The following is a 57,671-nucleotide window of genomic DNA, read 5'->3' on the forward strand; positions in this document are numbered from 1 at the left end:
CATTTTGACGAAAGATGAAGGAGGTCGTCATACGCCCTTTTTCACGAATTATCGTCCTCAGTTTTACTTCCGTACGACGGATGTTACAGGTATTGTTACGCTTCCAGAAGGAACAGAGATGGTTATGCCAGGCGATAATGTTGCGATGGATGTGTCTCTGATTGTGCCAATAGCGATGGAAGAGAAGCTTCGTTTTGCTATTCGTGAAGGTGGTCGTACTGTTGGTGCCGGTATCGTCTCTAAGATCATTGAATAAATAATGCTTGTTAAGCGCCTTTAATTATTGAAGGCGCTTTATATGACAGGGAAATAAAGAGCATGAACAGTCAAAATATTCGCATTCGCTTAAAAGCGTTTGATCATAGAATTCTTGATACGTCGACGCGTGAGATTGTATCGACTGCTAAACGGACCGGTGCAAATGTCCGTGGTCCCATTCCGCTTCCGACGCGGATTGAGAAATTTACGGTCAATCGTGGACCGCATATCGATAAGAAGAGCCGTGAGCAGTTTGAAATGCGTACGCATAAACGTCTTCTTGATATTGTTGATCCAACGCCTCAAACAGTGGACGCGCTTATGAAGCTCGATCTTTCTGCTGGTGTGGATGTGGAAATTAAGCTCTGAGGTTTGAGGACAGAAGGAACAGACCCGATGCGTTCAGGTGTAATAGCACAGAAGCTGGGCATGACCCGTATTTATAATGATGCTGGAGAGCATGTGCCGGTGACAGTACTTCGTTTGGAGAATTGTCAAGTCGTTGCTCAGCGTACAGTTGAAAAGAATGGTTATACTGCTGTTCAATTAGGTGTAGGCTTTGCTAAGGTTAAGAATACTTCACAAGCTCTTCGTGGGCACTTTGCTAAGGCTTCTGTTGAGCCTAAAGCTAAGATAGCAGAGTTTCGTGTGAGCCCCGATAATCTCCTTGATATCGGTACTGAGATTACAGTGGAACATTTTGTTCCAGGACAGCGCGTTGATGTGACTGGTACCAGTATTGGTAAGGGATTTGCCGGTGTTATGAAACGGCATAACTTTGGTGGGCACCGCGCTTCTCATGGTAATTCGATCACACATCGTGCTCATGGTTCTACGGGGCAGTGCCAAGATCCTGGTAAAGTTTTTAAAGGGAAAAAAATGGCTGGCCATATGGGGCAGGTGCGTGTAACAACACAAAATATTGAAGTTGTTTCCACTGATATTGAGCGTGGTTTGATTTTAGTGCGTGGTGCTGTTTCTGGCTCTAAGGGGTCTTGGATTTTGGTGAGAGATGCCGTGAAGAAACCTCTTCCTGATAATGCTCCAAAGCCTGCTGGCATTCGCCGTCTTGTGAAGGAGAAAACGGAAATGGTTACTCCGGTGACGGAAACCTCTGAAGTTGAGGGAGCCTAATAATGGATCTTGTAATTAAAACTCTTGATGGTAATGAAGCCGGTAAATTAAAGGTTTCTGAATCTATCTTTGATCTTGTTCCGCGTGAGGATATTTTACAGCGCGTTGTTCGTTGGCAGCTTGCACGTCGTCAACAGGGGACCCATCAATCACAAGGGCGTTCTGATGTGTCACGAACGGGGGCAAAGATGTTTAAGCAAAAGGGAACTGGGCGTGCTCGCCATTCATCTGCACGTGCACCACAGTTTCGAGGTGGAGGTAAAGCACATGGGCCGGTGTTTCGTAGCCATGCGCATGATCTTCCTAAAAAGATTCGTGCCCTTGGATTGCGTCTTGCTTTATCTGCAAAATTAAAAGCAAAAGATTTAATTGTTGTGGATGAGTTGACTGTTAAGGATGCTAAAACGAAAAATCTTGTTTCTCATTTTTCTAAGCTTGGGTTTAATAATGCTCTCTTGATTGGTGGTAAGGAGATTGATATTAACTTTTTTCGTGCAGCATCGAATATTCCTAATATTGATGTTTTGCCCATTCAGGGAATTAATGTTTATGATATTTTGCGTCGCAGCAAACTTGTTTTATCAAAGGCAGCTGTTGAGGCTCTTGAGGAGCGTTTTAAATGACAGATCTTCGCCATTATGATGTAATTATTAGTCCAGTTATTACTGAAAAGTCGACTATGATTTCTGAATATAATCAAGTTGCTTTTAATGTCGCGCCGAAAGCGACGAAACCTGAAATTAAGGCTGCTGTTGAGGCGCTTTTTAGCGTAAAAGTTAAAGCAGTTAACACGATGGTCCGTAAGGGCAAAGTGAAACGTTTCAAGGGTATTGTTGGTCGGCAGAGTGATGTCAAAAAAGCGATCGTAACTCTGGCCAGTGGTCAGACTATCGACGTTTCGACAGGTCTTTAAAGAGGCTCGGAGATAGGAATAATGGCACTTAAGCAATTTAATCCAACAACACCTGGGCAGCGTCAGCTTGTCATTGTGGAACGTTCTTGTCTTTATAAGGGAAAACCTGTAAAGATGTTGACTGAAGGTCTGTCTTCAAAGGGTGGACGGAATAATCGAGGTCGTGTTACTGCTCGTTTTCAGGGTGGTGGTCATAAACGAAGCTATCGGTTTGTCGACTTTAAGCGTCTTAAGCGTGATGTTTCAGCGAAAGTTGAGCGTTTAGAGTATGATCCTAATCGTACTGCTTTTATTGCTTTAATTCGCTATGAAGATGGGCAATTAAGTTATATTCTCGCACCACAGCGTCTTGCTGTGGGTGATTCTATTATTGCTGGTTCAAATGTTGATGTTAAACCAGGAAATGCCATGCCTCTTGGCAATATGCCTGTCGGTACGATTATTCATAATGTTGAAATGAAGCCGGGAAAAGGGGGGCAGATTGCACGTTCAGCCGGTGCTTATGCGCAGTTGGTTGGACGAGATCATGGTATGGCTATTCTTCGTTTAAATTCTGGTGAGCAGCGTTTGGTTTCTAGCAGCTGTTTTGCAACTGTTGGTGCTGTTTCAAATCCTGATCATGGGAATATTAATGATGGTAAGGCCGGTCGGTCACGATGGCGTGGTAAGCGTCCACATGTTCGTGGTGTTGCTATGAATCCTGTTGATCATCCGCACGGTGGTGGTGAAGGTCGTACATCAGGGGGGCGGCATCCAGTGTCTCCTTGGGGTAAGCCTACGAAAGGTAAGCGTACGCGCTCTAATAAAGCCACTGATAAGTTTATTATGCGTACGCGTCATCAGCGCAAAAAGTAAGAAAGGTAGTCTGAAGTGGTTCGTTCAGTTTGGAAAGGTCCGTTTGTTGACGGCTATCTTCTTGGTAAAGCAGAGAAGGTACGTGCAAGTGGGCGCAATGAAGTTATAAAAATATGGAGTCGTCGCTCTACTATTTTGCCGCAATTTGTTGGTTTAACTTTTGGTGTTTACAACGGCAATAAGCATATTCCTGTTTCTGTTTCTGAAGAGATGGTTGGGCATAAGTTTGGTGAGTTCGCTCCTACCCGGACTTATTATGGTCATGGTGCCGATAAAAAAGCGAAGAGGAAGTAGGAATGGGAAAAGCTAAGGTTCCGCGCCAGCTTAAAGACAATGAAGCAAAAGCTGTCACACGAACAATTCGTGTTAGTCCGCAGAAGCTTAATTTAGTTGCTGCAATGATTCGCGGTAAAAGAGTTAATGTGGCGCTTGCTGATTTGACGTTTTCGCGCAAACGTATTGCTGCGACTGTGAAAAAAACGCTTGAATCAGCGATTGCAAATGCAGAGAATAACCACGATCTTGATATTGATTCGCTTATTGTGGCAGAGGCTTATGTTGGTAAGTCGATCGTGATGAAACGTTTTCATGTTCGTGGTCGCGGGCGTGCTAGTCGAATTGAGCGTCCATTTTCACATCTTACTGTTATTGTTCGTGAACTTAGCGAAAAAGTGGAGGCCGCGTAATGGGTCAGAAGATCAATCCAATAGGACTTCGTCTTGGTGTTAATCGGACTTGGGATTCTCGTTGGTATGCTGATAGTGGTGAATATGGACGTCTTCTTCATGAAGATTTGAAAATTCGTTCATATGTTCTTGAAGAGCTTAAGCAGGCGGCTATTTCTAAGGTTGTTATTGAACGTCCTCATAAAAAATGTCGTGTTACAATTCATTCTGCACGTCCTGGTTTGATTATCGGTAAAAAAGGTGCTGATATTGAGAAGCTTCGTCGTAAGCTTTCAGAAATGACCAATGCTGAAACTTCATTGAATATTGTGGAGATTCGTAAGCCAGAGATTGATGCTACGATTATTGCGCAATCGATTGCTCAACAGTTGGAGCGTCGTGTTGCTTTCCGTCGTGCAATGAAGCGTGCTGTTCAGTCTGCTATGCGTCTTGGTGCGGAAGGTATTCGTATCAATTGCTCTGGTCGTCTTGGCGGTGCTGAAATTGCTCGTATGGAATGGTATCGTGAAGGTCGTGTTCCACTTCATACCTTGCGTTCTGATGTCGATTACGGTACAGCAGAAGCGAAGACCGCTTACGGTATTTGTGGTATTAAAGTTTGGGTCTTTAAGGGTGAGATTCTTGAACATGATCCGATGGCTTCAGAACGTCGTGCTACGGAAGCTGATCAATCTGGTTCTTCATCGAATCGTCGCCGCGAAAATGCTTAGTTTTTGAGATTAAACTAAAATTTGGAGTAGAGAACAATGTTGCAGCCAAAGCGCACAAAGTTCCGTAAGCAGTTCAAGGGCCGTATTCACGGTGTTGCGAAGGGTGGTACGGATTTGAATTTCGGTGCCTACGGTTTGAAGGCTGTTGAGCCGGAGCGGGTTACTGCTCGTCAAATTGAAGCGGCGCGTCGTGCAATTACACGTTATATGAAACGTTCTGGTCGTGTATGGATTCGTATTTTTCCAGATCTTCCGGTTACATCTAAACCGACTGAAGTTCGTATGGGTAAAGGTAAGGGAAGTGTTGATTATTGGGCAGCACGTGTTGCTCCTGGGCGCGTCATGTTTGAGCTTGATGGGGTTCCTGAAGATGTTGCACGTGAAGCACTAAGGTTGGGCGCTGCAAAGCTGCCTATAAAAACGCGTTTCATTCAGCGTATTGCGGAATAAAGAGGTTAAGCGATGAGAGCCAGAGAATTACGGGCGCAAACGCTCGACCAAATGAAAGATGAATTGGCTAAATTAAAGAAAGAGCAATTTAATTTGCGCTTTCAAAAAGCAACAGGTCAATTAGAAAAGACTGCACGTGTTAGACAAGTTCGTCGTGATATTGCGCGTATTAAGACTTTTCTTCGTCAAAAATTAAGTGAAAGTAAGGTTTAAGGAAATAAGAGATGCCTAAACGCGTTTTGCAGGGTGTTGTTATTAGCGACAAAAGCGATAAGACTGTCGTTGTCAAAGTTGAGCGTCGTTATTCTCATCCGCTTCTTAAGAAGACTGTTCGGCAGTCTAAAAATTATAAAGCGCATGATGAAAACAACCAATTCAAGATTGGGGATCAAGTTTCTATTCAAGAATCGAGACCAATTTCGAAAGATAAATGTTGGATTGTTGTAAAAGACAATGTAGCGTAATGAGTTAAGTTTATTGTTTTAGAATTTAACAGTGGTTTTTCTTTGGTAAATTTGAAACAATGACTTTATCGTTATTTGGCAGGCAAATCCGAATGTATAAAAGATACAAGCGGATATATATGTTAAGAAAAGGTGGCCAGTCATGATTCAGATGCAAACAAACCTCGACGTTGCTGATAATTCTGGTGCTCGTCGTGTCATGTGCATCAAGGTGTTAGGTGGTTCAAAGCGTAAATATGCTTCGGTCGGTGACATTATTGTTGTTTCGGTTAAGGATGCTATTCCTCGTGGCCGTGTTAAAAAGGGTGATGTTATGAAAGCTGTTGTGGTTCGTACTGCTAAGGATATTCGTCGCGCAGATGGTAGTGTCATTCGTTTTGATAGTAATGCTGCGGTTTTAGTGGATAACAAAAAAGAGCCGATTGGTACGCGTATCTTTGGACCTGTTCCCCGTGAATTGCGTGGGAGGAATCATATGAAGATCATCTCGCTCGCTCCTGAAGTGCTGTAAGGAGTTAATATTATGCAGAAGATTCGAAAAGGTGATAAGGTTGTTGTTTTATCCGGTAAGGATAAAGGGTGTAGTGGTGAAGTAATTAAGGTTAGTCCGAAAGAGAATAAGGCTTTTGTTCGTGGAATTAATATGATTAAACGTCATCAACGTCAAACGCAGAAGCAAGAAGCTGGGATTATTTCTAAAGAAGCTCCGATTCATCTGTCTAATTTGGCGATTGCTGATCCTAAAGATGGTAAGCCTACACGCGTAGGCTTTCGTATGAATGCAGATGGTAATAAGGTACGTTATGCCAAGCGTTCGGGAGAGTTGATTAATGGCTGAGGAAAGACAAATACCGCGTATGAAAGCGCATTATTTTGAAGTGATTCGTAAAGCGCTTCAAGAGAAGTTTAATTACAAAAATGCGATGCAAATTCCGCGGATTGATAAAATTGTAATTAATATGGGGATAGGTGAGGCAACTGCTGATTCAAAGAAACCTTCCCTTGCTGCTGAGGATTTAGGACTCATAACGGGTCAGAAGGCAGTTGTTACCCGTGCGCGTAATTCTATAGCAACCTTTAAAGTTCGTGAAGGAATGCCTCTTGGGGCTAAAGTGACATTGCGTAAAGACCGGATGTTTGAGTTTTTAGATCGTCTTGTTACGATTGCTCTTCCGCGGGTTCGTGACTTTCGCGGTTTAAATCCAAAAAGTTTTGATGGTCGTGGCAATTTTGCTATGGGTATTAAAGAACACATTGTGTTTCCAGAAATTAACTATGATAAAGTTGATCAAATCTGGGGCATGGATATTATCGTTTGTACGACAGCAAAAACGGATAATGAAGCGCGTGAATTATTACGTGCTTTTAATTTTCCTTTTCGCTCGTAACGGCAAATGTAGCGAGGTGAAATTATGGCCAAAGTAAGTGCCGTTGAAAAAAATAAGCGTCGTGAGGTGATGGTGAAGCGTTATGCTGCACGTCGTGCGCGTTTGAAAGCAATCGTTATGGATCAGAAGGTTTCTCTTGAAGAACGTTTTAAAGCTTCTGTTCAATTGGCAGAATTACCACGTAATTCTTCGAAAGTTCGTATTCGTAATCGCTGTGAGGTTTCAGGTCGTCCGAGGGCTTATTATCGTAAGTTAAAAATGTCACGGATCGCATTGCGTGAACTTGGTTCTATTGGCCATATTCCTGGCATCGTAAAGTCTAGTTGGTAAGAGGAGATTATTTAATGTCTATGTCAGATCCTCTTGGTGATATGTTAACACGTATCCGTAATGCTCTTGGTCGCAAAAAAGACAAGGTAGTTACTCCAGCTTCAAAGCTTCGTGCGCATGTTCTTGATGTTCTTCAGTCGGAAGGTTATATTCGCGGCTATAATCAAGTTGATTTAGGTGATGGGAAAGCTGAACTTGAAATTGAATTGAAGTATTTTGAAGGAATGGCTGCTATTCGTGAGATTTCACGTGTGTCCAAACCTGGTCGTCGTGTGTATGTTTCTGCTAAGTCACTTCCACAGGTGGCAAATGGTTTAGGGATTTCGGTTTTGTCGACTCCTAAAGGCGTTATGGCTGATCATGAAGCGCGTGAACAAAATGTTGGTGGAGAACTCCTTTGTCGTGTTTTCTAAAGTATGTCAAGAAAACGGAAGAAAAAGTAGGTTAGAACAATGTCTCGTATTGGAAAAAAACCCATTTCAATTCCTTCTGGGGTTACTGCTACTGTTGAAGGTCAGCTGGTTAAGGCAAAAGGTCCAAAAGGTGAGCTAAGTTATGTCGTTAATGATGAAGTTTTAGTTAAATTCGAGGAAAATGTCATATCAGTTATGCCGCGGGATCAATCAAAAGATGCACGCTCTAAATGGGGTATGTCGCGCTCAATGATTGAGAATATTTTTTGTGGTGTAAAAGATGGTTTTGAAAAAAGATTAGAGATCAATGGGGTTGGTTATCGTGCTGCTTTACAGGGTAAGGATATTCAGCTATCTCTAGGTTTTTCGCATGATGTGGTTTATAAAGTTCCATCGGGTGTTACTGTAACTGTTCCTAAGCCTACAGAGATTGTTATTTCTGGAATTGATAAACAGCAAGTTGGACAAGTTGCAGCGGAGATTCGCGAGTATCGTAGGCCTGAGCCTTATAAAGGTAAAGGTGTTAAGCATGCAGATGAACGTATCTTCCGTAAAGAAGGTAAAAAGAAATAAGGATTTTGTATTATGGTTTCATCTAAGGACATTATCCAGCGTCGTGCAAGACGTGTTCGTCGTAGAATCAAGATAGTTTCTCATGATCGTCCGCGGCTTAGCGTTTATCGTTCAAATCAGAACATCTATGCGCAGGTTATTGATGATTTACGGGGATGTACACTTGTTTCAGCTTCTACTCTTGAAAATGACTTGAAAAAATCATTAAAAAGTGGTGCTGATAAAGAAGCCGCTTTTGCTGTTGGTAAGTTAATTGCTGAGCGTGCAAAGCAAGCTGGTGTTCATGAAGTGGTTTTTGATCGTGGAGCTTATGTATACCATGGTCGTGTCAAAGCTTTGGCTGAAGCTGCTCGTGAAGGTGGCTTGAAATTTTAAAGTTTCTTAACTTATGGATGAGTAAGAATACTTTAGAGTATTTCGTTTAAGTTCTTCTGGTTTAATGAGGAGCTTTGTTATCGTGCTTCCGGAAAAGAAAAAGGAATGAGGAATGGCACAAAAAGAACGTGGTGAGAGAGAAGAACGCGATAATGAGTTTGTTGATCGGCTCGTTCATATTAATCGTGTTGCTAAAGTTGTAAAGGGTGGTCGGCGTTTTGGTTTTGCTGCTCTTGTTGTGGTTGGAGATCAAAAGGGGCGTGTAGGTTTTGGACATGGTAAAGCCCGTGAAGTTCCGGAAGCTGTTCGTAAAGCAACAGAATCTGCAAAGCGTGGGATGATTTATGTTCCACTTCGGTCTGGACGTACATTGCATCATGATCTTGAAGGTCGTCACGGAGCTGGGCGTGTATTGCTCCGTTCTGCATCTGCTGGTACTGGTATTATTGCTGGGGGACCGATGCGTGCTATTTTTGAAGCTCTTGGTATGCAGGATGTTGTTGCAAAATCGCTAGGATCATCAAATCCTTATAACATGGTTCGTGCAACATTTGATGCATTGAAACATCAAATGCATCCGAGAGATATTGCTGCTCAGCGTGGTATAAAATATTCGACTTTGCAGGCACGTCGTCGCCATTTAGTCGATGTAGAAGGGTAGTTTCTGAGATTGTCAGAAAAGGAATTAGGAAATGGTTCAGAAAAAATCTCAGAGTGGTAAGACTGTGACGGTGGAGCAAATTGGAAGCCCTATTCGGAACTCACAGATTCAACGTGCAACTTTGAAGGGGCTTGGACTCAATAAAATGCGTCGTCGGCGTGTTTTAGAAGATACACTTTGTGTACGGGGTATGATTGCTCAGGTTCGGCATCTTGTTCGTATTATAGATGAAGATTAAGGGTTGCAGGAGTATTAGATATGAAACTCAATGAACTACGTGATTGTGAAGGTGCAACAAAAAATCGTAAGCGTGTTGGACGTGGTATTGGTTCGGGTACTGGCAAGACTGGTGGTCGCGGTGTAAAAGGGCAAAAATCTCGTTCTGGTGTTTCCCTTAATGGTTTTGAAGGTGGGCAAATGCCTATCTATCGTCGTTTACCAAAACGCGGATTTAAAAATTTCTTTTCTAAAACCTACAATGAAGTTTCACTGGGACGTATTCAGTTGGCCGTTGATGCTGGTAAATTGAATATTGAAAAGCCTGTTGATATGATTGCTTTGAAAGAGGCTGGTATTATTCGTCGCGAGAAAGATGGGGTTCGTCTTCTTTCTGATGGTGATTTGAAAGCTAAGATGACTTTTCATGTTTCTGGTGCTTCACAAGCAGCTCGTGTTAAGATTGAAAAATTGGGTGGTCAGGTTGTTTTTCCTGAAGTTGTTGGATAATTTTTTGTTATCTGTTATGATTTAGGGAAGATGAACATCTATTCTTTTGAATATTTTGTGGAGAATTGTTTAAGTTCTGCAATTATTTGTGTATAAAGAGATAAATTTTAGGATACTTCTGTGATTTAAAGAACTGGAGTGTGAAGTGGAGACGTTTTATGGCATCAGCAGCAGAGCAATTTGCTTCCAATATAAACTTCGGTACCTTTTCGCGGGCAACTGAATTAAAGAAACGCATTTGGTTTACTTTAGCGGCGCTTCTTGTCTACCGTTTCGGCACTTATATTTCTCTTCCAGGTATTAATATTGATGCTTTACGGCAAACTTTTGAACATCATGCATCAGGTGTCTTAGGACTCTTTAATATGTTTGCTGGAGGCGCCGTTGGGCGTATGGCAATTTTTGCCTTGGGTATTATGCCTTATATATCTGCATCTATTATTGTACAATTGTTAACATCTATTATTCCTTCTTTGGAGACTCTTAAAAAAGAGGGGGAGGTAGGTCGTAAGGTTATTAATCAATATACGCGTTATGTAACAGTCGTATTGGCAATTCTCCAAGCCTTTGGTATTGCCGTTGCGCTTGAAAGTGGTATAGGGACAGGCCTTCAAATTGTTGTAGAACCAGGTCTCATGTTCCGTATCTCCTCTGTTATTACACTTGTTGGTGGGACAATGTTTCTCATGTGGCTTGGTGAGCAAATTACATCACGCGGTGTTGGTAATGGAGTTTCTCTTATCATTTTTACAGGGATCGTAGCCAACTTACCTTCTACTTTTGCTCAGCTTTTGACTGCGCATAGTCAAGCTGATTTATCAACTTTCCTTTTAATAGTCATTGTCCTTATTGCTGTTTTGGTTATCGGGCTTATTGTTTTTATAGAACGCGCACAGCGGAGAATTCTTATTCAGTACCCAAAACGTCAGGTTGGTAATCAAATGTTTCAAGGTGATATGTCACATCTTCCTTTAAAGTTGAATACTGCTGGTGTCATTCCGCCTATTTTTGCTTCATCTTTATTGTTATTACCCGCCACTATTAATAATTTTTCTGATAAAATGCCGCAATGGGTTCAGGCTATTTCTTATTCTCTTGGTCATGGACAGCCACTTTATATGGTTATCTACGCATTTTTAATGGCGTTTTTTTGCTTTTTTTATACGGCTATTGTGTTTAATCCAACGGATACTGCAGATCAGTTGAAAAAACATTCTGGTTTTATTCCAGGAATTCGTCCAGGTGAGCGTACAGCGGAATATATTGATTATGTTTTGACGCGTATTACTGTTGTGGGCGCTCTTTATATTATCTTAGTTTGTTTATTGCCTGAATTTATGATATCTGCATTCAAAGTTCCTTTTTATCTTGGGGGGACGTCTTTGTTGATTGTTGTGACTGTTACTCTTGATACGGTTGCTCAAATCCAAGGACATCTTGTTGCACACCAATATGAAGGGTTGATAAAAAAATCAAAACTTCGTGGAGGTCGAAGAAATCGATGAGGGTGGTTCTTTTAGGTCCTCCTGGAGCAGGGAAAGGGACGCAAGCTAAAATGTTAACTGAGGAATATAATATTCCTCATTTATCAACAGGGGATATGTTGCGTGAAGTTATCGCCAAAGAAACGGAAGTTGGTAAAAAAGCTAAATCTATTATAAGTTCTGGTGCTTTGGTTCCTGATGATATTGTCAATCAGATCGTTTCAGATCGAATTGATGAAACTGATTGTATAAACGGTTTTATTTTGGATGGATATCCAAGGACTGTAGGACAGGCAGAAGCATTAGAACAAATACTTGAGTCAAAAAATATGCACCTTGATGCTGTTATTGAGTTGTGTGTTGATGAAGACGCATTGATTGAACGTATGAAAAAACGTGTTCAGGAGACAGTGGCGGCTGGGGGAGAGATTCGTTTAGATGATAACCCTGTTGCTTTTACAAAAAGATTAATAGAATATCGTGAAAAAACATTCCCCTTATCAAAATTTTATTCAGAGAGGGGAATGTTAAAGGTCATTGATGGAATGATTGGTGTTGCTGAAGTGGCACGTATGATTAAGGGGCTTCTTTCATAAGATTTTTTTGAGAAGGAAATGAAAAGAGTTGACTTTTGAGATAAAATCTATCACAAACAACTTTAATTTATTTCAGTTAAATGGGTGGATTCGGAAGGTTTTTGTTCTGAGTCTGTTTTTTTCTGTAAGGTACATCAGGTATTTTATAACAATTTGTCAACATAACTAAGGAGAGTAGGCGTGGCTCGTATTGCTGGCGTCAATATCCCGACAAATAAGCGTGTAATTATTGCGCTTCAGTATATCCACGGGATTGGACCAAAATTTGCTCAAGAAATTATTGAAAAGGTTGGCATTCCCATGGGGCGTCGTGTGCATGAGCTTTCAGATGCCGAAGTGCTGCAGATTCGTGAGGCGATAGATCAGGGATATCAAGTTGAAGGTGATCTTCGTCGTGAAGTTGCTATGAATGTTAAGCGTTTGATGGACCTTGGTTGTTATCGTGGATTGCGTCATCGTCGGTCTTTACCTGTCCGAGGACAGCGTACACATACGAATGCTCGTACGCGTAAAGGACCTGCTAAGGCAATCGCTGGTAAGAAGAAATAAGAATCTTTGTGAGAGGTTTTTTATATATTTTGTTTCTTTTTGAGGTCAGTTTGACAAGGAAAAGAAGGTGGAGCTGCTGATATTACGGCAGTGATGAGATCATTGGAAGGAAAATTATGGCCAAGGAAGCCACACGTGTTCGTCGTCGCGAACGTAAGAATATTTCATCGGGTGTTGTGCATATCAACTCGACATTTAACAATACAATGATTACGATTACTGATGCTCAGGGGAATGCGATAGCGTGGTCATCTGCTGGTGCTCAGGGATTTAAAGGGGCGCGTAAATCGACACCTTTTGCTGCTCAAGTTGCTGCGGAAGATTGTGCGAGAAAAGCACAAGAACATGGTATGCGTTCTTTGGAAGTTGAAGTTTGTGGTCCTGGGGCAGGGCGTGAATCTGCTCTACGTGCGTTGCAATCTGTTGGTTTTGTCATTACTTCTATTCGTGATGTAACACCGATCCCTCATAATGGATGTCGTCCTCGGAAAAGGCGGCGTGTTTAATTGGGTGTTATTTTTTTGTTATCGGAGATTTCTCTGATGTTCACATTGGTCGTTACGATTGAATGGTAACGGAACTAAAGAACGGGAATAAAAATATGATCCAGAAAAACTGGCAGGAACTTATTAAACCCAATAAGGTTGAATCATGTGCGCATGATAATCCAAATGTTATAAGTGTCATTGCTGAGCCTCTTGAGCGGGGATTTGGCTTGACATTAGGGAATGCCCTTCGTCGTGTGTTATTATCTTCGCTTCGCGGTGCTGCTATTACTGCCGTACAGATTGATGGTGTCTTGCATGAATTTTCATCGATTCCAGGTGTTCGTGAAGATGTTACAGATATTATTCTGAATATAAAAGAAATTGCACTTCGTATGGAAGAAGAAGGACCTAAACGTCTCGTCGTTTATAAAGAGGGGCCTGGTGTTGTGAGAGCGGGGGATATCAATACCGTGGGGGATATGGAAATTCTCAACCCAGATCATGTTATCTGTACCCTTGATGAAGATGCTGAAATTCGTATGGAATTTATTGTCAACACAGGAAAAGGATATGTTCCATCTGATCGTAATTGTGTTGATGATGGTCGTATAGGACTTATTCCGATTGATAGTCTTTATTCACCAATTCGTAAAGTGTCTTATAAAGTGGAAAATACACGTGAAGGTCAAGTTCTTGATTATGATAAATTGACGTTAACGATTGAAACGAATGGTGCTGTTAATGGAGAAGATGCTGTTGCTTTTGCCGCACGTATTCTTCAGGATCAATTATCGTTATTTATTAACTTTGAAGAGCCACAGAAGGAGCCTGTTGAGGAGGCGGATTCTGAGCTTTCCTTTAATCCTGCACTTCTCAAAAAAGTGGATGAATTAGAGCTTTCTGTTCGTTCGGCAAATTGTCTTAAGAATGATAATATTGTTTATATTGGTGATCTTATTCAAAAAACAGAATCTGAAATGCTTCGGACACCAAATTTTGGTCGTAAGTCATTGAATGAGATTAAAGAAGTTTTGGCGTGTATGGGGTTGCATCTTGGAATGGAAATTCCTGCATGGCCGCCTGAAAACATTGATGATCTTGCTAAACGCTATGAAGATCAATATTGAAATTAGAATTTAAGGAGAGGGCTTATGCGCCATAGTAAGTCAGGCCGCAAGTTGAATCGGACTGCCAGTCACCGTAAAGCGATGTTTGCAAATATGGCAACTTCGTTGATCGAGCATGAGCAGATTGTGACAACACTTCCAAAGGCTAAAGAAATTCGTCCTATTGTTGAAAAACTTGTTACTCTTGGTAAACGTGGTGGTTTGCATGCGCGTCGACAAGCAATTGCAGCACTTCGTGATACAGGGAAAGTTGCGAAGTTGTTTGATACACTTGCACCGCGTTATGCATCGCGCAACGGTGGGTATTTGCGTATTATGAAAGCAGGGTTTCGTACCGGTGATAATGCGCCCATGGCTGTTATAGAATTTGTTGATCGTGATGTTGAGGCGAAGGGAGCTGGGGATCGTGCCCGTATCGAATCTTCAGAAAATGAAAAGGGAACATCCTTATAAGTTTTTTATTTTACTGGATTTTTAAAGGCCGCCTTGTCTTAGGCGGTTTTTTTTATGCGTATTTTTAAGTTTGTTTTACTGGAGAAATAGATGGTGAGAGAAAATTATAGGATATTGAATTATTTGATTTTTATAATATTTATTGTTTAAATGGGTTGTTTTTATTCTCTATTATGAAATATTAATGGAGATCCTTCATTTGCGGGGATGCTTTTTTAAAATTCTATGAATCTTCAACAGAATGGGCTTGTTTTATAAGGAGTGGATTATGAGGTATTCTTTTTGGGTGCAGCTTTTTTTTGCGATTATGATGCTGATATCGTTTGATCATATCTATGCTCATGTCCCTCAAACACAAAAAGAGATCACTCTTTCATTTGCTCCTTTAGTTAAAAAGACAGTTCCATCTGTTGTAAATATTTATGCTGCTCGACAAATTAGAGCGCGATCACCTTTTGAGGGGGATCCATTTTTTGAGCAATTTTTTGGTCGTTTGCAAAATAATTTTCCTGTCCGTAAGCAATCATCATTAGGATCAGGAGTGATTGTTGATGCACGTGGTTTGATTGTTACAAATTATCACGTCATTAAAGATGCAAGCGAAATTAAAGTGGCTTTTTCTGATGGGCGCGAGTTTGAGAGTAAGGTCGTGCTCAAAGATGAAGCGACGGACATTGCCATTCTTGAAGTTGATGCGAAAGATACTCAGTTTTCTGTTCTTTCTTTAGGAGATTCTGATACTGTTGAAGTTGGTGATCTTGTTTTGGCTATTGGTAATCCTTTTGGTGTTGGTCAAACAGTTACAAGTGGTATTGTTTCAGCGCAAGCGCGTACACGTGTTGGGATTTCCGATTTTGACTTTTTTATTCAAACAGATGCTGCCATTAATCCAGGAAATTCTGGTGGAGCTTTAATTGATATGAAAGGTCAATTAATTGGAATTAATACGGCTATTTATTCGCGTTCCGGTGGTTCTGTAGGGATTGGGTTTGCTATTCCAGTTAACCTTGTAAAAGTGATGCTTGCTACTGTTAAACGCGGTGGAAAATATTTTGTACCACCTTATATTGGGGCATCCTTTCAAAATGTTACACCCGATATTGCTGGTGGTTTAGGTTTAGAACATCCCTATGGTGCTCTTATTGTTGAAGTTATTAAAGACAGTCCTGCTGAAAAAGCCGGCTTGAAAGTAGGTGATGTTATTTTGAGTATACAGGGGGTGCGCGTTGATAGTCCAGATAGCCTTGGGTATCGTTTGATGACGGCTGATGTTGGTCATAGTCTTGCTTTAGAATATTTACGAAATGGCAAAACTTTAAAAACACAAATAACGGTTGCATCAATATCGGAAACTGCACTTTTAAAATCTGAAAAAATTACGGGTGACAATCCTCTTGCTGGTGCCGAAGTGTTAGATTTAACACCGCAGAATAGTCAACGTTTTCATCTTCCTATATCGGCAAAAGGTGTTGTAATTACTCATCTTGATGAAATGAGCAATGCTTCTGGAATTTTTCGGCCTGGAGATATCTTACGTGTTGTAAATGGCTATAAGATTCAAACAGTTCATCAGTTGAAAAAGGTTCTTATGCAAACGCGTTCGCGTACTTGGCAATTGGAATATGAACGTGATGGTATGTATATTCGCCAATTTATTCGCTGAGGTTTTTTTTGAAGAAAGATTTTTTTACTTCGTCATTTGATCCTAAAGTTAATAAAAATCAGCCGCTTGCAGAAAGAATGCGTCCTTGTTCTCTTAATGAAGTTGTAGGACAAAAGCATTTAATTGGAGAAGATGGTTTGCTTTCACGGATGGTGGCGGCTGGCTCAATTGGATCGATGATTTTTTGGGGACCTCCAGGGACGGGAAAAACAACCGTTGCACGTTTGTTAGCACGTGAAACAAATTTCGCGTTTGAACAAGTTTCTGCTATTTTTACAGGTGTTTCTGAACTTAAAAAAATTTTTGAACTTGCACAGAGGCGTTTTATGGCGGGGGATAAAACGCTTCTTTTTGTTGATGAAATTCATCGGTTTAATCGTGCACAACAGGATAGTTTTCTTCCTGTGATGGAAGATGGTATGGTGGTACTTATCGGGGCAACAACTGAAAACCCTTCTTTTGAACTTAATGCTGCTCTTCTTTCGCGTGCACGGGTTTTAACATTTTTTTCTCATGATTATGAAAGTTTAGGCATGCTTTTGAAGCGTGCTGAAGAGGTGGAAGGAAAGTGTCTTCCCTTGGATGATGGTGCCAGAGACGTTTTGATAGGAATGTCTGATGGTGATGCACGGGTCGCATTAACATTAGCAGAGGAAATTTGGTCTGTTGTGCGCTCGGGAGAAATTCTTGATGCTGCTGCTTTGCAAAAAGTTATTCAGCGTCGTGCACCCATTTATGATAAAGGACGAGATGGACATTATAATCTCATTTCAGCGTTGCATAAATCTGTTCGTGGCTCTGATCCTGATGCAGCGCTTTATTATTTAGCACGTATGTTGGATGCTGGTGAAGATCCTCTCTATATTGGGCGAAGATTGGTTCGTATGGCTGTTGAAGATGTTGGTTTGGCGGATCCTCAAGCTCTTGTCATTTGTAATGCGGCAAAAGATGCTTATGATTATTTAGGGTCACCAGAAGGAGAATTGGCTTTGGCACAGGCGTGTCTTTATGTTGCAACTGCACCAAAGTCAAATGCGACATATCTCGCGTATAAAGCAGCACTGCGGTGTGCACGCGAAAATGGTTCTTTACCGCCTCCTAAACATATACTTAATGCACCGACGAAATTGATGAAGGAAGAAGGGTATGGAGATGGTTATTGTTATGATCATGATGAACCAGATGCTTTTTCAGGACAAGAATATTTTCCCGAAAAACTTGGGCGACAGAGTTATTATAAACCTGTTGAGCGTGGATTTGAGCGTGAAATTGTGAAACGTCTTGAATGGTGGAGACAATTGCGTCAAAAGCGTAAAAACAGCAATAAAATTTGAGGTAAAACACGCTTTATTGATCTTGGATTTATTTTTTACCTCTCATATCATGGTATGAACAATTTAGTTTATATTTTAAATATTTATTGCATTGCTCGTTAGAGCAATTTTTTTGATATGTTCAAAACGCATATCTTTTTATGGATTCAAATTTAAAAAAATCTGTCATTCAAGTCTTAAAGTTGTTTTATTATTTGATTAAAATATCAATTTATAGTGTTTGTCACTGTTTTTTATGTTGAATAAGATCTCCAATACCGTATTTATCTCATTCCAATCTAATCAATCAAAACTATTCCTTGTATGTTGCAAGGGTGATTAACCTGTAATAAAAACTGTCCAAGAAAAAACTAAAAATGACTCTTAATGAATCGTTTTAAGTGTCGAAAATTGTGGCACTATTGGGGGATGAAAAAGTGGGTAATGCTGTAAAGATGTTGATGCTGGGCTGTTCTAAGCGTAAAGATGTTCGTGCTCAATGAATTTTACAGTATACCATTTACGGGCGTTATCGCGATATGGGGGGATGAGGGTTGAAAGATAGCCGTTTCAAACAGGTGCGTGAATATACAAATACAAAGGTATTCTGTTCTTTGATGTAATAGGGGATGGTTTTGATTGATGATGTGTTGTGGGTGATTTAAGGGAAGAGTTTTTTCTTAGGGAGCTTACCAAAGAGGGAAAGAAAAAGGTTAAACATTGTGTTGAAATTTAAATTGTTGCTTTTCTCGAGAGAGATAAATGTGTTAACTTGCTTTCCTATAGAAGTATTATTTTGTTTGAAGTCTATGTATGCGTCATAAGATAAGGAGTGCTAATTCTTTATTTTGATAGTCATGATATATTATAGACATAACGTAAGGATAGAGATGAAAATAGCCTTTGAAAATCTAAACTCAAGGCTTTAGTTCAATTAAAAGTACAGTATAAACTTTAAGTGTTAGATTATTATGAATCGGTCAAGGATGTAATCGTGGATAAAACAAAAGCTCTCGATGCTGCTCTCTCACAAATTGAACGTTCTTTTGGTAAAGGCTCGATTATGCGTCTTGGGCAAAAAGAGCAAGTTGTTGAAATTGAAACAGTTCCAACAGGGTCATTATCCTTGGATATTGCTTTAGGGATTGGTGGATTACCAAAGGGGCGTATTGTTGAGATTTATGGGCCAGAAAGTTCTGGAAAAACAACATTAGCTCTCCATGCCATTGCTGAGGCACAAAAAAGCGGTGGGATTTGTGCTTTTATTGATGCAGAGCATGCGCTTGATCCTATTTATGCGCGTAAGCTTGGTGTTGATTTAGAGAACTTGTTCATTTCTCAGCCAGATACTGGTGAACAGGCATTGGAAATTACGGAGACGTTGGTTCGTTCTGGTGCTGTTGATGTGCTTGTTGTGGATTCTGTCGCCGCTTTAACACCGCGAGCAGAAATTGATGGTGAAATGGGGGATGCTTTACCAGGATTACAAGCACGATTGATGAGTAAAGCTTTGAGAAAACTCACGGCTTCTATTTTTCGCTCTAACTGTATGGTGATCTTTATTAATCAAATTCGCATGAAAATTGGTGTGATGTTTGGTTCGCCTGAAACAACAACTGGGGGAAATGCTTTAAAGTTTTACGCTTCTGTTCGTTTGGATATTCGTCGTATCGGGTCTATTAAAGATCGGGATATGATTGTTGGCAATCAAACGCGTGTTAAAGTGGTCAAGAATAAGTTGGCTCCTCCCTTCAAACAAGTTGAGTTTGATATTATTTATGGAGAAGGTATTTCCAAGCTAGGCGAGTTGATCGATTTGGGAGTCAAGGTTGGTATTGTGGAAAAATCTGGCTCGTGGTTTTCTTATAATTCTCAACGTTTAGGACAGGGACGCGAAAATGCAAAGCAGTTTTTACGCGAACATGCAGAGATAGCTGCAGAAATTGAAACAGCTTTGCGTCAAAATGCTGGTTTGATTGCGATTGAATTGTTAGAAAATGCAGGATCAGAAAATATAGAAAGCGATGAAGCTATCTGATGAAGCGTTTTTTCAGCTATAATTTTTTTATTTAATATTTTTTCTGTTTTTATTTTTAATATACGGCCATTTTTTCTCAATTTTTTTGAACAAATATTCCATTCTTTGATTAAATTGACGCCATGCGTGGCAAAGAGAATATTTAATGAAAGGGGGCTTTTATGATTTTATGCGGTATTCTGCAGGTGTATATATGAATAGTGTTAATAATATCCGATCAACATTTTTGGATTATTTTGATCGTAATGGGCATAAAGTTCTTTCTTCTAGTCCACTTGTTCCACGTAATGATCCTACACTTATGTTTACAAATGCAGGGATGGTGCAGTTTAAAAATGTTTTTACTGGACTTGAACAGCCTCCTTATAAAAAGGCTACAACGGCACAAAAATGTGTTCGGGCGGGTGGAAAACATAATGATCTTGATAATGTTGGTTACACGGCGCGCCATCATACATTTTTTGAAATGCTGGGTAATTTTTCTTTCGGTGATTATTTCAAAGAAGAGGCTATTTTTTTATCATGGGATCTTTTAACAAAAGAATTTTCCCTACCAAAAGATAAATTGTTGGTAACTGTTTATCAAAGTGATGATGTTGCTGCTGAATTATGGCGTAAAATTTCAGGTCTTCCAGATAAAAAAATCGTTCGTATCGCGACAGCTGATAATTTTTGGGCGATGGGCGATACAGGGCCTTGTGGTCCCTGTTCGGAGATTTTTTATGATCATGGTGATAAAATTTGGGGTGGTCCTCCTGGAAGTATAGAAGAAGATGGTGATCGCTTTATTGAGATTTGGAATCTTGTTTTTATGCAGTATGAGCAGCTTTCTAAGGAAGAGCGTGTTGATTTACCTCACCCTTCTATCGATACCGGTATGGGGTTAGAGCGTATTGCTGCGGTTTTACAGGGTGTTCATGATAATTATGACATTGATCTTTTTCGTGCATTAATTAGAGCGTCAGAAGAAATTACAGGAATTAAGGCAAAGGGTGATTTTATTGCAAGCCATCGTGTTATTGCTGATCATCTTCGCTCATCTGCATTTTTGATTGCGGATGGTGTTCTTCCTTCCAATGAAGGAAGAGGATATGTTTTACGTCGCATTATGCGTCGTGCTATGCGTCATGCACATCTTCTTGGTGCTAAAGAGCCTTTAATGTGGCAGCTTTTGCCTGCTCTCATCCGCGAAATGGGACAAGCTTATCCCGAATTGGTAAGGGCTGAATCTTTGATTTCAGAAATTTTGAAATTAGAAGAAATGCGGTTTCGTAAAACGCTTGAGCGAGGACTGGGGTTGTTAAATGAAGAAAGTGCTCAGCTTAAGGAAGGAGATCATTTAAATGGTGAAGTTGCTTTCAAGCTTTATGATACCTATGGTTTTCCACTTGATTTGACGCAAGATGTGCTTCGGCGTCGTGGAATATCCGTTGATGTTGATACTTTTGATAAAGCGATGGAACGCCAGAAAGAGGAAGCGCGTGCTCATTGGTCTGGTTCAGGTGAAGCAGTGACGGAGACGATTTGGTTTTCTGTTCGTGATCAGGTAGGCGCTACAGAATTTTTAGGTTATGAGACAGAACAAGCTGAAGGTATCCTCACGGCGCTTGTGTGTGATGGTAAAATTGTTGATGAGGTTTCTGCAGGGCAGAAAGCTATTCTTGTGCTCAATCAGACTCCTTTTTATTGTGAATCTGGTGGGCAAATTGGTGATAACGGTATCATTTCTGGTGAAAATTTTATTTTTGAAGTGCATGATACTCAGAAAAAGGCTGATGGGGTTTTTATTCATCTTGGAAAAGTTAAATCTGGTTATGCCAAGACATCTGATTGTGTGCAATTAACCGTTGATGTTGTTCGTCGTAAAAAAATTCGTGCAAACCATTCAGCTACTCATTTGTTACATGAGGCTTTACGTCAAGTATTGGGATCTCATGTGACTCAAAAGGGCTCTCTTGTGTCGCCGGAACGGCTGCGTTTTGATTTTTCTCATCCAAAATCTGTTTCTTTGGAAGAATTGAAAAAAATCGAAGATTTAGCCAATGAGATTGTTTTGCGAAATAGTAAAGTGATAACACGTCTCATGGCTATCGATGACGCAATTTCTGAGGGGGCAATGGCACTCTTTGGGGAAAAATATGGTGATGAAGTTCGTGTTGTTTCTATGGGGATGCCACTTGAGCAGGAAGAATTAAAAAAGTATTGGTCCATTGAGCTTTGTGGAGGGACACATGTGGAAAGAACAGGTGATATTGGTTTAATTTATATTGTTTCTGAAAGTTCAGTTTCAGCTGGAGTCCGTCGGATTGAAGCTTTAACAGGTGCAGCAGCGCGTCTTTATCTGTGTCGCCAAGATGAGCGTATTCATGAAATCGCTGATCTTTTAAAAACGTCTTCTTCTGATTTAGAAGAACGGGTGAGAGTTTTGCTTGATGATCGTCGTAAACTTGAAAAAGAGTTGAATGATGTACGCAAAAAAATGGTGTTGAGTGGGGGAATAACAGAAAGTGGTCAAGGTGATATTATTATTATCAATGGACTTTCTTTTATGGGACGCATTGTTAAAAATATTTTACCAAGGGATCTTAAAGCACTTGTTGATTCTGGAAAAAAACAGATTGGGTCTGGGGTCGTTGCTTTTATTACCGTTTCAGAAGATGGCAAGGGGAGTGCCGTTGTTGGTGTTACGGATGATTTAACGGATAAATTAAATGCTGTTGATCTCGTTCGTATTCTTTCAAGTATGCTTGGTGGTCAAGGTGGAGGTGGCCGTCCTGATATGGCGCAGGCTGGTGGTCCTGATGGGAACAAAGCTGATGAGGCCTTTGCAGCACTAAAAGATTTTCTTGAAAAAACTTAAAAAATAAAATCTTTTCTCATAAGTGTTTTTTACGTTTTTATGTTAGATGAGCGTTTAAGAATTACGAATATCTGTTTGGTGGTGTCTTGGCTGAAATGCAAATACAGTCTCATTGAGAGAGATAAAATCGTAAAGATAAAGAAATAGTGTTCGTTAGCGAGATGATTGTGCGGTGCTTCGTTGCTTTTGTTTATGAGCTAGATCGATCATATCTTTCATGAAGAATAGTATCTACTCTATTGATTTTAAAAGAAACATCTCTAGCCTATTTCACAATAGGAATTGCGAAGGGGATAACGCAAGATTTATTGCATAACAGTCTCTTAAGTTCACGAAATTATAAGCTAATTGTTTTTTCGTTTTCAAATTGCTTAGATTATTGCTCACTCTTCATATGAGGTTCGTTTTTTAGAGTCATTTTATTGGTTTCTTTTGCAGATTATCTGTAAGAGAATAGGTTTTTATTATAGATTTAAAAAACGTATATTAGTGATATAAATCAAATAAATAATGAATAAAATTAAATATTTATATGAGTTCAAGTTCTTCTATGTGCACTTGGCGCATTAAAAATAGATTATGGCATTCTTAGAGTTTTTTTCATTTGTACGAAAGCATTTTTGCAATGTTTTGTATTGAGATATTTTTTTGCGTGAGATTTGTGAAGACTATCATTTTTATGATGCTATGGCTTCATGTAAGGAGATGACGTTTTCATTTTCTCCTTCTCTTTCTGGTGGCGTAATTGTTAAACCACTTGCTTTTAAAAATTTAGAAAAACGGCCTGCTTTATCGATCAATTCTTGAAAGTTTCCTTTTTCAATTAAATAACCATGTTCCAGAAAGAGTACCACATCAGCATTACGGACTGTTGAGAGGCGATGTGCTATAATGAAAGTGGTGCGGTTATGGCTTATGCAATCAAGAGCATCTTTGACACGTGCTTCTGTTTCAACATCAAGAGCACTTGTTGCTTCATCTAGAATGAGAATGGGAGCATTTTTTAAAACTGCGCGTGCAATTGCTAAGCGTTGTTTTTCCCCACCTGATAATTGAGATCCCCGTTCGCCCACCATTGTGTTATAATCATCAGCTTTTTTTAGAATAAAATCGTGAGCTTCTGCTATTTTTGCTGCTTCATAAAGTTCTTCGTTTGTTGCATTTTCTTTTCCTATTGAAATATTGTCATGAATAGTTCGGTTAAAAAGACCTGCATCTTGAAATACTGTTGCTAGAGATTGGCGTAAAGATTCTCGATTGATTGAGCTTATATTGATTCCATCAATGGAAATATGCCCAAAGGTAGGGTCGTATACGCGTTGCAACAGATTGATTAATGTTGTCTTTCCAGCCCCTGTTGGTCCTACAATTGCAACAGTTTGTCCTACTTTCACTTCAAAGGAAATGTCAAAAACACCTTGAGAAGAATTTGGAAATTTATAGGTAACGTGATGAAATTGTATGGCTCCCTTAACATTTTGGAGGGAAGGGAGATTTTGTGGTTCGTTGAAATGAAAGGTTGAATCTTCCATTTCAAAAAATTCTTGCAGTTTTGCTTGTGAGGATATTGCACAATGAATAAAATTGCTCATTTGGTCTAGGCGGCTAATCATGAGTTGTGCAAACCCAACAAAAGCAACGACTTCGCCTACCCGTAATTGATCTTTTGCAACAAAAAAAGCCCCAAGGAGTAAAACACAAACGATTGAAACTGTTGAAGCCATTCGGTTTAATCCACTGGCGAGCGCCCACCAATTGAGAACAGGATTTTGTACTTTAAGCAGAGCATTTGTATGTTGATGCAATATGAAAGTTTCTTCTTTTATTCGACTATAACTTTGTACAATAGAAACATTAGAGATTGAATCACTGACATGGTTAAAAAGATTGTGATGATAGCATTCTACAGCAGCTTGTCCGTCTTTTGTTTTTCGCATCACTAAACGTGCAATTAAGACATAAATAATGGCAAGTACAACCAAAACTATTGAAAGGCGCCAATTCATATTAAAGGCTATAGGGATAAGAACCAATAAGGCGACAAGTGTTGAGAGATGTTGGCGCATAAAATCAAGCCATATGGTTGACATGGAGTCTATCGCGCGCAAAAGTGTATGGAGTGCGTTGGACGTTCCGCGTTGTTGATGCCAAATTAAAGGCATGGCAATGATACGTTCAAAAGATTCTGTTAAAACTGTTAAACGGCGTCTATGGGTTAAGCGGTCTGCACCACGAGCAACAAGGACATAAGCGATAATATGGGAAAGACCAAAACAAACCCAAATGGCAAGAGTAGAGATGATCCCTGATTTTTCTGCAATGGAGTCAATAACGTGTCCAAATAAAATAGGTTCTGCAATGGCAATAATAGCCAACATAATATTAGCGATACAGATTAAAAGAGATACATTTTTTTCTCTGTTTAGGTAAGTAAGAACACGTGCATAGGTTTTGAATAAGGACACTGTCAATTATCTCCATTCGCTGTTAGGCATAAAGGTTTTTGATTTTTATAACGCTGAATTGTTAGCTAATAAAATTTGAACGTTAAGAAAAGGAAATTTTGGATACTCATTGTAATATGGTGTGATAAAGCTAACGAGAATATGAATTTTTGTGTTTATAAAGACGCAAAAATAGATCAATAAAATTATCAGGAAAAAATATTGAGTGGGGAAAATTATCAGGTAAGGGAACTTTCATGGCAGGCGTGGAAATAAAAAAGGTTGAAACAGACGAAAATGGAATGCGTTTAGACCGTTGGTTTAAAGTGCATTATCCAGAACTTGGATTTGGAGCTTTGCAAAAATTGTTGCGTTCTGGTCAGATACGGGTTGATGGTGGACGTGTTAAAGCCGATACGCGTCTTTGTATAGGGCAGTCTGTTCGTATTCCACCTCTCCCTTTTGATTATACGACAAGTCTTCCAATAACGGATAAAACACTTCGTGGGCAGGGTGATGAAACTGTTTTGAAAAAAATGCTGCTTTATGAAGATCCAAAAGTCTTTGTTTTTAACAAACCAGCAGGTCTCGCTGTACAAGGTGGTTCTGGTTTAACACGTCATATGGATAGTATGCTTGAGGTGTGGCGCAATAAAAAAGGTGAAAAGCCGCGTTTGGTTCATCGTCTTGATCGTGAGACGTCGGGTGTGCTTGTTGTTGCGCGATCAAGAGGTGCGGCTCAAGCCTTAACAGCTGCTTTTAGAGCGCGGGAAACAAAAAAGATTTATTGGGCGTTGGTTCGGGGGGTTCCTAAAAAAAAGCAGGACAAAATTTCAACGTGGATGGTTAAGGAAATAACTGCACAAGGTGACAAAATGCGTGTTTGTGAACATGGGGTGCCAGATTCACATCATGCGGTTTCCTACTATCGCATTTTAGATACGCGAGGGCGAGCTCTTTCGTGGCTTGAAATGGAACCTTATACGGGGAGAACACATCAGCTCCGTGTGCACGCCGCCTATATGGATCATCCTATCATTGGCGATACAAAGTATTTTTTTTCTGATAGCAATTGGACATTACCAGGAGGAATGCAAAACCGTCTTCATCTTCATGCACGTCGTATTCGTATTCCTCACCCTTCAGGAGGAATATTGGATATTGTTGCACCTTTACCACCTCATATGGTTCAAAGTTTTAATCTTTTATCTTTTAATGAGAGTGATGCTGACACAGAGTAAAAAAAACTTTATTTATTTTTTTATTGGTGCAAATTTTGTCTATAAATTTGATAAGATGGATAGAGATCCTTTAAAGAGAGTTTTTTGATCGTTAATCGTTATGAGAGGTTTGTGTTTTTGAGTGATGAATTTTCACATATCATAAGTTTTCTTATCTACAGTTTTTATTCATGTTGATTGCATTGTTATTTTTGGACATGGTGCATTTTTAATACTCTAAGCTTATGAAGATATTCCTTTGAATTATACGTAGGATTCCATGTTGGGGAGGTTGTCTGTTGAGGAAGATAAATGAGATGAGTTTTGAAAAGCATTTACTGAAAATGTAAATACAAATTTTAATTTTTCATGGAAGATTAGGTGAGGTATTTTATAGGAACTTTCTGGGAGCGTGGTTTCTCAACAAATTCTTGTCAATTCAACGGTACATTCTCTGTGTCTACTCCCTCACTTGAAGAGATGCTTCGTGTTAAATTTAAAGAATTTACTTAATTATTGCTTTGGCATGTTTTTCTATGCAAGGAATGGATTACTCGCTGTTCTAAGTGATAGAGCCATGTTCTTTACGGATGTAGTCATTGGGACACTTTCGCCATTTATTATTCAACTTCTTTAGATCAATATTGGTTTGAATTTAGATGACAGCTTGATGACAAAAGCCAATGATGAAATGGCATACAATTTAGTATTATTCATAATACGAGCCAGATGTGTTCTTTTTCGATTATATTGCTAGAAAATTACTAAATACGGGTCATTTTTACCTGTGTGAAGTGTATTTATAGGTAAAATAGTGCATATTTTGTTGGTCAATTGAAATATTATGATGTAGGTGAATGATTTCTTTAAATAATAAGCCAATTAACTCAATAAAGCTTCTAAGTCACCCGATAGAGAGCTAAGAGTTGTACTAAACACTATGATAGCAATCATAAAGACAACAATTATATAGAGATTTTTCACACATTGAACAGGTTAATGTGATTAATAATTTATTGAGAAATAAAAGGATTTACCAAGTCAAGTCACCGTAAAATGATATAAATAATCTCAATAACCTCATAAATATATTTGTTTTTGTGTGTGTAAATCAAGAGAAGTTTTTTAATTTTTCTTATGCATAACTCATTTTATTTTATGATTTTGTTTAAAATAAAGATAAATTGATATACTATATTAACAGTATTATAAAATCATTACATTTAATCATTATCGTGATTATTTCCATATATTCAATGAGCTTATCTTATGATATCTAAGATTACAGTAAAGAAAAATCTAATAAAAAGCTATTATCATTCTTAAAGTTATATTTTAACTAATACTTATAATTTTATAATATATACTTAGTAAAATATTATAAAAATGTTATTTATCTATTTATTTAATTATTTTTCTGTAGAGATATATTATTGATAAAATTGTATTTTTAAATTTGGCTAAAAAATAAAGAGAAAAATAAATCTGGGTAGCCTCTTTTTCAACAAATAAAAATAATGCGTTCATTTGATATCGTAAAATAAAATGATAACGATCATATGTTTTTGATTATCAATGATGAAAATAATTGTGAGTTTATTGAGATTCATTAGATACCTATGAATTTTGCGTATCCACTCAAAAATATAGAATAATATAATTTTACGATTATTGTGGAGTTCAGTTTGATAAATTGAAAAACATAATGCTGAACATGACAAATATTTGCAAAAAATGCTTTTATTAGGCGTTATTTCGTTTCTTTGTGGTTTACATTTTTTATCTTGGTTGAAGAGAGAAGGTATATTCATTTTTATTTTATCTTAAAATCCTAAAACACTATTAATATCAAAAAGTCATGATCGTAGAAGATAATGAGCTTAAACCCAAGTTATTCTAGGATTCTTCAGAAATAAATTGCTGTAAAATCATTGAAATGTTTAATGGCTTTATGGATTAAAGTTGGCATTTTCATCAATATTATTTCTTATCTTACCTCCTTTAGCTTTTCTAATCAAAGAGCTAAACTTGTGTTTACGCTAATTTTTACTTGGTTAGCGAATTATTCTCAACATATGATAAGGAAAAAATTAGCTTACTATACGCTACCAATACAAAAAAATCCATTATGTATAATAAAAAGGATAATTTAGCAATATTTTTTATGTTGTGATTTTAAAATATTGTGATTAAGAGAATTGTTTCTCTCGAAGAAAAAAATATAATTTAAACAATATAATAATCATATTATCGTAATAAAATTTTATCATTTAAAAAAATATAAATAGAGTAATTGACAAAACAAATTAAATATGGAATGAGTAAAATATAATACAAAATGATAATTATTTTTTTGTATTATATTATTACTCTCTTCACAATAGAAAAATATACATCATTGATAGATGTATGCAGTGTTTGCTGTTTAGGGAGTAAGTGTTTGTTAAATATCATAATAGGTTGTTATAATGAAAATATTTAAACATTGTATATCATGCGTTGTTGCGGTAGCTATCTTCTTTTCTCAGATTTTAGGAGCCAATGCCGATTCTTTAAATGGTAGATTTCAAAACGATGATTTCATTTCTGTAATGAAAGAAGAAAATGGAGTTATTAAAACTGTTAAGGCAATTATTAGTCAAATTTCAGGACAAAGCGGAGAAAGAGATGTCCAAAAGGTGGCAGGTTTGATAGGGATGGAGGCAGCGATTTTTGGCTTGATTGCATATCTTGCATATTTCTTTTCTAGAAAGCCTCCGACTCATCACCAAAAGCCAGGTGAAAGAGCATTCACTGCTTTTGCTCGAAGTGCATGGGCTCTTAATTAAAAAGTGTTGATTTGATAAACTTTAAATTATTCTGTTTTTGAATTTTTCATATTAATAAACCGTGATTTGAAATCACGGTTTAGCTGTTTTTATATTTATTGATATGTCCATTAAGCCTTAATTCTGTGGTTTCTACTCTTTTTAATTATTATTAAAGAAATACTTTATTGGGAATAATATAGTCTTTTTGAGGTTTGAAATTTTTTATTATTTATATTGGATAAAGAGAATGTGTATTCATTTTTATTTCTTTATTTTATCTTAAAAACGTAGAATTATATTAATATTAAAAAGTCATCTTTGTGGAAGATAACGGACTTAAACTTAAGTTATTCCCTGATTTTTAGAAGCGAATGGCTGTAAGAAACATTGAAATGTGTAATGGCTTTATGGCGTTAGATTGGCGCATGATATTTCCAAAAGGGAAGAAAAGCTTATTCATCAATGTTATTTTTATAATTATCTTCGTTTAGCTTTTTCAATTAAAGAGTTAAGCTTTTGCTTATGCTAATGCTTTACTCGGTTAACTACTTATTCAAAACTATAATAAAGAAAAAATATTTTGTTAGAACATTTTAATAATGTAGTTTTTTCTATAAAGTTAAAAAACATTTATTTTACTATATAATACAAAAAATAAAAAACATTATATGTGACCAAAAAACAACATAATGATATTTTTTATATTATGATTTTTAAGAATATTTTTTATTTTAATTATAAAAATACAATAAAAACAATAAGATAATTATAATTTTAATATATTTTACAACTAAATTATATAAATATAAAAATACAAATCAAATAATTGACAATATTAAATAAATATGTAACAGATTTATTAAAGTTATAATATAATATAAAATGATAATTAAAATTTGTATTATATTTTTATTTTCAAAATATAAATATACATTATTGATAAATGATATGATGTGTTTTGTTTAGAGAATAAAGTAACGAAAGTTTATTTTTTTAATTATTGTAATAGGTTGTTATGATGAAAATATGTAAGCATTGTATAGTATATTTGGTTGCAGTGGCTATTTTCTTTTCACAGGTTTTAGGAGCCAATGCCGATTCTTTAAATGGTAAATTGCAAAATGATGATTTTAATCCTGTAGCAACACAAGAAAATGGAGTTACTAAAGCTGTTAATATGATTATTAACCAATTTGAAGGACAAAGTGCCGAGAAAAATGTCCAAAAGGTTGCGGCTTTAATGGGGATGGAGGCAGCGATTTTTGGTTTAATCGCATATCTTGTATATTTCTTTTCTAGAAAGCCGCCAAGTCCTTCCAGAGGGATGAGTGGAAAAATATTCGATGCTATTAATTATAGTGCATGGGCTTGGTAATTAAGGATATTTCCTTGATGAATTTTAAATTATTCTGTTATTGAATGTTTTATATTAAATAAACCGTGATGTTTAGTCACGGTTTATTTATTTTTAATGATATTGATAAGCTTTTATATCATTAAGATATTGTTGGGGGGATGGTAGTATAAGGCGCGTTAAATTTAAATAATCAGCTGCTTTTTAAAGTTAATTAAATTTTTTCTCTTCACAACACGCATTTGAGATAAGTTTTCAGTTGATATTTTTTTATGATGAAAATGCATATGCTTTAATTGAGATATCCATAAACGGTGTGTATCCACTTAAAAAATATAGGGTAATACAATCTTATGGTTATTGGGGATTTTATTCTGATGAACCGAAAAAACATAGTGATGTATCTTACAAATATTTACAAAAAATGCTTTTACTGAAAACTTTTAGTCTCTTTGTGGTTTACAATTTTTTTTATCATTTTATCTTAAGAAAACAGAATATGGATTCATTTCTATTTCTCTATTTTATCTGAGAAGGGCGGAGTTATACGAATGTCAAAAAAAGTCATGATCGTAGAAGATAACGAGCTTAATATGAAGTTATTCCGTGATCTTGTAGAAGCGAGTGGCTATGAAACCGTTGAAACACGTAATGGTCTTATGGCATTAGATTTGGCGCATTCATCGATGCCATCTCTCATTCTTGTGGATATTCAATTGCCAGAGGTCTCTGGAATAGATGTTATTAAACAATTAAAAGCAGATAAAGAGCTTCAATCAATTCCTGTTGTTGCTGTAACAGCTTTTGCTATGAAGGGGGATGAAGAACGAATTCGTGCCAGTGGATGCGAAGAATATATGTCAAAGCCTATTTCCGTCCCTCATTTTATCACAATGGTAAAACATTTTGTGGACTGAAACCTTGTTAAGTGATGATAGAATAAAGACACTGAAAAGTTTATAAGATTGCTAAAGTTATTGCGCAAATATTTTTGTGCTTTAGCGCGTGGATATATTCAAGTTAGTAAAACAGATTTTAAAAATTAAAACTGAAGTTTTGAATTTTTTGGTCTATTTTTTTACTTTTTGTCTTAAGAGAAGCGGTTGTTTTGCATTCTTGTTTTTTTCTAATCGGTATAGATTTTCTCCTAAATTCATCTAAAAGTCTGTTTTAGTAGGATGAAAAAAAGCCCCGATGAAAACAGGGCTCTATATATTGCACAAGAATTGAAATTAACGTTTTGAAAATTGGAAAGAGCGACGCGCTTTCGCTTTACCGTATTTTTTACGTTCAACAACACGGCTATCGCGGGTAAGAAATCCCCCTTTTTTCAAAATTGGACGAAGTTCGGGTTCATAATAGGTTAAGGCTTTAGAAATACCATGGCGTACTGCACCAGCTTGCCCAGAAAGACCACCACCTGCAACGGTTGCAATAATATCAAATTGGGTATCTCTGTTTGTTGCAACAATTGGTTGACGAAGAATCATTCTTAGAACAGGACGTGCAAAATATTTGTCAAATTCCTTGTTGTTAATGATAATTTTCCCAGAGCCCGGTTTAATCCACACGCGAGCAACAGCATCTTTTCGTTTTCCTGTTGCATAGGCACGTCCTTGAGAATCAAGCTTTTGCACGTGGACAGGAACAATATTTTCACGGGTTTCTGTAATACTTGTTGCCATGCTAAGTTCAGAAAGAGAATTAATTTCAGCCATAATCAAGCAATCCTTTTGTTTTTGCGGTTTAAAGCACCAACGTCAAGAGATTCGGGCTGTTGCGCTTCATGAGGATGTTGGCTTCCAGCATAAACACGGAGGTTCTTCAATTGACGGCGACCAAGGGGGCCACGCGGAATCATACGTTCTACAGCTTTTTCAACAACGCGTTCGGGAAAACGTCCTTCAAGAAGCTGACGCGCTGTACGTTCTTTGATTCCACCAATATAGCCGGTATGCCAATAATATTTTTTATCCGTATATTTCTTACCGGTGAGAGCTATTTTATCGGCATTGATGACAATAACATTGTCACCATCATCAACATGTGGCGTAAATGTAGCTTTATGTTTGCCACGTAAGCGGTTTGCAACAAATGTGGCAAGACGCCCTAAAACAAGGTTTTCTGCGTCAATAATAACCCATTTTTTCACCACTTCAGTTGGCTTTTGTGAAAAAGTTGCCATAGAAGTATCCTTTAATTAAAGCCCCTGTAGCATGAGGGCATTTTCATTGTTTGCGTTGAAAATTGTTAGCACAGCGAAATATTTAACGCGTATTGATTATTCTGATATAATGTCTTTCTCTTTACGTCAAGAGAAAATAAAAACTTTATAAAACAGTGCTTTATGAGTGAGGTATTATAATACCTTATTGAAATAAGTTTATGGACAATTTAAACTTAAAAGGAATGTTACAAAAGACTATTTTATCTTTAACGCGTGATTGTATTTTATTGATCTTCATTATAAAATAAATAACAATGCAGTTGTCTCGTTATTTTCTCAATGTTGAATTTTCTGCTTGTGGTCAAGCGTGGTTGGATGCTCTTGATGTTCAAGGGATAAAAAATGCGCGTGCTATTTCTCAAAAGTTTGGTTTTCCAGATCAATTAGCGCGAGTCCTTTCAGCAAGAGATGTAGATGAAACTGAAGCTGTTTCTTTTATTAATCCAACATTACGAACGCTTATGCCGGATCCAGAAAGTTTTAGAGATATGCAATGTGCTGCAGAGCGTATTGTTAAGGCTCTTCTCAATCAAGAACAGGTTGCTGTTTTTGGTGATTATGATGTTGATGGTGCATGCGCATCAGCACTCATAGCGCGTTTTTTTCGTTATTTTGGGATTGAAGTCAGAATTTATATTCCTGATCGTATTATTGAAGGCTATGGACCGAATGAACAGGCAATGAGAATGCTCGTGCAAGAAGGGGCTCGTTTAATTATCACTGTTGATTGTGGTGCAAATAGTCCAGATGCTGTAAAAGCGGCGAGGCTTGCAGGTGCTGATGTTGTGATTTTAGATCATCATCAAATGTCAGAGATTCATCAAGAAGCTGTTGCTCTTGTCAATCCTAATCGCCCTGATGATTTTTCTGGACAAGGGCATTTATGTGCAGCGGGTGTTGTCTTTGTTACATTAGCTTGGGTTCATCATTTGTTGCGGAAAAAACAATTTGAAGGTCAACTGCCTGATCTTCTCAGTATGCTTGATCTTGTTGCATTGGCAACCATATGTGATGTTGTTCCATTACAGGGGGTTAACCGTGCTTTTGTGGTAAAAGGACTGCAAGTTGCTCGTTCTATGCATAATCCAGGGATAGCAGCTTTGACAAAGGTTGCACGGATAGGGGAGCCACTTAATAGTTTTCATTTAGGTTTTTTGTTAGGTCCTAGAATTAATGCAGGAGGGCGCATCGGTGATCAAGCTTTGGGAGCACGTTTGCTTAGCTGTGAGAATAAAGATGAAGCGGAAAAAATAGCAGAACAATTAGATCAGCTTAATCAAGAACGCCAAGAAATGGAGAACATTCAATTAGCACAGGCGGAATCTTATATTGCTTCTCTTTATCAAGATCAAAAAACACCAGTATCACTTGTCATTTCTCATCAAGAATGGCATCCGGGAATTATTGGTATTCTTGCATCCCGCCTCAAAGAGCGTTTTTTTTGTCCTGTTTTTGCTATTGCTTTGAAGGAAGATGGAAATGGCGTAGGGTCGGGACGCTCAATTAATGGCATAGATTTAGGTGCACTCGTTCGTGAAGCTGTTACACTCAATTTATTAGAAAAAGGAGGGGGGCATAGTATGGCAGCAGGAGTTACAATTCAATCGACGAAAATTGAAATTTTTCGAAAATGGCTAGAAGAAAAAGTTTCTGTAATGGTTTCACAGTTGCATGCAAAAAAGTCTCTTAGGATAGATGGTTCTCTTTCTGCTTCTGGTGTTAATCAAGCGCTATTTGAGCTGCTTGAAAAGGCAGGGCCTTTTGGGACAGGGAATGCAACACCTGTTTTTGTTCTACCCTCTCATCGATTAATGAATTTATCTGAAGTTGGTAAAGGACATCTTCGCCTTATTGTATCTAATGTGGAAGGAAAAAAACTGCAAGGAATAGCTTTTCGTGCTGTAGGAACCGCGCTTGGTAATTTTCTCTCTGAAAATATTGGTGAAATGATCCATTTAGCTGGTCATCTTAGTTTGAATTATTGGAATGGAACGATCAATCCGCAATTGCGTGTGATTGATGCTGCAGTGGTTTAAAAAAGGTATTTTTTACATTAGATGTCTAAATTAGAAGCAAAAGTAGAATTTTCTTGTATGAAACGAAATCGTGCTTCTGGTTTTGTTCCCATGAGACTTTCTACAGTCTTTTTCGTTTCTTGCATTTCTACGGCATCAATAGAGACACGAAGCAATGTACGTTTTTGAGGATGCATTGTTGTTTCTTTAAGTTGTTCTGCGCGCATCTCACCTAGCCCTTTAAAACGACCGATTTCAATTTTAGCTTTTCCCGTAAATTCAGTTTTGAGCAATTCATCCTTATGGATGTCATCGCGTGCATAAGCAACTTTCCCGCCTTGGGATATTCTATAAAGGGGAGGGACGGCGAGATATAAATGTCCCTGATGAATAAGGTCAGGCATTTCTTGAAAGAAGAAGGTAATGAGTAGTGATGCAATATGAGCACCATCAACATCAGCATCTGTCATGATGATAATACGTTCATATCTGAGATCTTTTTCACGATACTTAGAGCGTGTTCCACATCCAAGAGCAAGGATAAGATCGCTAATTGTTTGGCTTGAGTTCATTTTTTCATGTGCCGCACTGGCGACATTTAAGATTTTACCACGAAGAGGTAAAATTGCTTGATTTGCTCGATTTCTTGCTTGTTTAGCCGATCCTCCTGCCGAATCCCCTTCAACAATGAATAATTCAGCACCCGCCGCATGGTTTTGGCTACAATCTGCAAGTTTACCGGGCAGACGTAATTTACGGACAGCAGTTTTTCGACTTATTTCTCTATCTTGGCGTCGTCTAACACGTTCTTCAGCACGTTCAATAACCCAATCGAGAAGTTTGGTTGCTTCTTGTGGGGAATTTGCCAACCAATGATCAAAAGGATCGCGGATTGCGCTCTCAACAATACGCTGTGCTTCAATGGTTGCTAATCGATCTTTTGTTTGTCCAACAAATTCAGGATTACTGATAAAGACAGAAAGTATTGCAGCTGTTGAAATCATAATATCGTCAGATGTCATGATCGTTGCGCGCTTATTTCCTATTAACTCAGCGTAAGATTTCAATCCACGTAAAAGAGCTTGACGTAGTCCTATTTCGTGTGTTCCGCCTTCTCCTGTAGGAATAGTATTGCAGTAAGATTGCACGCAAGGATCACCACCATGCCAAGCGATAGCCCATTCAACGGAGCCATGGCCGTTATTTTGTTGTGTTTTGCCAGAAAAAATTTCTGACGTGACGCGATATTCATCTTTTAGTGATGCAAGTAAATAGTCTTTAAGTCCATTGGGAAAATGAAAAACAGCTTTTTCGGGAATATTTTTTACGCCTTCAAGTATAACGGGATCACAAGACCAGCGAATTTTTACACCACCAAAAAGATAGGCTTTGGAGCAAGCCATCTTATAGATTTTTTCTGGATCAAAAGCTGCTTTTTCACCAAAAATTTCACGATCAGGATGAAAACGAACGCGTGTACCACGACGATTATAAACATCCCCTAAATCTTCCAATCCAGATTGAGGAATACCGCGTGAGAAGCGTTGGCGGTAAAGTTTTCGTTCTCGTGCAACTTCAACTTCCATATCATCAGAAAGAGCATTGACGACAGAAATTCCTACTCCATGAAGTCCGCCCGCGGTTTGATAAGCTTTTCCATCAAATTTTCCCCCTGAGTGGAGTTGTGTCATAATAACTTCAAGAGTGGATTTGTCAGGCATTTGAGGATGATTTTCGACAGGGATACCGCGTCCATTATCCGTAACGGTTATATAACCGTTCCTATCTAACGAAACTTCAATGGAGTCTGCATAACCAGCAACAGCTTCATCCATCGCATTATCAATAATTTCGGCAAATAAATGATGAAGTGCTTTACTGTCTGTTCCACCGATATACATTCCAGGGCGTAAACGTACAGGCTCTAAACCTTCAAGCACTCGAATAGAGAGGGCATTATAGTCATCCTCTTGTGTATCTTTTGCACCTTTTTTTGAAATAATCGCTTTTGATTTCATTGGAGGCTGCTGAGTGTTTTCTGTTGTATTTACCCGAGATTGGGCTTTATTTAAAATACTAAAAAGATCTTTGTTGTTATCGCTCATAGCGTTTAACTATCTACCTTATAAAATATTTATTAAAATAAATTTTATGCCTGTTTTTTATTTAAAAATCAACGTTCTTAGGAAACATCAATTGTTGGGCCAAAAATTTGTTCAAAAGCATGTTTGAGAGCAATATCAATATCATGCATTGTTACAGGGCACCCTAAATCAAGAAAGCTTGTTACACCGTGGTTTGTAATTCCACAAGGAACAATTCCTGAATAATGGGCTAAGTTAGGATTAACATTGATAGAAACGCCATGAAAACTGATCCATTTGCGCATTCGAATGCCTATCGCTGCAATCTTATCTTCGGAAGAAAGATCATTTTGTTTTGATGGGCAATGCGACTGTTTCACCCAGACACCAACGCGATCTTCTCTGCGTTCGCCCCTAATATTAAAGCTTGCAAGCATTCGTATGATCCATTCTTCTAACGCACTAATGAAAGCACGAATGTCTTGTTTTCGGCGTTTAAGATCAAGCATAATATAAGCAATACGCTGTCCTGGACCGTGATATGTAAATTCACCTCCACGTCCGGCTTCATAAACAGGGAATAAATGAGGCGCTAAAAGATCCTTTTTATCTGCACTCGTACCCGCTGTATAAAGAGAGGGGTGTTCAAGAAGCCAAACCTGTTCATTGGCAGTTTTTGCAAAAATTTTTTCCACACGTTCTTGCATGTAATGTAGCGCTTCAGGATACTCAACCAAATGATCGCTTATTTTCCATTCAACGGGTGGATTTCCTAGAATCGCATTAAAATGATGTGATAAGAGACTACGATCCCTATTTTTTAATTCGAATGTCATTGGCAATATTTATCTTAATGTTTGAGTTTTTGTACTGTAATCAGAAAAATAACAAAAGCGTAAGATTAAGAGACACTTGATGAGAATTGCAATGAATTTTATTTAAAAAACGCGTTATGTTTGTTTTACCATCTTCCTGTTGCACCACCACCACCTGATGATCCCCCACCACCTCTGAAACTTCCTCCTCCTGAATGTCCACCAAAGATTCCACCAGAATTTCTACCACTCGCATTTAAGTTTAAAAACCAAGGTGTAAAGACAATACCCATCCAAAGATACTTTTGTGGACCTATTTTCCTACCAAAAATCATGGCAAGAATGGGTAACCCAACTGCTATAAAGAGAATGAGAAACATGATTGTATTTATCATCATTTCTTCTTTTGCAGCTTGTTTACGTTGTTCTTCAATAGCTTTAGCTTTTTGTTTGATTCGAAAAGAAAAATCAGCATCGCTTTGTGTGATCACTTTGATAATTGCATGAATCGCTTCAACAATTCCTTTTTGATAATTTCCTTCACGAAAATTAGGAATCATGAAGCTGTTAATGATGACAGAGGAAATAGCATCTGTTAGTTCTCCTTCCAAACCGTAGCCTACCTCGATACGTGCTTCACGTTCATTGGGTGCGATGACGATTAATACGCCGTTATTGATTTGTTTTTGACCTAACTTCCATGTGCGAAAAAGAGAGTTGCTGTATGTCTCTATATCATTGCCCGAAAGAGTAGGGAGCGTTACAAGAACAATTTGATCTCCCGTTTTTTCTTCAAGTGCAGCAAGCTTTTCCGTTAAATTGCTCTTTGTTGCATGGTCAAGTAAATGAGCCATATCGTTGATATAGCCGGTTAAGGGAGGAAACTTAGTGTGTGCGTAAGTGACATTCCCCAATGCAATGATCAAGTATAGAATGCTTAAAGGTACCCATAAACGAAGAAAAAAACGACGTTTTATAGAGTGTTGAAATGGTTTCATTAATTAAAATTAACCTTTGGTGTTTGTTGGCTATCCGTATCGATGGTAAAAGTTGGCATCGGTTTAGCATCACGAAACCATAATTTTGCCCAAATCATTGTCGGCATTGTTTTGAGTGCAGTATTGTAGGCACGAACCGTTTCGATATAATCGCGGCGCGCAACGGAGATACGGTTTTCCGTTCCTTCTAATTGTGATTGAAGAGCAAGAAAGTTCTGGTTTGCTTTAAGATCTGGATAGTTTTCGACAACCGCCATAAGCCGCGAAAGTGCACTTGATAAATTTGCTTGATTTTTAAGATATTGCTGCATAATTTCCGGATTATTCAACATATCTGCGTTAATGTTGACTTGCGTTGCTTTGGCACGTGCTTCAATTACATTGGTGAAAACGCTTTTTTCATGGGCGGCATAAGCTTTAACTGTTTCGACGAGATTGGGGATGAGATCTGTACGGCGTTGATATTGATTGAGCACTTCACTCCATGCTGCGTGTGCTTTTTCTTCATTTGTTGGTATCGTATTAAATCCGCAGCCACTTAAAAATGGCACTAACCCTGCCAAAAAAATAATGATTGAAAATTGTTTTAATATTTTAAACATTGAAGAAGTTTGTACATTTAACATAAAGTTGTCTCCACAGATATTTTATGTATTATATAGTGTTTATCTTCTTTGTGAAAAGTATTTTGAATTTTATAAACAGACATTATTATTTATAAATTGATATCTTTCTGTGTTTTTAGAACGCTTCAGTGGCTTGTTGACATGAAAATAATAATGGGAATATAGATGTCATCTTATGAAAGATCAATAATATTCATATCAATTGTTCTTATGGCGTATTTTATTATTTTCATAGTATTTTTTATTTCAGAACGTAGCAGATAACAATTGGGGAAGGGGAGAATATAAGCTTCAATCTTATAGAAGGAAGAGGTCGTTTCCATTTTCCCTCCTTTAGAAGTTCGCGCTTAACCTATTGGATAAAAAGCTTTTAAATTATGGATATCAATCATTGTGGAGAAGGGGAAAAATCCTCTGTTGTAAAGCGTTCAATCTTAAAGTGAAAAGTGTGACGGATGAGCTGATAATTATGATCGTTATCGTTCTTGTTATCCTCTTACCTTATTTAAAATTATACTTCTTCTTTTTAAGAACAAAAAGCATTTGTCTATCGTGGATGTAGGTGCAGGGAAAGGCATTGCATTAGAGAGGATTTTTAAAGTTTTAGAGAATGAGCACCAATATCGTGCTATCTTTATCCTAAGGAATGGTTTTTAAAAAAGCATTTTAGTTTAAAGCGTGATTATTTTTTTGTTTTATAGGTTTTACAGAAGGATTAATAATGTTAAGAGTTACACTGTAATTAAAAAAGAAAGAAAATTATGACGATTATACTAAAGCCGGGTGAGGTAACGCTTAGCGAACTTGAAGCTATTTATTTTGATGGTGAAATCAGTAAACTTCATCATGATACGCATGTAGCTATCGAGAAAGGAGCGCAGCGTATTGCTGAAATTGTAGCTGGAAGTGAGCCTGTGTACGGTATTAATACTGGCTTTGGGAAGTTGGCTTCCATTAAAATTGATGCGGACAAAGTCACTATTTTACAGAGAAATCTTATTTTGTCCCATTGTTGTGGGGTAGGAGAGCCTTTAGCTGAAAATATTGTGCGTTTGATCATGAGTTTAAAGCTTATCTCTTTAGGAAGAGGAGCTTCTGGAGTTCGTCTAGAATTAGTTAATTTGCTGGAAAATATGCTTGAAAAGGGCGTTATTCCTGTCATCCCAGAAAAAGGATCTGTTGGCGCTTCAGGAGATCTTGCTCCACTTGCTCATATGGCGGCTGTTATGATGGGAGAAGGAGAAGCGTTTTTTCAAAATATTCGTATGAGTGGAGCACTTGCTTTAGAGAAAGCAGGATTATCCCCTATTGTTTTAGAGGCAAAGGAAGGTCTAGCTCTTATTAATGGGACTCAAACATCAACAGCACTTGCACTTGCCGGACTTTTTCGAGCTTATCGGGCATTGTGTGGTGGATTGCTGGCAGGGGCTTTAACGACAGATGCTACCATGGGATCAACGGCGCCATTTCATCCTGATATCCATATTTTACGAGGGCATTATGGGCAGATTGCCGTATCGCAAACATTAGAAAAGCTTGTAGAGGATTCAGAAATTCGTGCAGCACATTTACGTGGTGATGAGCGTGTACAAGATCCTTACTGTATACGTTGTCAGCCACAGGTTATGGGGGCATGTTTTGATATTTTGTTAGCAGCAGCAAAAACACTGATTATTGAAGCAAATGCTGTTACAGATAATCCGTTGATTTTAAGAAATGGTGAGGTTGTATCAGGTGGCAATTTTCATGCTGAGCCTGTCGCTTTTGCAGCTGATCAGATTGCTCTTGCTTTGTGTGAAATAGGATCTATTTCTCAACGGCGTATTGCCCTTATGGTTGATCCAGCCGTTTCTTATGGTCTTCCAGCGTTTTTAGCGCACAATGCAGGTCTTAATTCAGGTTTTATGATTGCTGAAGTAACAGCAGCAGCTTTAATGTCTGAAAATAAGCAAATGGCTCATCCTGCTTCCATTGATTCAACACCAACTTCAGCCAATCAAGAAGATCATGTTTCAATGGCTTGCCATGGTGCGCGTCGGTTATTGATCATGAGTGAAAACCTTTTTACACTCATTGGTATTGAAACGCTTATTGCAGTACAAGGAATTGAATATCGCTCCCCTTTAAAAACAAGTACTCTCTTACAGTCTGTTGTGAAGTGTTTACGCAAAGATATTGCTTCTCTTAAGGAAGATCGCTATCTGGCTCCAGATCTTCATCAAGTACATATACTTGTACGTGAAGGGCGCTTATTATCTATTTTACCAGAAACAATTTTTCCTTCATTAAGTTTTCAATAATATTTGTTTTAATGCCAATGATAAAGGGCGAATATTGGATTTTGAAACTTTCTCATATGACAATATAGAAGATTATACTATATTTGAATTATTTAATAAATTATGTATTTATTACTATATATCTATTGTTTATAACCAACTAGATATTTTATAATGATCTGGATTTATCATCATAATTTTATAGAAAATATAAATCTGAAGTGTTTATACTTTCTAATTTCTATCAGCTTTTTAATATAAGTTAAATAGTATCTAAAAATTATATATTGTAATATTATATTTTTATAAGTATAAATTATATTATATACTTTGTTATATATTTTTCTTGTTTTTTAATACTTTATGATTTTTATAGTTCATTTTGGGTATTTTAAATAAAAAAAGGAGAAAAAAATGTTTAAAAGTGCTCGATTGTGTGTTTTAATAGCAGTTCTTTTTTTTTCACAAATTCTTGAGGTTTATGCAAATTTTAGGAGAGGTAGCTTTCCAGAGGAAGTTTTCATTATGATGGTGGCTCAGGAGAAAAAACCTCTTGTTTCGGTGAAAAACAAACGTTTTATTGCTATCTCAGGGAAAACTCCTAGAGGTAAGGAGAGTGCTATCATCGGACCAATAATCAAAGATACTATTTTTACTGTATATTTTTTTTTCATTGGAAAGCTTGTCGTTAAGGCAGTTGGAGTCTTTAAAAATTGGGTTGTAGATACATTTTCTCATACTTTTGAAAACTGGCGAGATTCGTATTATCATTAATTAAGCTATTCAATGGGCATAAAAGTTTTTTTTATGGGCTAAAGAGAGTTTGCTTAAAGTAACAAAAATTAATTGTACGCATCGTTAATGCATTTGTTATGAATTTTTAGGCTTCTATTTCGGTGTACTGAAATGGAAGCTTAAGAGTTTAGACTACATTTAGGTTAATTTTCTCTGTAAAAACTATAGAACACGCAACGAATTAAATGACAATTGTAAAAAAATCATTATCACTTTGTATTTAAATAAAGTAATACCACATTGCAGGCTATAAAAGCTGAATAATTTGCAATAAGAGTGTTTTTTCATTGTTTAGAGCAAAGTGTTCGACTGGCTGTTGTTCAATGTTGTTTGAAATATATTTGTGAAAGAAACATGAGGCTTTATTTATCATAAAGCTGTTATCGTGGTGTGGATTGTCAGCATTTCAAAAAGAAAAAGTAAGGAAAGAAATGGCAATAAATGAACTAAAACGAGGGATGAGTAAGCGCCAAGTTATTTTTTTAGCTCTTGGCTCTGCTATTGGAACCGGTCTTTTTTATGGGTCTGCACAGGCAATTAAGCTTGCGGGTCCTAGTGTTTTGATTGCCTATTGTATTGCTGGTTTAGCTATTTTTATGGTGATGCGGGCTCTAGGAGAGATGATACTTCATAATCCATTGCCTGGTTCTTTTGCTCGTTATGCGGCAAATTACATATCACCATTAGCAGGTTTTTTAACGGGATGGACATATGTATTTGAGATGATTCTTGTTGGTTTGGCTGATATTACAGCTTTTGCGACTTATATGGGTTTTTGGTATCCTGATGTTGCTCCTTGGGTATGGGCACTGAGTATTACGTTAATCATCACAGGTATTAATTTAGCTGCTGTAGAAGTCTATGGTGAACTAGAATTTTGGCTGTCTTCTATTAAAGTTATTGCTATCATTGCTATGATTATTTTAGGAATAGCAATTATTTTTTTGGGGTGGGGTGGAAGTGTAGGTTCTTCTACTGTTACTGTTCATAATTTATGGAAGAATGGTGGTCTTTTTCCCAATGGTTGGTTTGGTTTTTTAGCTTGCTTTAGTGTTGTTGTTTTTGCTTTTGGTGGCATAGAAATCATTGGTATGGCAGTCATGGAAGTTCAAAATCCTCATCAAACAATTTCAAAAGCTATTAATTCTACTCCAGTTCGTATTTTGCTTTTTTATGTCATGACGTTAGCTATTTTAATGTCTCTTTATCCTTGGAATGAGATTGGTCTTATGGATAGCCCTTTTGTATCCATTTTTGAAAATCTTGGGATTTCATATGCCGCAAATATTTTAAATATTGTTGTTGTTACAGCGGCTATTTCGGCAATGAATAGTGGAATGTATGGTGCTTGTCGTATGATCCATGGTTTATCACAGGAAGGTTATGCTTTAAAAAAGTTTCAATATTTATCAAAAAACGGTATACCAGTTTTTGTTATTTTGATGATCTTCGCTATTTTTCTTCTTGGTGCTGTCCTTAATTATTTTTATCATGAAAAGCTTTTTTTCCTTATTGCGGCAATGGCAACATTTGCGACGGTTTTTGTTTGGATAATGATTCTACTTTCGCAAATTTTTATGCGAATTAAGATGCCTAAAGAAGAACAAAATGGCTTAAACTTTCCCATTCCATTTTGGCCGATAGGATCAATTCTTTCTATTTTATTTATGGTTTTTATTTTTATTCTCTTATGGTACTTTGATGAGACAAGACCAGTTTTAATTGTCGGGGTTAGTTGGATTGCTTGGCTTGTTATTTGTTTTTATGCTCTTAAACTTTATAATTTTAAGCAAAAGAAACTGCAATCAAATATAGATTAGATTAAAAAGAAATAGCTGATTTTTTAAGGAGAAAGAGTATTTGATTGTTGTTCTTCAAAGATTGGAATAAGTTAGATTGAAAACAATCTGCTCGTTATCATTTTTCTTTGGAATTTTTTGTGAGGCATTGTTGATGATAGCAACTCCATCATATAAACATCAGTTATTTTATGATGGTGAGCTGTGCTGCTCACAGTCATGCTATCAATATACGTGTTTCCTATTAAACATGTCTAATACTGCTAATAGATTTTAATAGATCAAGGCTGTAGAAAAAGATATTTCCCTATAATGAAATTCTGTTTCACAAGAGAAGTTATGGTGATAATTACCTCTATTATTTGATTGAGGTTTTTTCACCGATATTCAACAGAGCTAATAAATTATTTTATAAGCTTTTTAAAAATTGAGGTTTTAGATTTTGTTGTTTAAAAGAAATTGCTGAAGAAACGAAGGTGAAGTTCTTTATGCAATTCCTTGTAAAGAGGAGAAGGCTTTTTTGCGTCTTTTGAAAGGATATTGCGGTTATTATGGGGTAAAGAGGAGAAATCTTTTTCAAAGAGGCGGTGGTAGAAAATAGCAGATAACAGATTCATTGGGGGGATTGTATTATTGTGTTTGCAAAAGCTTTCATAAAGAAGCAGTAAGGTATCGCAATAAACCCCATAGAAGAGTCAATCTAAGAGAATGATGTGCGTGTGATCATTTTTTCACGATTCTGTTATTGCTAAAAGGGGCAGGGAGGAAGTGTTTATAAGTATATGTTTCATTGACTGTTTTTGGTGGATTTTTGTTACAATGTTAAATAATATCAGTACAGGGATTATTTTTATCACGAGTGGAAGAAAACAAAATGCATTGAAACATATGCTTATTGCAACTGTATTTAGGCAAAAGATTATGCAATATTATCGTTAAAAGCGTGCAAGAGAAGTATAATCAGCAAGAACAATTGTTCAAAAGTGGACTTTTCAGTCGTAAATCTTCCAAGACATCTCCATCGCATACCACAACGATTTTTTCCATTCTTAGTGTGATGGGTGATATTAACATAAAAAAGAAGCTACAGTTATCACTTTTTATATGATTGCAAATGTCGGCACCGGCACTGTTCATATGTCCAGTGGGAAAAACACCACATTTGCGGGGGGGTGATTTCTGGAAACCGTGTAAAGATGGGTATTGGTGGTGATTTTACCATTACCAACCGCAGCGATATGGGACAAAGTTCCAGTAAGCAAAACTCTCTTTCTATTGGATTTTGTGCTGGAAAAACGGGTGGTGGAGGTTCAATGAATGCCTCTTTCCAAAAGGATAAACTCTCTGATGGTTATCACAGTGTTGTGGAACAATCAAGGGTTAAAACCGGTGATGGTAGCTTTGATATTACAGTGGCGGGTGCAACAACCATGACCGGAGGGATTATCGACAGCACAGCCCCAGCAGAAAAAAACCGCCTGATCACAGGAACCATCAGCACCAGTGATATCACCAACAGTGCGCATGCTCAAGCCAGCAGCCATGGGTTTAGCCTTTCTGGAAATGACACGCTAAAAAACATTGTCAAGAATGTTTTAAATCATGGCAAAGCCCAGGATGGAGCAGAAGGATAAACCAAATCGGCTATCAAGGATGGTACCATCATCTTAACCGGTGAAAGCAACCAGAGGGCGGCGATGGGGCAAGAAGCTGGGAAAATCATTGGCTCTCTCAACCGAAATACCGCAGCAGCCCACCAAGCTGTCGCTCCGATAGACGCCATATCGCTTGAAGGAGCAGTGTATAATCGTCTAGATATGATCAATGATTTATCAGATGAAGGATTTGATACCGTTTATCAGGGTTTTGTAAACATGTTTATCAAAGAGCATTATCTGGCTACCGTTGAGCACGATAAAGATGGTAAAGTGATCTATGCTAAAGATGAAAATGGGAAATATATGAAAAGCAGCCATGGAAACCCACAGCCGCAATATCATTATTTAACGCTTGAAGAACAACAGAATTTACAAAAAGGTTCTGATGGCAAGGTTCATGTTTTCCTCAATGGTATTTTTACAACACCAGATGAAGCAGCCCATAATGCGGTTCAGTTGGCTGGTAACAAGAATGATCCGCATTATTTTCTGATGTTCCCTCATAGCGATTTGGTCTTTGTGGAGGGGTTTATCGCTGGGTATCAATATCTTCTGGAAGGTGGTTTGGGTGGTTTGACCAATTCGACAAAGAAGTTTCAGAATCTGTTGTATAGCCTTGGCAATACAGGATTACATATTGATGGGCATAGCCGTGGTAGTATGACAGCCGGCAATGGATCATATAATTTAGAAAAACATGGGGTCCACGGTATAGCAAAGGAAACAACGATTAATTTCTTTGGTCCAGCTTATAACACTCAAAATATGGCAAATACGTTATATATCTTAAGTGATGGCAAGCAGGATTATGTCAATTTGGAAAATCATAAATATGACTTTGTTGGTGTCAAGATTGGCAAAAATCCTTATACCTTTGAGCAAATACCTCCTGGAAGTGATCCCTGGAAAGAAAGAGAGCAAATATTTAAGGGCTATCCCAGTGTTCATGCTTGTTATGGACATCCGAGTGATGCTTGTACATCGCTTTATGGACTACCTAATCGTACACCGATTTATTCTATTTATTCAGGAAGAAAAAAATGAAGCAAATATTGAAATTATTAAGCAGTCTCATTCTGTTAAATATCGCGGGATGTAACATCGACAAGCCTGCTCCAGGATACTTGAGTGTGTGGGAGAAAAATGGTGTTACTGATTTTACTGAGGTAGGAAAAGCATTGTTAGAATGTGGTATGCCAACCCCTTATGATATCGATCCAGAAAACCAACAGCAGAGTATTAATGCTAAAGCAACAACTTATGCTTGTATGCTCCAATCAGGTTTCCGCTATAAAGATGAAGAGGTGGCAAGAGGGGGAGGGTGGTGTTATACATTTAAAGAGAAAAACCTTCCGATTTGCCAACCTGGAGCTGTTATTCCGCAGCGAAGTGTTGAAAAGCACTTAAACAGCCCTTTTTGTAAAAAGTACAAAAATAGCCGTAAATGCCAACCTTAATTTTTGCTGTGGATCATGAACACTCCCCCATTCTTATGTTCGTTTGGGATGGCGGGGGGTTCAATCAATCATCTCAACATTGTTCAGAATTGTCTTAAAAAACGGAGATAAAATATCAATAGGCTTTAGAGTCTTCTCATCGTAAAGAAACCCATTGAAGGAGGGGAAAAATGAAAAAAACTTTGAAATTATTGAGCTGCATAGCTCTCTTAAGTACAGCTGGATGTGTTAACCAACTTCCCTCACTTTCTCCAGCTTTATGGAGAAATAAAATACTTTTAGAATGTGGAGTACCAGACCTTAATAGGGTTGTGGCGCTAGATTTGAATCAATTCGCCAGTATTGAAATTTGTATGGGGCAATCAGGTTTTCGCCCTAGCTTTACAATACAAGAATGGTGTGAGAACCATAAATCGGACAATCTTCCCATATGTCGTCCTGGTGCTGTCATGCCTCAGCGAAGTGTTGAGAAACGTTTAAATAGTCCTTATTGTAAAAGACATAAAAACGCACTTGAATGCAAACCTTAACAACACAAAACCATTCGCAAAATATTTCTGTAAATGTTGGATACAGCTATGGGAGTGGCGGTTCAGGATGGATGGGCAATGCTTCTTTTGGAAAAGGAAAGGGTTCCAGTGAACAGGTTCAACACAAGAACAGCCATATTATTGGTACCGACACTGTTCATACCAACAGTGGAGGAGACACCACATTGGCTGGGGCTGTGGTTTCTAGAAACCATGTAGAGATGGGTATTGGTGGTGATTTTATCATTACCAGCCGCAGTGATACGGGATAAAGTTCCAGCAAGCAAAACTCTCTTTCTATCGGCTTTAATGGTGGAAAAAAGGATGATGCAGCGACAATCAATATTTCCTTTAACAAGGATAAATCCTCTAGCGATTATCACAGTGTTGTGGAGAAATTAGGGGTTAAAACTGGTGATGGCGGCTTTGATATTACAGTGGTGGGTGCAACAAGCATGACTGGAGGCCTTATTGATAGCAGTGCATCGGCAGAAAAAAACGCTTGATCACAGGAACCATCAGCACCAGTGATATCACCAACAGTGCGCATGCTCAAGCCAGTAGCTATGGGTTTAGCCTTTCTGCGGCTGGTCCCATGATCCGAGGCAAATATGGTGTTGCAAAAAACATTGTTAAAAATATCTTAGATCATGCAAAAGCCAAAGATTCATAGGAAGGTTATACAAAATCTGCCATCAGCGATAGCACCATTGTGCTGACAAATGAAGCGGGGCAAAAGGCATTGACAGAGCAAGATGTGTGGAAACCATAAAGCCGAAAACCTTCCGATTTGTCGTCCAGGCGCTGTTATTCCGAAGCGAAGTGTTGAAAAGCGCTTAAACAGCCCGTTTTGTAAAAAATATAAAAACGCGGATGAATGCCAACCTTAATTTTTGCTGTGGATCATCAACACTCCCCCATCCTTTTTTCGTTTGGGATGGCGCGATTGTTCCCTCAACTAATTATTTTAACGCTATTTATCTATGGGGTCTAAAAATGTAGGCGCGACAATTTATAAAAATATCTATTTCAATTATAATCAAAATATTGAGAATAATTATCAGCATAACATTGATAGAATATAATTTTAGTAGTAATTCCACTGTGTTTTTGATATAATACGAGATAGGCATCATCATAAAGATAAATGATAATAAAGATTGATAATGTCCATCATTGTTTTGGAAATGAAAAAGCAGCATGTACAATAATTTATAGATTGTTTCGTAATATCAAAATTATTCAAGGATAGGAAAATGAAGCAGATTTTAAAATTATTAAGCGGAATAGCCCTGTTTGTTATGGTTGGATGTGACCTAGAACAGCCTTCTCGAACAGCTGTAGATATGTGGGAAAAGTCTGGTGAGGATCAACTTGAGGTCAAAAAAGCTCTGTTGGAATGCGGAATGCAGCATCTTGATGGCCGTCTTGATGCAGAAAAAAATACAGATGAGAAATTCAATGAAGAGGAGTCTGTGAATGCATGCATGATACAAGCAGGTTTTCAGGATAAATTGGGAAGGGTGAAGTGGTGTGAGAAATATGAAAATCTTCCAATTTGTCAGCCTGATGCTGTTATTCCTCAGCGAAGTGTAGAGAGACGCTTGAATAGTCCTCATTGTGAAGAGCATAAAGAACAACCTGAATGTCAGCCTTAGGTATTGAAGCTGCTGTAATCAAAAATCCTTACATTCTTGTTTTTACACGGGGGGAGTTGTTTCTTCAATTCTATATTCTAAAAAGAATCATCTTGCGTGTGAGCGAGTATGAGCGAACTTATCAGTCTTTTTATCGTAAATATTGAAGGAGGAGGAAATGCAAAAAATATTGAAATTATTAAGTGCTATAATTTTATTAAGCTCTGCGGGGTGTGTTAGCAGGCCTCCCCCATCAATCGTGAAATTATGGGAAAAGCCTAGTGTCAATTAAGTCTGTGGTCCAACAAGCACTGTCAAAATGTGGTTGGAAACCAATCTAGGCTTCTTCTGAAAATATGGATTCGCGTGTACGTGAGTTTGCAGCAGTTTATGAATGCATGATATAAGCAGGTTATCGGTACAAATTATAAGATTCAAAAGGAATCTATTTTTCATCAGCGCCGCGAAGTGATTCATTTTTAGTCAATTTAATGGTAGCAGGGTATCAGCAAGTTATGGACAATGATGCTTTTGGTGTAACCAATTCGACAAAACAGGAGTGAGATTTGATGTTACATTTTGAGAGTGATAAAAAACGCCGGAAAATAAAAAAGCTTTGAAAAAATGAAATATTCATCTTTAAAGCAATAATTGAATGAAAAATATTATGGAGAAAAGAGAGAAATACAGCACTTTTTCCTCTTGGTATCGTGATATTCATCAGCACTGAGAGTGCGAATAGTGTTATTGTCAGATGATGATATTGGGGAAGTTTAGAGTTTTATTCAATGTAACAAAGTGGCAAAAAATAACTTTGCTAAAATATCTGCTTTAACGATAATAAGCAGATTACTTTCATAGAGCTGATTTTGATGCTTTTCAATTTCAAGATAGTGACTGTTTTACTGTATTTTAGTTTCTATCTGAAAATTCAAAATGTTATGCAAGTGGTTTTGATGTAGATAGCTTTTTATTTTATGATCTGCTTTTAGATAATATTTTCTAAAATATTTCATTGTTTCATTCAAACTATTGATGATAGGGCATTAAGAGAAGTTTTGTTTGTTTATTCAGCTTTGTGCTAGATAGCTGGCAACTTAATGGAGAAATTGTGTAGCTTATATCTCAGTGAGAGTTTCCTTGTTTTTTTATTGTGGTTGAAGAAATGATGCGATTATAGATCTTACTGTATCTCATTGTATGATATTTTTATTAACATATTTTGATCCTTTGAATCTTAAAAATCATTCTCATTTTGTTGTATTTGTATTTTTATTTTTAGGAAATGAGATAAATTGAATATTATATCTCTTCAAAATTCACATTTTTCCGCGTTTTGGGGGGATTAATTTTCTAGCGCTTTGTACTATAACTCTCAGCATTTTAAGGGATGAATCTTTAAAGGGATCGTCATCCTCAATGCTATTTTTAAATTTTTTGTTCTTTCTTTACATAAAATACAAAACATATTATTAAGTCCTTTCATTTATAAGAAAAATAATAAAATAACTTTTTTATTATATCCTTATTGTGTTTAATTTGTAATTTATTATTTTGCCAGCATTTTTTGTTTTTGTCGAAAAAGAAAGTTTTGAAAAGCAATGGTAATCAAGGTATCTAATAATCGCTTGCATTCGTGCGTTTTTACAGCAGCTATTTTTTCTTTTTTGTTAAACATAAATATTGAGGCATATTCTCGCTCATTTGTATCACCGTCATGTGATGAAAACAAATTACCTTATAAATGCAGTGATGGTGCAAAGCATACAATTAGTGATAAAATATATAAGTTCACGGCACCTGTTAAACCAAAGAATGAGGAGGGGAATTCTATCCCTTTGCCTGCTGCTATAGGAGTGCAGGAGCCAAATACAGTTGTTCAGGCAATGCGTATAGAGGTTGAAGGTATTGCGGGTGTAGAAGATCTCTATGGTGCTGTTGTATCACAAGGGGGGAAAATTGTCTTGAGCGATTCAGCTTTTAAAAATGTATCAATAGGTCTTAAAGCTGATCGTGGAATGATCGAGGTCAATCGTGGAATAATTGAAACTTCTCAGGTTGCTGCTTATGCAGAAAAGGTAGGAGCATCTGTTACGTTAACGAATACAAAAATTAAAGTGGAGGGCCAGGGGCTTGATCAAGAGAGTGCTCTTTTCGTTAGGTCTGGTGCGGATATTCAGATGAAAGGAGGATTTATTGATGTGAATGATGCTGCTGCGCTTTATGTGGGGAAAGGGGGGCGTGCGACTTTAGATAATGTCACCATTACTTCAAAACGTCAAAAAATAGAAGATAGAGGAAATACAAATGAAAAAATTACACATACAGTTTTCAATGTAAAACAGCAGGGTTCTGTTTATTTAAAAAATGCGAATATTGTTTCTAGGGATGTTCATGTTTTAACAGTTGGACAAGACTTTAACACACAATCTGGGGACGGCTGGGAAGAGAATATTTTAATTTCACGGGTTAATATTGAAGATTCAACAATTAAAGCAATGGGGAACAAACATGGTATGTATTTTGAAATGGGAGGGGAGAATAATACGTATGGACAGGGACTTGTTTTTTTGAAAAAGACGGTTTTTGAGATTCCAGCTGGAACAGCTATTCATAGTCATAACAGTCGGAGTTATATTGGAGTAACAGAAGGCACAAAAATTTCTGGAGATTTATTATTAGCAGCTGAAAAAGGGGGGACTGTAGCGATTTTGGCAGATTCTTCTTCATTGATAGGAGGGACTCGTGTTGATGATGATTCTATTGCTGAGCTTTATTTGACAAGAGGATCAAAGTGGTTTTTGACAGAAAGAAGAGAGAGCAATTCGCACGCTGAAAATCGTACAAGTTCGTTTGTTTCATTTATAAAACTTTCTGATAGTTTTATTGCTTTTGAAACTCCAATGTTTCATGCGTATCAGACACTTCATATTGGGAAGGGAAAACAAGAAGTTTATAGTGCGCAAGATAGAGCCGATATTTATCTCAATACACATCTCAAGAATGATGGTTCTCTTGATAATAAAAAGACTGACCGACTTTTGATACACGGTGATGTTTCTGGAAAAACGACAGTTTATGTGCAACTTGTTCTAGGAAAACAGGGGGAAATAGCAACGGGTGAAAATGCTCATAGTATTTCACTTATTCAGGTTTCTGGAAAAGCGGCAGAGGATTCTTTTCAGTTAAATCATGCTTATATTGCATTAGATGGTTTGCCTTACCAATATTATCTTAATGGCTATGGTCCAGATTCTTCTCTTGGAAAAGCACAAACTTCTCAAAGATTGGTTGAAGGAGAAGGAGACTTTTGGGATTTTCGCCTTGAAAGTAAATATATTCAGCCTGCTTTAGGGATGTCGGTTATTCCTCATTCTGGGCTAAAGATCAGGGAAGTTGTTCCACAAGTTCCGACCTATCTTCTGTTACAAAATGCTTTGTTTCATGTGGGGATTATGGACATCAGTAATCAACAAAAGCAGTTGCAGTATACACGGTCTATTTCTCGTAAGTTATTAAAAGTTGAAGGAAATTTTTCTTTATCTGTTCATAGTTATGGTGGGAGCTATCGTTATATCTCAGATCTTTCTGCACTTGAATATGGCTACGATGGTAATGTTGATTATAACGCTATAGAAACAGACGTTTTACTCAAAACGATAGAGAGGGCATATAGTACGATATCTTTTGGGATTATGGGAGCCTATGGAAAGCTTTCTTTACAACCTCGTAACGTTGAACAAAGTCAAAAGAGTCCGTTTAATAAGTGGTCGTTCACGGCATACGGCAGTGTGGAACACAAAACTGGTTTTTACGTAGACGGTCTTTTATCTTATGGTTTTTTGAAAGGAGATGTTCTTACTCATGCTTGGGGTAAAACAGCGACATTAAAAGCAAATCCTCTGAATGTTTCGTTGTCTGCTGGTAAAGTGTTTATGACAGGACATGAAGGTCTTATTTTTGATCCGCAGATTCAGCTTATTTATCAACATCTTCAATTTGATAAGTTTCGTGATATTGATGGATTTGATGTTGAGATGAAAGAAAGAAATCAATGGTTGATGCGTATTGGAGGGGCTTTAAGTAAAATATTTACGGCATCTGAAAAGGATCGGATCATTTCTTTTAATGGAAATATTCATTTTGCACATCGTTTTGGTGAAAAACAGTTTGTTAATCTAAAAGATGTTTTCCAGTTAGGTGCTTTTGGTTCTTCCTTAGAAACAGGTTTGGGTATTAATGCGCAATTTTCCTCTAAAGTTACACTTTACAGTGATCTTAACTATCAGCATAAGCTAACCAAGGCAGGTTTTTCTGGATTGCGTTTTTCTGGTGGATTGCGTTATCATTTTTAACAAATCTTTTTAACAATAATCGATGTATTTTGATAAATATGAAAGGGTCACGTTGTTTTAAATTTTTTGTCTCATTGATAAGGGGCTCAAATGCTTTGAAAGAAAATTTGTCAATGAAACTTCTAAATCTGTTTGTGTTGTTTTAGCTGCAAATATATGAGATGTATTCGTCATCAGCTATTTTAAAATAGCAGCATTGTTGTCCTATATGCTGTAAAATACGGTTGTTTGAGAGGGCTGATATCAAATATAAAAGGCAGGGGGATATTGATTTCTGATTGAGGACTTTTTTCTGTTAAGCGAAGAGGAATAATGCATAAAATGCACCGCTTCATATTTTTTGTGAAGCGCATTTTTCTTCTTTATATTCTGTAAGTAGCCTTTTAGAAACATGTGAATGCGTGTAAATATCTCTCTTTTAGATGGGGGGTAAGGTTATGGGTAAATTGCTATCATCAAATTAAATATCTTCAGTTTTTAAATTCTTAAAAAAACTGTTCTAGCAGCTGTTGCTGAAAATATATGAATAAGACTATTATTTTCTTTGCAAAAAAATGAAATATAATTCTTAAATCAGATTGAGAATGGCAAGATCTTTTTTCTTCTTTGAGGCGTAGAGATAAGAGGGTGATTATGTTGAAAAAGTCGATTATAGGTCGTCGTTGTTTCGAATATAGAAATATTGAAGAGCTTCTCTTAAAATGCGCTGTAAAAATAGGTTATAGTTTTTTTAATCTTTTGTTTTTGAAATATGTATCTTTAATAAAAAAGTGTTTGCGAAATTTTAGAAAATCGCCTTGTGATTTCTTCTGTATCAATGATATTTATATCAAAGTTGAGGCTGAGTGGAAATATCTTGATTAGGTTTTTGATCAACATGGTGCTTCCATCGGATGCTTAAGATATTATCAAGCCATTTATGGTAATCGCGCGCTTCTTGATCTGAGGCATGAACAGAGAAAATAAAACCAGGATATCCACCAAATGCTGGTGGAGGTGGTGAAATATGATCAGGTTCAAAGAAAATTATAGTTCTGGCGGTTTGAGGATGCAGTGCAACCTTCTCTAGACCTGAAAATCCGCAGAAGTGTCCATAACCATGAAGAGGAATAATGTAATTTGCAGCCACTTTTTTAGCTGGGAGTACATCAGGAAGGTCCGGGGTTTGTTCAGCTAAAGCCACTTTCATACAGAGTTTTGCAAATGAAACCCCTGTTCCTTGTTCCACAATAAAATGGGAGACACCCGATCCACCTATACGAGCGCCGATCTCAATGATATAAGGTAAATTATGAACACCCAAGCGTAGCTCTACATGGGCAGCACCCATGTTTATACCAAGAGCTTTAACGCCTGAACATGCAACCTCACATAAAGCAATAATTAAAGGATCATCTATATCACAGCGTTGACGATAAATTGTTTCCTCAAACCATGGTCCTTCAGGTTGTCCTTTGTCGCCAACGGCTAAAACATGTACACCTGCTGTATCAACAAAACATTCTACGACAAATTCTTTTCCTGGCAAATACTGCTCTACGATTAAACCTATAGGTTTATTTTTATCATAAAAACGTGCCATGTCTTTATGCTGAACATTCCATACGGCTTTAATGAGATCCGGAAGTTCGGCGGAATTTTTAGCTAACATTACGCCTGTACTCGCCCATCCAGAGACGGGTTTAATAACGAGCGGATAATCCAAGGCATGTATTTGTGATAGATCTTCTGGATTGTCTATATAAAGAAATTTTGGTGTTCTTAAGCTTGCTTTAGCAAAAGCTTGACGCATGAGATATTTATTTCTGGTTAATGCTGCTACTTCTGGTTCAATACTTGGAGTGTTGATTTTTTTTGCAGCCAAAGCTGTCCATAGAATTGCTTCTTCGCGAAGGGGCATAACCCCAGCAATATTGCGTTCTTTTGCTCCCATTGCAAAAGTCTCTAGAGCTTCTTCTGGTTTATCAAAAACAGGAAGTTGCCAAGTTGAAGTTACTGCTGCGGGGAGTTGAGTAGGAGCGCTTTCAGCGGTATCATAGATCATTACTAATTCGATATTAGCTGCTTGTGCTGCTTCAAATATAAATGGTAGTTTTGCATTGCGTTGGCAAACTAACGCGAGTTTTTTCATTGTGTTTCCTCATTAAACTTGGAATTTTGAGCACGGCGTTTCTGTTGCCATCCAGATACCTCTGATGCATCTATAAATAAGAGTGTCATTCCTATAACAGCCATCATCATAGCAATTATTTTGATAATATTAAGAGAAGTGCTTGAGCCGATTATCCATTCACATGCAACGACTGCAAAAGGAGATAATACGCCAATAGTGTTGGCGTATAATACGCCTCCCTCAGCTAAAACTTTTTGGTACAAAACGTAAACTGGCGCTGAGCAAATAGTTCTTAAAATCAATAACTTAAATATATCTTCTAAATTAAGATATAAGAGTGGAGCAGGATCAAAAATAAATAATGGCATAAATGATGCTGCAGAAATTGTCGTGATCCAAGCCAATGAGGTGAGCAAAGGTAAATTTTTAAGATAATGTTAGATAATAAGCCATAAGCAGAATAAGAAAGCGCTGCTGTTAAAGCAAGAGCTATTCCTATGAGACTGTAATATTCCCCCTCTACACTGTTTATATTGAATGCTATAGCAGCTATACTGACAATGATCATACCGATAAGTTTGAACCATGAAAACATAAGGCTATTCGTCAGTATCCCCAATATATAAGTAATCCCTGGAATAGTGGCTAAAACCATGGTTAAATCACTGGCTTTGAGCGATTTTAATGCACCAAAGCTGGATACAAAATATAAGGAAAATCCTAACACTGATAGGATGAAAAAAGGAGGTATCATGGAAAGTAATGGTAGGGATCTGAAAACAGCTTTCTCACGAAATAGTGCAATCAGCCATAAGGTGGCAGTAGTGGCAAACAATCTCAGTCCAACCGCATGCATTACTGGTATATTGCTCACCAAATTCTTAGATAATAACCAGCTTATGGAAAACAATGCGAGAATGGCAAAAGTAAATAAGAATAACCGTCCTTTTAAGAAACTCAATGATTTAATCCCCCAGTAACGCGCTGTGCATAAGATGATGTTGAAAAATTAAATCGTGACTGTGAAGTTTTCAGCTTTCCAAGATTATGTTGGATATAATCTTTAGCTCCTGCCAAATAAGCGTCATCATCTAATGTTTCAAGTGCTTCTATACCTGTAATTGTCAGCGATATTACTTGCTTAAGATGCTCTAAGTCAAATTGAATATAACCTTGATCCGTTTCAATGTTATGCATCAATATTTCAAAAAGCAAAATATAAGAAAAACAAATTCTTTTAAGAAATTATTCTAACAACTGTTTTTAGAATATATGGACAAGATTATTGTTTTGTTTGTTCAATATAAGGATATATTTTAAAATAAGAGCTGGATTGGTAAGATCTTTTTCCTTCTTTGGAGTCGTTAAGAAGGTCAGATTAAACCTTATTGAAGTCACAGAACCTAAAGAAACAGTCGTTCTCTTGAAAAGATCAGAGGTAAACAATATGCGTGAGATTTTGAATCATTTTGATAGATCCTTGAATAAAAATATTTTAAATAAAAAGAGTTCTGTTCAAAAGACGCAAAATCTTTCATGCCAACCACCCCCCAAACGGTTTTATAAGCAAGTGAAGATTGCTTGTGTGGAGGGTGGTTTTACGATTTTGTTGGATGAACGTCCCGTTAAAACGCCCGCAAGGCGTCATTTTCTTGTACCAACGCAAGTGTTTGCTGAATTCATTGCTCAGGAGTTTGAGAGCCAAAAGCACGTTGTTGATCCAGTAAAAATGCCGATGACGCGTTTGGTTAATACGGTTATTGATGGTATCGCTGATGATATGCAGGTTGTTTTTGAAGATCTATTGCGTTTCGTTGCCTGTGATATGATCTTTTATCGCGCACAAACTCCTGCCGAGCTGGTGCAAAAACAATCTGAGCAATGGGATCCTTTATTAAATTGGGCAGAAGAAAAACTAGGAGCACGGTTTTATTTGACAGAAGGGCTG

The 57,671-nt window shown here is 37.4% G+C and carries 58 protein-coding genes and 3 pseudogenes (1 of these 61 running past the window's edge); 50 read left to right on the forward strand and 11 right to left on the reverse strand.

Annotated features, from left to right (window positions below; genetic code table 11):
- From B5V81_RS04310 to alaS, 32 genes are all read left to right on the forward strand, one after another.
- Positions 1-256 (forward strand): EF-Tu C-terminal domain-related protein (locus tag B5V81_RS04310; protein ID WP_500676360.1); only part of this gene is annotated, 256 nt, incomplete at its 5' end.
- Between the two features lie 62 nt (positions 257-318).
- Complete coding sequence (rpsJ, locus tag B5V81_RS04315; RefSeq protein WP_005773267.1) at positions 319-627, forward strand: 30S ribosomal protein S10; 309 nt, start codon at positions 319-321, stop codon at positions 625-627.
- 27 nt (positions 628-654) lie between these two features.
- Positions 655-1,392 (forward strand): 50S ribosomal protein L3, encoded by a 738-nt coding sequence (gene rplC, locus B5V81_RS04320; RefSeq protein ID WP_039758110.1) that lies wholly within the window; start codon positions 655-657, stop codon positions 1,390-1,392.
- A 2-nt stretch (positions 1,393-1,394) separates the two neighbouring features.
- Positions 1,395-2,015 (forward strand): 50S ribosomal protein L4, encoded by a 621-nt coding sequence (gene rplD / locus B5V81_RS04325; protein ID WP_212112284.1) that lies wholly within the window; start codon positions 1,395-1,397, stop codon positions 2,013-2,015.
- The gene (locus tag B5V81_RS04330; protein WP_212112285.1) at positions 2,012-2,305 is read left to right on the forward strand and encodes a 50S ribosomal protein L23; all 294 of its coding nucleotides are present in this window, start codon (positions 2,012-2,014) and stop codon (positions 2,303-2,305) included. The genes rplD and B5V81_RS04330 overlap by 4 nt, the downstream gene beginning before the upstream one ends.
- A gap of 21 nt (positions 2,306-2,326) precedes the next feature.
- Positions 2,327-3,160, forward strand: coding sequence for a 50S ribosomal protein L2 (rplB, locus tag B5V81_RS04335; RefSeq protein WP_039758106.1), 834 nt, complete (start codon positions 2,327-2,329; stop codon positions 3,158-3,160).
- A 15-nt stretch (positions 3,161-3,175) separates the two neighbouring features.
- A complete protein-coding gene (gene rpsS, locus B5V81_RS04340; protein ID WP_004855734.1) occupies positions 3,176-3,454 on the forward strand; it encodes a 30S ribosomal protein S19 in 279 nt (92 codons plus the stop codon).
- A 2-nt stretch (positions 3,455-3,456) separates the two neighbouring features.
- A complete protein-coding gene (gene rplV, locus B5V81_RS04345) occupies positions 3,457-3,846 on the forward strand; it encodes a 50S ribosomal protein L22 (protein ID WP_212112286.1) in 390 nt (129 codons plus the stop codon).
- Positions 3,846-4,556 (forward strand): 30S ribosomal protein S3, encoded by a 711-nt coding sequence (rpsC, locus tag B5V81_RS04350; protein ID WP_005773275.1) that lies wholly within the window; start codon positions 3,846-3,848, stop codon positions 4,554-4,556. The genes rplV and rpsC overlap by 1 nt, the downstream gene beginning before the upstream one ends.
- A 36-nt stretch (positions 4,557-4,592) precedes the next feature.
- Positions 4,593-5,006: a 50S ribosomal protein L16 gene (rplP, locus tag B5V81_RS04355; protein ID WP_005773276.1), complete on the forward strand. Its 414-nt coding sequence runs from the start codon at positions 4,593-4,595 to the stop codon at positions 5,004-5,006.
- A gap of 12 nt (positions 5,007-5,018) precedes the next feature.
- Entirely contained in the window at positions 5,019-5,219 is a 201-nt protein-coding gene (gene rpmC, locus B5V81_RS04360; protein ID WP_120100732.1) for a 50S ribosomal protein L29, read from the forward strand.
- Between the two features lie 11 nt (positions 5,220-5,230).
- Positions 5,231-5,470, forward strand: coding sequence for a 30S ribosomal protein S17 (gene rpsQ, locus B5V81_RS04365; protein ID WP_012231991.1), 240 nt, complete (start codon positions 5,231-5,233; stop codon positions 5,468-5,470).
- A 142-nt stretch (positions 5,471-5,612) separates the two neighbouring features.
- Positions 5,613-5,981 carry a 50S ribosomal protein L14 gene (rplN, locus tag B5V81_RS04370; protein ID WP_004855715.1) on the forward strand — a complete coding sequence of 123 codons (369 nt, stop codon included), beginning with the start codon at positions 5,613-5,615 and terminating at the stop codon, positions 5,979-5,981.
- A 12-nt stretch (positions 5,982-5,993) separates the two neighbouring features.
- Positions 5,994-6,308: a 50S ribosomal protein L24 gene (gene rplX / locus B5V81_RS04375; protein ID WP_212112287.1), complete on the forward strand. Its 315-nt coding sequence runs from the start codon at positions 5,994-5,996 to the stop codon at positions 6,306-6,308.
- Entirely contained in the window at positions 6,301-6,858 is a 558-nt protein-coding gene (gene rplE, locus B5V81_RS04380) for a 50S ribosomal protein L5 (protein ID WP_212112288.1), read from the forward strand. The genes rplX and rplE overlap by 8 nt, the downstream gene beginning before the upstream one ends.
- 24 nt (positions 6,859-6,882) lie before the next feature.
- Positions 6,883-7,188 (forward strand): 30S ribosomal protein S14, encoded by a 306-nt coding sequence (gene rpsN, locus B5V81_RS04385; protein WP_005773283.1) that lies wholly within the window; start codon positions 6,883-6,885, stop codon positions 7,186-7,188.
- A gap of 14 nt (positions 7,189-7,202) precedes the next feature.
- A complete protein-coding gene (gene rpsH, locus B5V81_RS04390) occupies positions 7,203-7,601 on the forward strand; it encodes a 30S ribosomal protein S8 (RefSeq protein WP_212112289.1) in 399 nt (132 codons plus the stop codon).
- 39 nt (positions 7,602-7,640) lie between these two features.
- A complete protein-coding gene (rplF, locus tag B5V81_RS04395; protein ID WP_039758092.1) occupies positions 7,641-8,174 on the forward strand; it encodes a 50S ribosomal protein L6 in 534 nt (177 codons plus the stop codon).
- Between the two features lie 12 nt (positions 8,175-8,186).
- Positions 8,187-8,549, forward strand: a complete 363-nt coding sequence (rplR, locus tag B5V81_RS04400; protein ID WP_212112290.1) for a 50S ribosomal protein L18 — start codon at positions 8,187-8,189, stop codon at positions 8,547-8,549.
- Between the two features lie 112 nt (positions 8,550-8,661).
- Positions 8,662-9,210, forward strand: a complete 549-nt coding sequence (gene rpsE, locus B5V81_RS04405; RefSeq protein ID WP_005773287.1) for a 30S ribosomal protein S5 — start codon at positions 8,662-8,664, stop codon at positions 9,208-9,210.
- A gap of 31 nt (positions 9,211-9,241) precedes the next feature.
- Entirely contained in the window at positions 9,242-9,448 is a 207-nt protein-coding gene (gene rpmD / locus B5V81_RS04410) for a 50S ribosomal protein L30 (protein ID WP_212112291.1), read from the forward strand.
- 20 nt (positions 9,449-9,468) lie between these two features.
- Positions 9,469-9,936 carry a 50S ribosomal protein L15 gene (gene rplO / locus B5V81_RS04415; RefSeq protein WP_212112292.1) on the forward strand — a complete coding sequence of 156 codons (468 nt, stop codon included), beginning with the start codon at positions 9,469-9,471 and terminating at the stop codon, positions 9,934-9,936.
- A 158-nt stretch (positions 9,937-10,094) separates the two neighbouring features.
- Entirely contained in the window at positions 10,095-11,441 is a 1,347-nt protein-coding gene (secY, locus tag B5V81_RS04420) for a preprotein translocase subunit SecY (RefSeq protein ID WP_212112293.1), read from the forward strand.
- On the forward strand, positions 11,438-12,016 hold the full coding sequence (locus tag B5V81_RS04425; protein WP_212112294.1) for an adenylate kinase: 579 nt from the start codon (positions 11,438-11,440) through the stop codon (positions 12,014-12,016). Before secY ends, B5V81_RS04425 begins: the two co-directional genes overlap by 4 nt.
- Positions 12,017-12,196: 180 nt before the next feature.
- Positions 12,197-12,565: a 30S ribosomal protein S13 gene (rpsM, locus tag B5V81_RS04430; RefSeq protein WP_039758082.1), complete on the forward strand. Its 369-nt coding sequence runs from the start codon at positions 12,197-12,199 to the stop codon at positions 12,563-12,565.
- Positions 12,566-12,681: 116 nt separating this feature from the next.
- A complete protein-coding gene (gene rpsK, locus B5V81_RS04435) occupies positions 12,682-13,071 on the forward strand; it encodes a 30S ribosomal protein S11 (protein WP_005773294.1) in 390 nt (129 codons plus the stop codon).
- Between the two features lie 95 nt (positions 13,072-13,166).
- A complete protein-coding gene (locus tag B5V81_RS04440) occupies positions 13,167-14,180 on the forward strand; it encodes a DNA-directed RNA polymerase subunit alpha (RefSeq protein WP_212112295.1) in 1,014 nt (337 codons plus the stop codon).
- Positions 14,181-14,204: 24 nt separating this feature from the next.
- A complete protein-coding gene (gene rplQ / locus B5V81_RS04445; protein ID WP_212112296.1) occupies positions 14,205-14,633 on the forward strand; it encodes a 50S ribosomal protein L17 in 429 nt (142 codons plus the stop codon).
- 268 nt (positions 14,634-14,901) lie between these two features.
- On the forward strand, positions 14,902-16,296 hold the full coding sequence (locus tag B5V81_RS04450; protein ID WP_212112297.1) for a DegQ family serine endoprotease: 1,395 nt from the start codon (positions 14,902-14,904) through the stop codon (positions 16,294-16,296).
- A gap of 8 nt (positions 16,297-16,304) precedes the next feature.
- Complete coding sequence (locus B5V81_RS04455; protein WP_212112298.1) at positions 16,305-17,630, forward strand: replication-associated recombination protein A; 1,326 nt, start codon at positions 16,305-16,307, stop codon at positions 17,628-17,630.
- 973 nt (positions 17,631-18,603) lie between these two features.
- Positions 18,604-19,647, forward strand: a complete 1,044-nt coding sequence (gene recA, locus B5V81_RS04460) for a recombinase RecA (protein WP_039758068.1) — start codon at positions 18,604-18,606, stop codon at positions 19,645-19,647.
- Between the two features lie 193 nt (positions 19,648-19,840).
- The gene (gene alaS, locus B5V81_RS04465; RefSeq protein ID WP_212112299.1) at positions 19,841-22,507 is read left to right on the forward strand and encodes an alanine--tRNA ligase; all 2,667 of its coding nucleotides are present in this window, start codon (positions 19,841-19,843) and stop codon (positions 22,505-22,507) included.
- A gap of 677 nt (positions 22,508-23,184) precedes the next feature.
- Here alaS and B5V81_RS04470 read toward each other — a convergent pair.
- Positions 23,185-24,972, reverse strand: a complete 1,788-nt coding sequence (locus tag B5V81_RS04470) for a glucan ABC transporter ATP-binding protein/ permease (protein ID WP_212112300.1) — start codon at positions 24,970-24,972, stop codon at positions 23,185-23,187.
- A 236-nt stretch (positions 24,973-25,208) separates the two neighbouring features.
- On the opposite strand from B5V81_RS04470, the gene B5V81_RS04475 reads away from it, so the two are divergent.
- The 4 genes from B5V81_RS04475 to B5V81_RS04490 all read left to right on the forward strand — a co-directional run bounded on the left by B5V81_RS04475 (position 25,209) and on the right by B5V81_RS04490 (position 31,252).
- Positions 25,209-26,192, forward strand: a complete 984-nt coding sequence (locus B5V81_RS04475) for an RluA family pseudouridine synthase (protein ID WP_212112301.1) — start codon at positions 25,209-25,211, stop codon at positions 26,190-26,192.
- Positions 26,193-28,639: 2,447 nt separating this feature from the next.
- Positions 28,640-28,999, forward strand: a complete 360-nt coding sequence (locus B5V81_RS04480; protein WP_212112302.1) for a hypothetical protein — start codon at positions 28,640-28,642, stop codon at positions 28,997-28,999.
- A 1,000-nt stretch (positions 29,000-29,999) separates the two neighbouring features.
- Positions 30,000-30,356 (forward strand): hypothetical protein, encoded by a 357-nt coding sequence (locus B5V81_RS04485; protein ID WP_212112303.1) that lies wholly within the window; start codon positions 30,000-30,002, stop codon positions 30,354-30,356.
- 530 nt (positions 30,357-30,886) lie between these two features.
- Positions 30,887-31,252, forward strand: a complete 366-nt coding sequence (locus tag B5V81_RS04490; protein WP_212112304.1) for a response regulator — start codon at positions 30,887-30,889, stop codon at positions 31,250-31,252.
- 315 nt (positions 31,253-31,567) lie between these two features.
- Here the strand turns inward: B5V81_RS04490 and rpsI are convergent, their stop codons facing one another.
- Together rpsI and rplM are read right to left on the reverse strand one after the other, a co-directional pair.
- Positions 31,568-32,053 (reverse strand): 30S ribosomal protein S9, encoded by a 486-nt coding sequence (rpsI, locus tag B5V81_RS04495; RefSeq protein WP_212112305.1) that lies wholly within the window; start codon positions 32,051-32,053, stop codon positions 31,568-31,570.
- A 2-nt stretch (positions 32,054-32,055) separates the two neighbouring features.
- A complete protein-coding gene (rplM, locus tag B5V81_RS04500) occupies positions 32,056-32,520 on the reverse strand; it encodes a 50S ribosomal protein L13 (protein WP_039760441.1) in 465 nt (154 codons plus the stop codon).
- 296 nt (positions 32,521-32,816) lie between these two features.
- On the opposite strand from rplM, the gene recJ reads away from it, so the two are divergent.
- Positions 32,817-34,598: a single-stranded-DNA-specific exonuclease RecJ gene (recJ, locus tag B5V81_RS04505; RefSeq protein ID WP_212112306.1), complete on the forward strand. Its 1,782-nt coding sequence runs from the start codon at positions 32,817-32,819 to the stop codon at positions 34,596-34,598.
- A 17-nt stretch (positions 34,599-34,615) separates the two neighbouring features.
- Here the strand turns inward: recJ and parE are convergent, their stop codons facing one another.
- The 4 genes from parE to B5V81_RS04525 all read right to left on the reverse strand — a co-directional run bounded on the left by parE (position 34,616) and on the right by B5V81_RS04525 (position 39,100).
- Complete coding sequence (parE, locus tag B5V81_RS04510) at positions 34,616-36,682, reverse strand: DNA topoisomerase IV subunit B (RefSeq protein ID WP_212112307.1); 2,067 nt, start codon at positions 36,680-36,682, stop codon at positions 34,616-34,618.
- A 77-nt stretch (positions 36,683-36,759) separates the two neighbouring features.
- Positions 36,760-37,497, reverse strand: a complete 738-nt coding sequence (gene lipB, locus B5V81_RS04515) for a lipoyl(octanoyl) transferase LipB (protein ID WP_212112308.1) — start codon at positions 37,495-37,497, stop codon at positions 36,760-36,762.
- Between the two features lie 125 nt (positions 37,498-37,622).
- Positions 37,623-38,474 carry a TPM domain-containing protein gene (locus B5V81_RS04520; RefSeq protein ID WP_212112309.1) on the reverse strand — a complete coding sequence of 284 codons (852 nt, stop codon included), beginning with the start codon at positions 38,472-38,474 and terminating at the stop codon, positions 37,623-37,625.
- Entirely contained in the window at positions 38,474-39,100 is a 627-nt protein-coding gene (locus B5V81_RS04525; protein ID WP_212112310.1) for a LemA family protein, read from the reverse strand. The genes B5V81_RS04520 and B5V81_RS04525 overlap by 1 nt, the downstream gene beginning before the upstream one ends.
- Positions 39,101-39,538: 438 nt before the next feature.
- Here B5V81_RS04525 and B5V81_RS08790 point away from each other — a divergent pair.
- From B5V81_RS08790 to B5V81_RS04570, 12 genes and pseudogenes are all read left to right on the forward strand, one after another.
- Positions 39,539-39,733 (forward strand): annotated as a pseudogene (locus tag B5V81_RS08790) (class I SAM-dependent methyltransferase); the annotation flags it as partial.
- Between the two features lie 128 nt (positions 39,734-39,861).
- On the forward strand, positions 39,862-41,400 hold the full coding sequence (gene hutH / locus B5V81_RS04530; protein ID WP_212112311.1) for a histidine ammonia-lyase: 1,539 nt from the start codon (positions 39,862-39,864) through the stop codon (positions 41,398-41,400).
- A gap of 393 nt (positions 41,401-41,793) precedes the next feature.
- On the forward strand, positions 41,794-42,153 hold the full coding sequence (locus tag B5V81_RS04535) for a hypothetical protein (protein ID WP_212112312.1): 360 nt from the start codon (positions 41,794-41,796) through the stop codon (positions 42,151-42,153).
- A gap of 452 nt (positions 42,154-42,605) precedes the next feature.
- Positions 42,606-43,994: an amino acid permease gene (locus tag B5V81_RS04540; protein ID WP_212112313.1), complete on the forward strand. Its 1,389-nt coding sequence runs from the start codon at positions 42,606-42,608 to the stop codon at positions 43,992-43,994.
- Between the two features lie 1,151 nt (positions 43,995-45,145).
- A complete protein-coding gene (locus B5V81_RS08795) occupies positions 45,146-45,607 on the forward strand; it encodes a hypothetical protein (protein ID WP_244979371.1) in 462 nt (153 codons plus the stop codon).
- Between the two features lie 63 nt (positions 45,608-45,670).
- Complete coding sequence (locus B5V81_RS04545) at positions 45,671-46,675, forward strand: filamentous hemagglutinin (protein WP_244979372.1); 1,005 nt, start codon at positions 45,671-45,673, stop codon at positions 46,673-46,675.
- Complete coding sequence (locus B5V81_RS04550) at positions 46,672-47,088, forward strand: hypothetical protein (RefSeq protein ID WP_212112314.1); 417 nt, start codon at positions 46,672-46,674, stop codon at positions 47,086-47,088. The genes B5V81_RS04545 and B5V81_RS04550 overlap by 4 nt, the downstream gene beginning before the upstream one ends.
- Before the next feature lie 170 nt (positions 47,089-47,258).
- Positions 47,259-47,618, forward strand: a complete 360-nt coding sequence (locus tag B5V81_RS04555; protein WP_212112315.1) for a hypothetical protein — start codon at positions 47,259-47,261, stop codon at positions 47,616-47,618.
- Positions 47,612-48,378: pseudogene (locus B5V81_RS04560) on the forward strand (hemagglutinin repeat-containing protein); the annotation flags it as partial. The gene B5V81_RS04555 and the pseudogene B5V81_RS04560, both read left to right, overlap by 7 nt.
- A 496-nt stretch (positions 48,379-48,874) precedes the next feature.
- A complete protein-coding gene (locus B5V81_RS04565) occupies positions 48,875-49,276 on the forward strand; it encodes a hypothetical protein (protein ID WP_212112316.1) in 402 nt (133 codons plus the stop codon).
- A 157-nt stretch (positions 49,277-49,433) separates the two neighbouring features.
- Positions 49,434-49,815 (forward strand): annotated as a pseudogene (locus B5V81_RS08800) (hypothetical protein); the annotation flags it as partial.
- Between the two features lie 1,041 nt (positions 49,816-50,856).
- Complete coding sequence (locus B5V81_RS04570; protein WP_212112317.1) at positions 50,857-53,610, forward strand: autotransporter outer membrane beta-barrel domain-containing protein; 2,754 nt, start codon at positions 50,857-50,859, stop codon at positions 53,608-53,610.
- A gap of 829 nt (positions 53,611-54,439) precedes the next feature.
- Here the strand turns inward: B5V81_RS04570 and B5V81_RS04575 are convergent.
- The 4 genes from B5V81_RS04575 to B5V81_RS04585 form a co-directional block, all read right to left on the reverse strand.
- A complete protein-coding gene (locus tag B5V81_RS04575; protein WP_212112318.1) occupies positions 54,440-55,741 on the reverse strand; it encodes an ATP-grasp domain-containing protein in 1,302 nt (433 codons plus the stop codon).
- Positions 55,738-56,139, reverse strand: coding sequence for an EamA family transporter (locus tag B5V81_RS08805; RefSeq protein ID WP_342356083.1), 402 nt, complete (start codon positions 56,137-56,139; stop codon positions 55,738-55,740). Before B5V81_RS08805 ends, B5V81_RS04575 begins: the two co-directional genes overlap by 4 nt.
- The gene (locus tag B5V81_RS08810) at positions 56,043-56,597 is read right to left on the reverse strand and encodes an EamA family transporter (protein WP_342356084.1); all 555 of its coding nucleotides are present in this window, start codon (positions 56,595-56,597) and stop codon (positions 56,043-56,045) included. Before B5V81_RS08810 ends, B5V81_RS08805 begins: the two co-directional genes overlap by 97 nt.
- An 83-nt stretch (positions 56,598-56,680) precedes the next feature.
- Positions 56,681-56,920, reverse strand: coding sequence for a hypothetical protein (locus B5V81_RS04585; RefSeq protein WP_244979374.1), 240 nt, complete (start codon positions 56,918-56,920; stop codon positions 56,681-56,683).
- Between the two features lie 250 nt (positions 56,921-57,170).
- Here B5V81_RS04585 and B5V81_RS04590 point away from each other — a divergent pair, with 250 nt between their 5' ends.
- Positions 57,171-57,671 carry the 5' portion of an ATP12 family chaperone protein gene (locus B5V81_RS04590; protein ID WP_212112319.1) on the forward strand. 297 nt of this gene lie beyond the right edge of the window, so 501 of the gene's 798 nt are visible here — the first part of the coding sequence; the start codon lies at positions 57,171-57,173; its stop codon lies off the right edge, out of view.

This window comes from Bartonella queenslandensis, from assembly GCF_018155095.1.
Lineage (GTDB): Bacteria > Pseudomonadota > Alphaproteobacteria > Rhizobiales > Rhizobiaceae > Bartonella > Bartonella queenslandensis_B.

Bases quoted from the DNA above. Each gene is read 5' to 3' on its own strand.
- rpsK (WP_005773294.1), top strand. From the start codon at position 12,682: ATGGCCAAGGAAGCCACACGTGTTCGTCGTCGCGAACGTAAGAATATT.
- B5V81_RS04480 (WP_212112302.1), top strand. From the start codon at position 28,640: ATGAAAATATTTAAACATTGTATATCATGCGTTGTTGCGGTAGCTATC.
- recJ (WP_212112306.1), top strand. From the start codon at position 32,817: ATGCAGTTGTCTCGTTATTTTCTCAATGTTGAATTTTCTGCTTGTGGT.
- B5V81_RS04555 (WP_212112315.1), top strand. From the start codon at position 47,259: ATGAAAAAAACTTTGAAATTATTGAGCTGCATAGCTCTCTTAAGTACA.
- rplN (WP_004855715.1), top strand. From the start codon at position 5,613: ATGATTCAGATGCAAACAAACCTCGACGTTGCTGATAATTCTGGTGCT.
- rplC (WP_039758110.1), top strand. From the start codon at position 655: ATGCGTTCAGGTGTAATAGCACAGAAGCTGGGCATGACCCGTATTTAT.
- rplE (WP_212112288.1), top strand. From the start codon at position 6,301: ATGGCTGAGGAAAGACAAATACCGCGTATGAAAGCGCATTATTTTGAA.
- hutH (WP_212112311.1), top strand. From the start codon at position 39,862: ATGACGATTATACTAAAGCCGGGTGAGGTAACGCTTAGCGAACTTGAA.
- secY (WP_212112293.1), top strand. From the start codon at position 10,095: ATGGCATCAGCAGCAGAGCAATTTGCTTCCAATATAAACTTCGGTACC.
- rpsC (WP_005773275.1), top strand. From the start codon at position 3,846: ATGGGTCAGAAGATCAATCCAATAGGACTTCGTCTTGGTGTTAATCGG.
- B5V81_RS04425 (WP_212112294.1), top strand. From the start codon at position 11,438: ATGAGGGTGGTTCTTTTAGGTCCTCCTGGAGCAGGGAAAGGGACGCAA.
- B5V81_RS04545 (WP_244979372.1), top strand. From the start codon at position 45,671: ATGGGGCAAGAAGCTGGGAAAATCATTGGCTCTCTCAACCGAAATACC.
- B5V81_RS04565 (WP_212112316.1), top strand. From the start codon at position 48,875: ATGAAGCAGATTTTAAAATTATTAAGCGGAATAGCCCTGTTTGTTATG.
- rpsE (WP_005773287.1), top strand. From the start codon at position 8,662: ATGGCACAAAAAGAACGTGGTGAGAGAGAAGAACGCGATAATGAGTTT.
- rplV (WP_212112286.1), top strand. From the start codon at position 3,457: ATGGGAAAAGCTAAGGTTCCGCGCCAGCTTAAAGACAATGAAGCAAAA.
- rplM (WP_039760441.1), bottom strand. From the start codon at position 32,520: ATGGCAACTTTTTCACAAAAGCCAACTGAAGTGGTGAAAAAATGGGTT.
- parE (WP_212112307.1), bottom strand. From the start codon at position 36,682: ATGAGCGATAACAACAAAGATCTTTTTAGTATTTTAAATAAAGCCCAA.
- B5V81_RS04485 (WP_212112303.1), top strand. From the start codon at position 30,000: ATGAAAATATGTAAGCATTGTATAGTATATTTGGTTGCAGTGGCTATT.
- B5V81_RS04535 (WP_212112312.1), top strand. From the start codon at position 41,794: ATGTTTAAAAGTGCTCGATTGTGTGTTTTAATAGCAGTTCTTTTTTTT.
- rplQ (WP_212112296.1), top strand. From the start codon at position 14,205: ATGCGCCATAGTAAGTCAGGCCGCAAGTTGAATCGGACTGCCAGTCAC.
- lipB (WP_212112308.1), bottom strand. From the start codon at position 37,497: ATGACATTCGAATTAAAAAATAGGGATCGTAGTCTCTTATCACATCAT.
- alaS (WP_212112299.1), top strand. From the start codon at position 19,841: ATGAATAGTGTTAATAATATCCGATCAACATTTTTGGATTATTTTGAT.
- rplX (WP_212112287.1), top strand. From the start codon at position 5,994: ATGCAGAAGATTCGAAAAGGTGATAAGGTTGTTGTTTTATCCGGTAAG.
- rplP (WP_005773276.1), top strand. From the start codon at position 4,593: ATGTTGCAGCCAAAGCGCACAAAGTTCCGTAAGCAGTTCAAGGGCCGT.
- rpsH (WP_212112289.1), top strand. From the start codon at position 7,203: ATGTCTATGTCAGATCCTCTTGGTGATATGTTAACACGTATCCGTAAT.
- B5V81_RS04440 (WP_212112295.1), top strand. From the start codon at position 13,167: ATGATCCAGAAAAACTGGCAGGAACTTATTAAACCCAATAAGGTTGAA.
- rplF (WP_039758092.1), top strand. From the start codon at position 7,641: ATGTCTCGTATTGGAAAAAAACCCATTTCAATTCCTTCTGGGGTTACT.
- rplR (WP_212112290.1), top strand. From the start codon at position 8,187: ATGGTTTCATCTAAGGACATTATCCAGCGTCGTGCAAGACGTGTTCGT.
- rpsN (WP_005773283.1), top strand. From the start codon at position 6,883: ATGGCCAAAGTAAGTGCCGTTGAAAAAAATAAGCGTCGTGAGGTGATG.
- rpmC (WP_120100732.1), top strand. From the start codon at position 5,019: ATGAGAGCCAGAGAATTACGGGCGCAAACGCTCGACCAAATGAAAGAT.
- B5V81_RS04520 (WP_212112309.1), bottom strand. From the start codon at position 38,474: ATGAAACCATTTCAACACTCTATAAAACGTCGTTTTTTTCTTCGTTTA.
- B5V81_RS04570 (WP_212112317.1), top strand. From the start codon at position 50,857: ATGGTAATCAAGGTATCTAATAATCGCTTGCATTCGTGCGTTTTTACA.
- rplB (WP_039758106.1), top strand. From the start codon at position 2,327: ATGGCACTTAAGCAATTTAATCCAACAACACCTGGGCAGCGTCAGCTT.
- B5V81_RS04525 (WP_212112310.1), bottom strand. From the start codon at position 39,100: ATGTTAAATGTACAAACTTCTTCAATGTTTAAAATATTAAAACAATTT.
- B5V81_RS04585 (WP_244979374.1), bottom strand. From the start codon at position 56,920: ATGCATAACATTGAAACGGATCAAGGTTATATTCAATTTGACTTAGAG.
- B5V81_RS04475 (WP_212112301.1), top strand. From the start codon at position 25,209: ATGGCAGGCGTGGAAATAAAAAAGGTTGAAACAGACGAAAATGGAATG.
- B5V81_RS04540 (WP_212112313.1), top strand. From the start codon at position 42,606: ATGGCAATAAATGAACTAAAACGAGGGATGAGTAAGCGCCAAGTTATT.
- B5V81_RS04490 (WP_212112304.1), top strand. From the start codon at position 30,887: ATGTCAAAAAAAGTCATGATCGTAGAAGATAACGAGCTTAATATGAAG.
- rpsJ (WP_005773267.1), top strand. From the start codon at position 319: ATGAACAGTCAAAATATTCGCATTCGCTTAAAAGCGTTTGATCATAGA.
- rplO (WP_212112292.1), top strand. From the start codon at position 9,469: ATGAAACTCAATGAACTACGTGATTGTGAAGGTGCAACAAAAAATCGT.
- rplD (WP_212112284.1), top strand. From the start codon at position 1,395: ATGGATCTTGTAATTAAAACTCTTGATGGTAATGAAGCCGGTAAATTA.
- B5V81_RS04575 (WP_212112318.1), bottom strand. From the start codon at position 55,741: ATGAAAAAACTCGCGTTAGTTTGCCAACGCAATGCAAAACTACCATTT.
- rpmD (WP_212112291.1), top strand. From the start codon at position 9,242: ATGGTTCAGAAAAAATCTCAGAGTGGTAAGACTGTGACGGTGGAGCAA.
- B5V81_RS04330 (WP_212112285.1), top strand. From the start codon at position 2,012: ATGACAGATCTTCGCCATTATGATGTAATTATTAGTCCAGTTATTACT.
- B5V81_RS04550 (WP_212112314.1), top strand. From the start codon at position 46,672: ATGAAGCAAATATTGAAATTATTAAGCAGTCTCATTCTGTTAAATATC.
- rpsQ (WP_012231991.1), top strand. From the start codon at position 5,231: ATGCCTAAACGCGTTTTGCAGGGTGTTGTTATTAGCGACAAAAGCGAT.
- B5V81_RS04450 (WP_212112297.1), top strand. From the start codon at position 14,902: ATGAGGTATTCTTTTTGGGTGCAGCTTTTTTTTGCGATTATGATGCTG.
- rpsI (WP_212112305.1), bottom strand. From the start codon at position 32,053: ATGGCTGAAATTAATTCTCTTTCTGAACTTAGCATGGCAACAAGTATT.